The sequence below is a fragment of the Nostoc sp. ChiQUE01b genome (assembly GCF_034531255.1).
Classification (GTDB): Bacteria; Cyanobacteriota; Cyanobacteriia; order Cyanobacteriales; family Nostocaceae; genus Nostoc.
In genome coordinates this window covers 131525-189195 of record NZ_JAVRBM010000006.1, presented here as the reverse complement: position 1 = coordinate 189195, position 57671 = coordinate 131525, and the positions used below count along the sequence as shown (strand labels likewise).

54 protein-coding genes and 2 pseudogenes (1 of these 56 cut by a window edge) are annotated in these 57671 nt (G+C 40.9%); 24 read left to right on the top strand and 32 right to left on the bottom strand.

The annotated features are described in order from the left end of the window. The 4 genes from cysE to cysC form a co-directional block, all read left to right on the top strand. Positions 1 to 233 carry the end of a serine O-acetyltransferase gene (gene cysE, locus RMY63_RS06670; protein WP_416212488.1) on the top strand. Its footprint begins 496 nt before the window's first position, so the window shows 233 of its 729 coding nt (coding positions 497–729); its start codon lies beyond the left edge, outside the window; the stop codon is at positions 231 to 233. A gap of 193 nt (positions 234 to 426) precedes the next feature. Further along, positions 427 to 1017, top strand: coding sequence for a Crp/Fnr family transcriptional regulator (locus RMY63_RS06665; RefSeq protein WP_322727948.1), 591 nt, complete (start codon positions 427 to 429; stop codon positions 1015 to 1017). Between the two features lie 600 nt (positions 1018 to 1617). Then, positions 1618 to 2706, top strand: a complete 1089-nt coding sequence (locus RMY63_RS06660) for an aromatic ring-hydroxylating dioxygenase subunit alpha (RefSeq protein WP_322727947.1) — start codon at positions 1618 to 1620, stop codon at positions 2704 to 2706. Between the two features lie 889 nt (positions 2707 to 3595). Beyond that, on the top strand, positions 3596 to 4168 hold the full coding sequence (cysC, locus tag RMY63_RS06655; RefSeq protein ID WP_322727946.1) for an adenylyl-sulfate kinase: 573 nt from the start codon (positions 3596 to 3598) through the stop codon (positions 4166 to 4168). 31 nt (positions 4169 to 4199) lie between these two features. Here the strand turns inward: cysC and RMY63_RS06650 are convergent, their stop codons facing one another. After that, a complete protein-coding gene (locus RMY63_RS06650) occupies positions 4200 to 6188 on the bottom strand; it encodes an AarF/ABC1/UbiB kinase family protein (RefSeq protein WP_322727945.1) in 1989 nt (662 codons plus the stop codon). Positions 6189 to 6468: 280 nt separating this feature from the next. On the opposite strand from RMY63_RS06650, the gene recN reads away from it, so the two are divergent. Both recN and RMY63_RS06640 read left to right on the top strand, forming a co-directional pair. After that, positions 6469 to 8217, top strand: a complete 1749-nt coding sequence (gene recN, locus RMY63_RS06645) for a DNA repair protein RecN (RefSeq protein ID WP_322727962.1) — start codon at positions 6469 to 6471, stop codon at positions 8215 to 8217. Positions 8218 to 8586: 369 nt separating this feature from the next. After that, the gene (locus RMY63_RS06640) at positions 8587 to 11220 is read left to right on the top strand and encodes a TIR domain-containing protein (RefSeq protein WP_322727944.1); all 2634 of its coding nucleotides are present in this window, start codon (positions 8587 to 8589) and stop codon (positions 11218 to 11220) included. A 251-nt stretch (positions 11221 to 11471) separates the two neighbouring features. Here RMY63_RS06640 and efeB read toward each other — a convergent pair whose 3' ends face one another. The 6 genes from efeB to RMY63_RS06610 all read right to left on the bottom strand — a co-directional run bounded on the left by efeB (position 11472) and on the right by RMY63_RS06610 (position 15636). Beyond that, complete coding sequence (gene efeB / locus RMY63_RS06635; RefSeq protein WP_322727943.1) at positions 11472 to 12731, bottom strand: iron uptake transporter deferrochelatase/peroxidase subunit; 1260 nt, start codon at positions 12729 to 12731, stop codon at positions 11472 to 11474. Positions 12732 to 12761: 30 nt separating this feature from the next. Continuing rightward, complete coding sequence (gene efeO / locus RMY63_RS06630; protein WP_322727942.1) at positions 12762 to 13955, bottom strand: iron uptake system protein EfeO; 1194 nt, start codon at positions 13953 to 13955, stop codon at positions 12762 to 12764. Positions 13956 to 13986: 31 nt separating this feature from the next. Then, complete coding sequence (gene efeU / locus RMY63_RS06625; RefSeq protein ID WP_322727941.1) at positions 13987 to 14820, bottom strand: iron uptake transporter permease EfeU; 834 nt, start codon at positions 14818 to 14820, stop codon at positions 13987 to 13989. A 174-nt stretch (positions 14821 to 14994) separates the two neighbouring features. Next, complete coding sequence (locus RMY63_RS06620; RefSeq protein WP_322727940.1) at positions 14995 to 15165, bottom strand: hypothetical protein; 171 nt, start codon at positions 15163 to 15165, stop codon at positions 14995 to 14997. Between the two features lie 103 nt (positions 15166 to 15268). Next, positions 15269 to 15409, bottom strand: a complete 141-nt coding sequence (locus RMY63_RS06615; protein WP_322727939.1) for a hypothetical protein — start codon at positions 15407 to 15409, stop codon at positions 15269 to 15271. Then, positions 15406 to 15636, bottom strand: a complete 231-nt coding sequence (locus tag RMY63_RS06610) for a hypothetical protein (protein ID WP_322727938.1) — start codon at positions 15634 to 15636, stop codon at positions 15406 to 15408. The genes RMY63_RS06615 and RMY63_RS06610 overlap by 4 nt, the downstream gene beginning before the upstream one ends. Before the next feature lie 287 nt (positions 15637 to 15923). Between RMY63_RS06610 and RMY63_RS06605 the strand changes: the two genes are divergently transcribed. The 3 genes from RMY63_RS06605 (at position 15924) to RMY63_RS06595 (ending at position 17586) form a co-directional block, all read left to right on the top strand. Then, positions 15924 to 16286, top strand: coding sequence for a hypothetical protein (locus RMY63_RS06605; protein ID WP_322727937.1), 363 nt, complete (start codon positions 15924 to 15926; stop codon positions 16284 to 16286). 66 nt (positions 16287 to 16352) lie between these two features. Next, positions 16353 to 17174, top strand: a complete 822-nt coding sequence (locus tag RMY63_RS06600) for an NACHT domain-containing protein (protein WP_322727936.1) — start codon at positions 16353 to 16355, stop codon at positions 17172 to 17174. 1 nt (position 17175) lies between these two features. Next, on the top strand, positions 17176 to 17586 hold the full coding sequence (locus RMY63_RS06595) for a zinc-ribbon domain-containing protein (protein WP_322727935.1): 411 nt from the start codon (positions 17176 to 17178) through the stop codon (positions 17584 to 17586). A gap of 478 nt (positions 17587 to 18064) precedes the next feature. On the opposite strand, the gene uvrB is transcribed toward RMY63_RS06595, so the two are convergent. Continuing rightward, positions 18065 to 20062, bottom strand: a complete 1998-nt coding sequence (gene uvrB / locus RMY63_RS06590; RefSeq protein ID WP_322727934.1) for an excinuclease ABC subunit UvrB — start codon at positions 20060 to 20062, stop codon at positions 18065 to 18067. A 254-nt stretch (positions 20063 to 20316) separates the two neighbouring features. Here uvrB and RMY63_RS06585 point away from each other — a divergent pair, with 254 nt between their 5' ends. Further along, positions 20317 to 20781: a hypothetical protein gene (locus RMY63_RS06585; RefSeq protein ID WP_322727933.1), complete on the top strand. Its 465-nt coding sequence runs from the start codon at positions 20317 to 20319 to the stop codon at positions 20779 to 20781. Between the two features lie 342 nt (positions 20782 to 21123). Then, positions 21124 to 21306 (top strand): CsbD family protein, encoded by a 183-nt coding sequence (locus RMY63_RS06580; RefSeq protein ID WP_099103871.1) that lies wholly within the window; start codon positions 21124 to 21126, stop codon positions 21304 to 21306. 244 nt (positions 21307 to 21550) lie between these two features. Here RMY63_RS06580 and RMY63_RS06575 read toward each other — a convergent pair whose 3' ends face one another. Then, the gene (locus RMY63_RS06575) at positions 21551 to 21745 is read right to left on the bottom strand and encodes a hypothetical protein (protein ID WP_322727932.1); all 195 of its coding nucleotides are present in this window, start codon (positions 21743 to 21745) and stop codon (positions 21551 to 21553) included. Between the two features lie 205 nt (positions 21746 to 21950). Between RMY63_RS06575 and RMY63_RS06570 the strand changes: the two genes are divergently transcribed. Continuing rightward, a complete protein-coding gene (locus tag RMY63_RS06570) occupies positions 21951 to 22589 on the top strand; it encodes a histidine phosphatase family protein (RefSeq protein WP_322727931.1) in 639 nt (212 codons plus the stop codon). A gap of 83 nt (positions 22590 to 22672) precedes the next feature. On the opposite strand, the gene RMY63_RS06565 is transcribed toward RMY63_RS06570, so the two are convergent. Further along, positions 22673 to 23092: a PIN domain-containing protein gene (locus tag RMY63_RS06565; protein WP_322727930.1), complete on the bottom strand. Its 420-nt coding sequence runs from the start codon at positions 23090 to 23092 to the stop codon at positions 22673 to 22675. Further along, the gene (locus RMY63_RS06560; protein ID WP_322727929.1) at positions 23089 to 23373 is read right to left on the bottom strand and encodes a hypothetical protein; all 285 of its coding nucleotides are present in this window, start codon (positions 23371 to 23373) and stop codon (positions 23089 to 23091) included. The genes RMY63_RS06565 and RMY63_RS06560 overlap by 4 nt, the downstream gene beginning before the upstream one ends. A gap of 725 nt (positions 23374 to 24098) precedes the next feature. Here RMY63_RS06560 and RMY63_RS06555 point away from each other — a divergent pair. From RMY63_RS06555 to RMY63_RS06535, 5 genes and pseudogenes are all read left to right on the top strand, one after another. Continuing rightward, the gene (locus tag RMY63_RS06555) at positions 24099 to 24596 is read left to right on the top strand and encodes a GNAT family N-acetyltransferase (RefSeq protein ID WP_322727928.1); all 498 of its coding nucleotides are present in this window, start codon (positions 24099 to 24101) and stop codon (positions 24594 to 24596) included. A gap of 218 nt (positions 24597 to 24814) precedes the next feature. Continuing rightward, positions 24815 to 25165 (top strand): annotated as a pseudogene (locus tag RMY63_RS06550) (IS607 family transposase); the annotation flags it as partial. Then, positions 25165 to 26250: an RNA-guided endonuclease TnpB family protein gene (locus RMY63_RS06545; protein ID WP_322727927.1), complete on the top strand. Its 1086-nt coding sequence runs from the start codon at positions 25165 to 25167 to the stop codon at positions 26248 to 26250. The pseudogene RMY63_RS06550 and the gene RMY63_RS06545, both read left to right, overlap by 1 nt. A gap of 151 nt (positions 26251 to 26401) precedes the next feature. Continuing rightward, on the top strand, positions 26402 to 26548 hold the full coding sequence (locus RMY63_RS06540; protein WP_322727926.1) for a hypothetical protein: 147 nt from the start codon (positions 26402 to 26404) through the stop codon (positions 26546 to 26548). 108 nt (positions 26549 to 26656) lie between these two features. Then, positions 26657 to 27382, top strand: a complete 726-nt coding sequence (locus RMY63_RS06535; protein ID WP_322727925.1) for a hypothetical protein — start codon at positions 26657 to 26659, stop codon at positions 27380 to 27382. Between the two features lie 5 nt (positions 27383 to 27387). Here the strand turns inward: RMY63_RS06535 and RMY63_RS06530 are convergent, their stop codons facing one another. Continuing rightward, positions 27388 to 27927, bottom strand: a complete 540-nt coding sequence (locus RMY63_RS06530) for a GrpB family protein (protein WP_322727924.1) — start codon at positions 27925 to 27927, stop codon at positions 27388 to 27390. Positions 27928 to 28042: 115 nt separating this feature from the next. On the opposite strand from RMY63_RS06530, the gene rpmI reads away from it, so the two are divergent. From rpmI to RMY63_RS06500, 6 genes are all read left to right on the top strand, one after another. Then, positions 28043 to 28240, top strand: coding sequence for a 50S ribosomal protein L35 (rpmI, locus tag RMY63_RS06525; RefSeq protein ID WP_322666689.1), 198 nt, complete (start codon positions 28043 to 28045; stop codon positions 28238 to 28240). Between the two features lie 19 nt (positions 28241 to 28259). Continuing rightward, entirely contained in the window at positions 28260 to 28616 is a 357-nt protein-coding gene (gene rplT / locus RMY63_RS06520; protein ID WP_094350283.1) for a 50S ribosomal protein L20, read from the top strand. 12 nt (positions 28617 to 28628) lie between these two features. Continuing rightward, the gene (locus tag RMY63_RS06515) at positions 28629 to 29444 is read left to right on the top strand and encodes a transporter substrate-binding domain-containing protein (protein ID WP_322727923.1); all 816 of its coding nucleotides are present in this window, start codon (positions 28629 to 28631) and stop codon (positions 29442 to 29444) included. 113 nt (positions 29445 to 29557) lie between these two features. Beyond that, positions 29558 to 30082, top strand: a complete 525-nt coding sequence (locus RMY63_RS06510; RefSeq protein WP_322727922.1) for a tetratricopeptide repeat protein — start codon at positions 29558 to 29560, stop codon at positions 30080 to 30082. 211 nt (positions 30083 to 30293) lie between these two features. Continuing rightward, positions 30294 to 32276, top strand: coding sequence for a primary-amine oxidase (locus RMY63_RS06505; RefSeq protein ID WP_322727921.1), 1983 nt, complete (start codon positions 30294 to 30296; stop codon positions 32274 to 32276). A gap of 119 nt (positions 32277 to 32395) precedes the next feature. Next, the gene (locus RMY63_RS06500) at positions 32396 to 32965 is read left to right on the top strand and encodes a peptidylprolyl isomerase (RefSeq protein ID WP_322727920.1); all 570 of its coding nucleotides are present in this window, start codon (positions 32396 to 32398) and stop codon (positions 32963 to 32965) included. A 755-nt stretch (positions 32966 to 33720) separates the two neighbouring features. Here the strand turns inward: RMY63_RS06500 and RMY63_RS06495 are convergent. The 14 genes from RMY63_RS06495 to RMY63_RS06430 all read right to left on the bottom strand — a co-directional run bounded on the left by RMY63_RS06495 (position 33721) and on the right by RMY63_RS06430 (position 50011). Next, a complete protein-coding gene (locus RMY63_RS06495) occupies positions 33721 to 34767 on the bottom strand; it encodes a hypothetical protein (RefSeq protein WP_322727919.1) in 1047 nt (348 codons plus the stop codon). A gap of 17 nt (positions 34768 to 34784) precedes the next feature. Next, positions 34785 to 35699, bottom strand: coding sequence for a CHAT domain-containing protein (locus tag RMY63_RS06490; RefSeq protein WP_322727918.1), 915 nt, complete (start codon positions 35697 to 35699; stop codon positions 34785 to 34787). A gap of 87 nt (positions 35700 to 35786) precedes the next feature. Further along, complete coding sequence (locus RMY63_RS06485; RefSeq protein WP_322727917.1) at positions 35787 to 35936, bottom strand: plasmid partition protein ParG; 150 nt, start codon at positions 35934 to 35936, stop codon at positions 35787 to 35789. Between the two features lie 307 nt (positions 35937 to 36243). Continuing rightward, positions 36244 to 38859 carry a DNA mismatch repair protein MutS gene (gene mutS / locus RMY63_RS06480; RefSeq protein WP_322727916.1) on the bottom strand — a complete coding sequence of 872 codons (2616 nt, stop codon included), beginning with the start codon at positions 38857 to 38859 and terminating at the stop codon, positions 36244 to 36246. Positions 38860 to 39400: 541 nt separating this feature from the next. Beyond that, entirely contained in the window at positions 39401 to 40216 is an 816-nt protein-coding gene (locus tag RMY63_RS06475; protein WP_322727915.1) for a hypothetical protein, read from the bottom strand. Positions 40217 to 40540: 324 nt separating this feature from the next. Next, positions 40541 to 41002 (bottom strand): tellurite resistance TerB family protein, encoded by a 462-nt coding sequence (locus tag RMY63_RS06470; protein ID WP_322727914.1) that lies wholly within the window; start codon positions 41000 to 41002, stop codon positions 40541 to 40543. A gap of 456 nt (positions 41003 to 41458) precedes the next feature. Further along, complete coding sequence (namA, locus tag RMY63_RS06465) at positions 41459 to 42526, bottom strand: NADPH dehydrogenase NamA (protein ID WP_322727913.1); 1068 nt, start codon at positions 42524 to 42526, stop codon at positions 41459 to 41461. Positions 42527 to 42830: 304 nt separating this feature from the next. After that, positions 42831 to 43037 (bottom strand): hypothetical protein, encoded by a 207-nt coding sequence (locus tag RMY63_RS06460; protein WP_322727912.1) that lies wholly within the window; start codon positions 43035 to 43037, stop codon positions 42831 to 42833. A gap of 127 nt (positions 43038 to 43164) precedes the next feature. After that, positions 43165 to 43308, bottom strand: a complete 144-nt coding sequence (locus RMY63_RS06455) for a hypothetical protein (protein ID WP_322727911.1) — start codon at positions 43306 to 43308, stop codon at positions 43165 to 43167. Between the two features lie 700 nt (positions 43309 to 44008). Continuing rightward, entirely contained in the window at positions 44009 to 45190 is a 1182-nt protein-coding gene (locus RMY63_RS06450) for a hypothetical protein (protein WP_322727910.1), read from the bottom strand. A gap of 282 nt (positions 45191 to 45472) precedes the next feature. After that, the gene (locus RMY63_RS06445; RefSeq protein WP_322727909.1) at positions 45473 to 45721 is read right to left on the bottom strand and encodes a helix-turn-helix transcriptional regulator; all 249 of its coding nucleotides are present in this window, start codon (positions 45719 to 45721) and stop codon (positions 45473 to 45475) included. Between the two features lie 350 nt (positions 45722 to 46071). Further along, positions 46072 to 46536 carry a CYTH domain-containing protein gene (locus RMY63_RS06440; protein ID WP_322727961.1) on the bottom strand — a complete coding sequence of 155 codons (465 nt, stop codon included), beginning with the start codon at positions 46534 to 46536 and terminating at the stop codon, positions 46072 to 46074. 323 nt (positions 46537 to 46859) lie between these two features. Then, entirely contained in the window at positions 46860 to 47546 is a 687-nt protein-coding gene (locus RMY63_RS06435) for a DUF6875 domain-containing protein (protein WP_322727908.1), read from the bottom strand. Between the two features lie 794 nt (positions 47547 to 48340). Beyond that, entirely contained in the window at positions 48341 to 50011 is a 1671-nt protein-coding gene (locus RMY63_RS06430) for an alpha/beta hydrolase (protein ID WP_322727907.1), read from the bottom strand. 549 nt (positions 50012 to 50560) lie between these two features. Here RMY63_RS06430 and RMY63_RS06425 point away from each other — a divergent pair. Beyond that, entirely contained in the window at positions 50561 to 51184 is a 624-nt protein-coding gene (locus RMY63_RS06425) for a hypothetical protein (protein ID WP_322727906.1), read from the top strand. A 1-nt stretch (position 51185) separates the two neighbouring features. Here the strand turns inward: RMY63_RS06425 and RMY63_RS06420 are convergent, their stop codons facing one another. The 6 genes and pseudogenes from RMY63_RS06420 to RMY63_RS06395 all read right to left on the bottom strand — a co-directional run. After that, positions 51186 to 52241, bottom strand: coding sequence for a M28 family peptidase (locus RMY63_RS06420; protein ID WP_322727905.1), 1056 nt, complete (start codon positions 52239 to 52241; stop codon positions 51186 to 51188). Positions 52242 to 52510: 269 nt separating this feature from the next. Next, positions 52511 to 52678, bottom strand: coding sequence for a hypothetical protein (locus RMY63_RS06415; RefSeq protein WP_322727904.1), 168 nt, complete (start codon positions 52676 to 52678; stop codon positions 52511 to 52513). Positions 52679 to 53141: 463 nt separating this feature from the next. After that, a complete protein-coding gene (locus tag RMY63_RS06410) occupies positions 53142 to 54242 on the bottom strand; it encodes an ABC transporter ATP-binding protein (protein ID WP_322727903.1) in 1101 nt (366 codons plus the stop codon). An 88-nt stretch (positions 54243 to 54330) separates the two neighbouring features. After that, positions 54331 to 55215 (bottom strand): carbohydrate ABC transporter permease, encoded by an 885-nt coding sequence (locus tag RMY63_RS06405; protein ID WP_322727902.1) that lies wholly within the window; start codon positions 55213 to 55215, stop codon positions 54331 to 54333. Positions 55216 to 55218: 3 nt separating this feature from the next. Beyond that, on the bottom strand, positions 55219 to 56130 hold the full coding sequence (locus RMY63_RS06400) for a sugar ABC transporter permease (protein WP_322727901.1): 912 nt from the start codon (positions 56128 to 56130) through the stop codon (positions 55219 to 55221). A gap of 428 nt (positions 56131 to 56558) precedes the next feature. Continuing rightward, positions 56559 to 57671: pseudogene (locus RMY63_RS06395) on the bottom strand (S-layer family protein); the annotation flags it as partial.

Here is a 57671-nt window from a genome sequence, read left to right as displayed (position 1 = left end):
GTCAAAACAACTTAAATAGCAATGTTCTGGATCATGATAAAGTACGCGACGTAGAAGCTGAAGTAATCCGCGCTTTATTTGAACGCGTCAAGGCTCTAGAGAAACAGTTTGAGCAGTTGGAAGATCAATCAAGTTTGTCCCCAACTGAGCTTGGCGACGAATTAACCGACAACCCTAAGAGCAAAAACTCTGATGGGATGATTGAAGATTTTCTTGATGGTGCAGGAATTTAGGGAATGGGGAATGGGGAATGGGGAATTGGGCATTGGTTATTAATTCTTGTCTCTCACTCCCTCACTCCCTCATCTCCCTCATCTCCCCCCACTCCCCACTCCCCACTCCCCTCTTTAAAATACCCATAGGTTCTTATAACCTGATATAAATGTAATACTACGGTTAATTTATCGGAGAATAGTTTTATATAATATGGTGTCTTTGTACACAAGCTTATCTAGTTCAAACAGTAACAATACTAAGCAACATTTTGCCCGTAGGTCATTTCTACCAGAGCATCATAAAGACCTTTGGAAGATTGAAACGGGTTTTGTGAGAACTTTTAGCTATCTGGAAGATGGTACAACTGTTGCTCTAGGATTGTGGGGGCCAGGAGATGTCGTTGGTAAGAGTTTGTCAAAATTAGAACCTTATCAAATGGAATGCCTAACTAAAGTGGAGGTAACAGTTTTACCTCTAGAAGAGTGGACTGAACTAACAGAAACTCTACTTGCCCATATCCAACAGGCTCAAGAATTGATGATCATTCGTAGCCATAAAAAAGTGGATACTATGCTCATCAAGCTATTGGCATGGTTATCCAAAAAGTTTGGTTCGGAAGTTGAGAAGGGACGTTTAATAGATATGCGTCTGACTCATGAAGACCTGGCGGAAATGCTCGGTTCAACTCGTGTGACTATCACTCGTGTTCTTGGGCAGTTTGAGCAAGAGGGCTTGATTGATCGTCTCTCCCTACATCGAATTGTGTTGCGAGAAGAAGAAATTTGGTACTATGAAATTTAAATTATTTCAGTAAAACCAGCGATCGCCGTCAACATTCGGCTTGCCCACAATTCTAAGATTCAAGGATTCTAGCTAGGCTAAATCCCTAGAAATTTGTGGTACTGTTCCCCGCAGTTCAATGTCAAAGCATCCTTCTGCATCTGCATTTGGTTGTAGTAGATTTTCCCAACTCTTGTAATTATTACATATAACAATCCTATCTGATTTGTGAAAATTCTCGGTGTCCAGATCCCCGACTTCGTAAAAGTTGTCGGGGATCTAACTTTTCACGAATGATTTAGGATTGCTATATTTTGCTAAATATCAAGTGGTTTGAGAGTTAAGCCAAATATTAGCATCAATATTGGAACTTTTTATCTAATTAAAGATTTTACTAAGTTGCAAATTTTCAAATATCTATTATAAATGGATATTTGAAATTTAGCTGATATTAAATTAGCATAATTTTGACATTTTTAATAAAATTTGTTCAAGATTTTACCTGATGATTTTTATCAATTTATTGGGTAGCTGTTTCTCATGGTACTGAAAGTAACTGTTTTTTTGAAGTTCCCATGTTAATTCTAGATCAACTGCTTCACTTCAAGTGAAACCATAAAAATGAATCTCAACTCGCAGACTTTTAGCTCAATCCGTAAACCTAAAATTTTCAATAATCCAGAGCGTTTTATTGAGGGATGGTATTGGGTAATACCCTCTCAAAATCTGCGGGTGGGTGAAGTAAAACCTGTCACGATTTTGGGTAGAGAATTAGTAATTTACCGTGGTAAAGACAAAAGAGTAGTTACCTTTGATGCTTACTGTCCACACATGGGTGCTCATCTTGCTGAAGGCAAAGTTGAAGGTAATGCACTACGTTGTTTTTTCCACCATTGGAAGTTTGATGCTGAGGGGATGTGTATTGATATCCCATGTTTAGATATACCACCTTCCTTAAAGTTACAAACTTGGCCCACTGCTGAAAAATATGGGATGATTTGGGTTTGGACTGGAGAAATACCGCAACAACCTTTACCTTTTGTTCCAGAGTTAGAGCAAAAAGAGTGTGATGTCGCCATCCATTCCCATTTCTTGCTGAACTGTCACCCCAATGTGGTAATGATTAATGCAATTGATGCTCAACACCTCAATACAGTTCACAAATTGCCACTAGAAATTATTTTTGAAAGACACGAACTGAACGAGAATGCGATTATCTTCAGTAATACTACACCCATCAAAGACAATTTCTTTTTAATTAAGCTCATCCGTCTTTTCTACAAAAATGTCATAACTTACAATATTTGCTATTGGTACGGTAGCATTGGCATTGTGACACTTGGCCCTGATTTCTTCCATATCCACATGATGGTTGCAGTTCGCCTCTACGAAGGGGGAAAAACTGAAGGTCAAGTTCTGTTGATGACTAAAAAACGTAAAGGAATTTTTGGTTGGTTATGCAATCGAGTTGTGCTATGGCTGACTAAGATTGCGGCTAAGTACTTTCTCATGGGTGACATCAAGATTCTCCAAACAATTCAGTTTGATTTGAAAACTCCCATCAAAGCAGATCACTCAATTATGCAGTTTATTAACCATGTTGAAAAACAGCAATCCCTAATGTGGGGAACTTGGAAAGAAATGCGATCGCGCGATGTGGAGAGCAAGCCCAAGCGTGAGAGATGGGAAGATACAATGAGTAATGACTAACATCATATCTATATGACCAGAAATTCGTCGACTGCTTGGCCAATTAAATGCACGCGATATCATAACTATTGTCAACAATCTTTGCAACATATAAATCGTTTGTAGGGGCGTATAGATGTACATTGGTGTAAACTTAAGCTAAAACCCTTTTAAAATCTCATTTTCAGCAAGAGGCTGGAAATGCTACTCCTAGTGGCTCTGCCGCAAGTTCGGAAGGCAAAGCCTCAATCAATGAGGGACGTTGCCAGTCGGAGACTGGGAACGAGATAACGAGATAATCTGCTAAAAGCTTTTTCTAGACTGGCTTTAACCTTAAGTTGACACCAATGATAGATGTACGCCTCTACCGATGAATATCTAGCAGATATTTTGAACTTAGTTTTTTATGATGTCCTGGTGGTAAATCTTATTTGGGAATTTATTGTTATAATAAAGACTATTTTTGTTTAAAAATAAACTGTATATATACTGAATGTAAAAATTAGTTAAAACTTCAATATAGCGGCGAATTGGGTTGTTAGAGTTCAGGAAATGCGTAAGTGTAGCCCACCGTATAAATCGCCTTGTATTAAATATTTAGCGTAAACATGTATAATTATGTGATTCTTTCACTCGAAATCAGTAGAGGTAAAGGTAGCAAGGCTGACACGGGCTGCCTTACAATGGCTCAAATTCCTGCTAAAAAAGGATTATAAAAATAAAATTACTATTTGACCCACAATTATAGCAAGGGACTGGGGAAGGTGGTGCCCCTGAAGGGGATAAGGAGTAATGGGGACTGGGGACTGGGTGAAAAGTCTTTTTGTGTCTAAGTTTTATCATCTGTTGATATCCTAATCACCAAGGCTTTTGCTATACCTAAAAAAGCTTTTTTGGTGTGCCATTTAAAATGTACGATGAAAGTAGGATGAGACAACAAGAGTGTGGTGTGACAGTATGGTTCACTGGTCTGAGTGGTGCAGGTAAAACTACTATCTGTCAATTCGTGGAGAAGGAACTGCGGATACAGGGATACAGAGTTGAAGTTCTGGATGGTGATGCGGTACGTCAAAACCTATGTAAAGGATTGGGTTTCAGTAAAGACGATCGAGTGGAGAATATTCGACGCATTGGTTTTGTCGCTCAACTTCTTGCCAAAAATAATGTAATTGTATTGGTTTCGGCAATTTCACCGTACCGCGAAATTCGGGAAGAAGTGCGCCAAATTACTCCATTTTTCATTGAAGTTTACGTCAACGCATCATTAGCAGTTTGTGAACAACGAGACGTAAAAGGGTTATATAAAAAAGCAAGAGCAGGGGAAATTAAGCACTTCACTGGTATTGATGATCCTTATGAAATACCACTCTGTCCTGAAGTCGAATGCAAAACTAACCAGGAAAGCGTTGCTCAAAGTGCAACTAAGGTCTTAAAAAAGCTAGAAGAGTTGGGTTATATAGTTGCTAGAATAAATGGTTTATGAGTTAAATAAAGTTTTTAACTCATAACTTTTACTAGGATGCCAATAATTGCCGAATTAACCTGGCTACAGCCTTTTGCGTAAAGCGGTTGACAATTTGTTGACCCAAACGCTGTACATCAGAATTTACCAATAACTGGGCAATTTGGGGCGCAAGTTTTATTGGATCAAAGCCTCGTGTTTCTTGGAGAATACCTAATATACGTTTGATATGCTCCAAGGTTTGTTGTTGCTCAACTGTCGCCGCTGGAGTTTCATTAACTGCTGTCAACCCAACGCGTTCCCGTAGCAAATAGGTGAAGTTATGCAAAACATTTTTACCTAAAGCATCAAGTCCGTTAACAGATTCATCTACTAGCTTGTCACGAATAAAAGCACCACGTTCTGATGACAGAAATTCTATCCCCTGATTCAGTACTAAATTAAAGTCGTAGTCTTGACTATTACGCGCATTTTTTAACAAGTTTTCTAAACGGTTCCAGCGAAATCTGCCTTCTTTAAAGAGCAAATCTTGCAATGATGCTCTTAATTGCGGTGCTGGATCGGTTAACAGGCGCTTAGAAACGTAGGGGTAAGCTTCGCTAAGGACTTTAAAGTTGGGATCTATATATATTGCAATACCTTCAAGCGTCACAAGGGAGCGAATAATTAAGGCATAGTAGGGCGGTACGCGGAAAGGGTACTCATACATCAAAGCCGATAGTTCATCGGTGATGCTTTTAATGTTGAGTTCGGCAACGCTAGCTCCTTGGGCATCAGCAAAAACTCTCGCAAAAGCTGGGATAATTGGTGTTAAATCGGTTTCTGGTGATAAGAAATCTAACTTCACGTAGTCTTTTGCTAATCCTTCAAAGTCGCGGTTGACGACGTGGACGATCGCTTCAATCAAACCATAACGCTGAGGTGGCTTAATCTCGCTCATCATCCCAAAGTCGAGATAAGCTAATTTGCCATCGGTTGTCGCTAACAAATTACCAGGGTGGGGATCTGCATGGAAAAATCCATGTTCTAGCAGCTGACGCAGGGAACACTGCACACCCACTTCAATTAGATAACGAGCATCTATCCCTTGGGCGCTAATTTCTTCTGTCTGGGTTAATTTAGTGCCGTTAATCCACTCCATCGTCAAGACGCGACGATTGGTGTATTCCCAGTAAATTTTTGGTACATATATGTCTTTTATATGACCGTATAACTCAAAAAATCGCTCGGCATTTTCACCCTCATGGATGTAGTCCATCTCTTCAAAAATGCGATCGCCTAATTCATCGAGAATCCCAACTAAGTCACTTCTTACCCGTTTAACCTTTTTCTGCACCCAAGCGGCGAGGTTACGCAAGATATACAAGTCAATGGTGATCCCTTCTCTTAAGTCGGGGCGTTGAACTTTAACAGCGACTTCTTCACCAGTTTTTAGCTTACCTTTATATACTTGCCCCAATGAAGCCGCAGCAATTGGCTGGGCAGAGAGTTCGGCGTAAACCTCTTCTGGAGGTGCACCTAATTCTTCTTTGATAAACTGGTAAGCAATTTCGTTGGGGAAAGGCGGTAATTGGTCTTGTAGTTTAGTTAATTCTTCTAGGTATACGGGAGGAACTAGATCCGGTCTGGTGGACAAAGCTTGTCCAATTTTGATGTAAGCAGGCCCTAATTGGGTCAGCAATACTCGTAGCTGAGTGGCTCGGCGGCGGTCATTTTTGACGACAATTCCCCGCTTACTATCCGACCACAATCCAAAAACAAAGGATAGAGTCGGCCCCAACACGGCAAAAATTCGCCGTAAAACTTGCACTCTTTTGTTTTGGTAATGCGTCGCTATGCCCACGGGATCGTAAAGCGTCTCAGGTTGGGCTGCTGTCCTCGCCTCTTGCGCTGCTAAGAGTCTTGGCGAACGTACAATTAAGCTTGGTGTACCATATTCTGGCACTATATCAATAACGTCCAGTTCGCCTCGGCGATTTGTGCCTTTGCGACTGTCCTCCTGAATCGGTCGGGAACTAGGGGGAAGTGTCTTAACAATCATGAAGAAAGCCACCAGTCAGAACGATCACATTAAGTATTGTAACAATATGTTTATAAATTGGGAATTGGGCATTGGAAGAGGCAGAGGGAAAAAACTGAAATTTCTCCCTTGCTCCCCTGCTCCCCTGCCCCTCTGCTTCCCCTACTCGCCATTGGTTTGCTACACTTAAACGGGCATATTAATTCAACAGTATTAGGTATTCCTAGTTGCTGAAATATCATACTTATTGTCCTGTAAATTGGAAGTATCCGGCATCTGCCCTCATGGAGAATTTGGCTTGATGTTGCTTTGCCTGCGAATAGAAAACTTTGCCTTAATTGACCAACTGGAATTGGAATTTGGCGCGGGACTAAATGTGTTAACAGGTGAAACCGGCGCTGGAAAATCGATTATCTTGGATGCCATTGATGCCGCTTTGGGCGGTAAAGTCTCTAGTCGAGTCATTCGCACGGGGACAAGTCGGGCGATGGTAGAAGCTACTTTCACCTCAAACGCCCCCCTTGCGGCTTGGTTGACTGAACAAGAAATAGATTTGCTTGATGAAAATTCTGTAGTTATTAGCCGAGAAATTACAGCCACTGCGAGTAATGTCCGCAGTCGATCGCGGGTGAATGGCGTGTTGGTAAATCGGCAGATCATGATAGGAATGCGCGATCGCTTGGTGGAAATCACCGCCCAAGGTCAAACGGTACAAGTGGGACAATCTGCCCAAGTTAGGGACTGGTTAGATTTGTATGGCGGCGACTCTCTGATGCAGCAGCGCCATAAAGTCGCTACGAGCTTTAGTGCTTACCAACAGGCGCATTTAGAATTAGAAAAACGCCGGACATCAGAACAGGAACGATTGCAACAACTCGATTTGCTCGCTTATCAAGTGCAAGAATTGGGAACAGCCAATCTCAGCGAGCCTAATGAATTGGAACAGTTGGGACAAGAACAAGAACGCCTAAATCATGTCGTTGATTTGCAACAAATGAGTTACAAAGTTTATCAGGCTTTGTATCAAAACGATAATGAAACTCCCGCCGCCGCAGATTTATTGGGAGACAGTGAGGCGACATTAAATGACATGGTGGAATACGATACCCAGCTACAACATCTGTTGGAATTGGTGCGGGACGCGCAAGCTGCGGTAATGGAAGTTGGAAGGCAGATTAATGCTTATGGAGATGGTTTGGAAGCCGATCCCCAGCGGTTGGAAGAGGTGGAAGAACGGGTTCGGGAATTAAAGCAAATTTGCCGCAAGTATGGGCCGACACTAAAAGAAGCGATCGCTTATTATCAACGTATTCAACAGGAATTAGCCCAACTTAACGATAGCGAACAATCTATTGAAAATCTGGAACAGCAAGAAAAGGCGTGTTTTGAGAAACTCACCCAAGCAAGTAATCAGTTAACTCAATTGCGGAGTCAGGCGGCTGCTAATTTAGAATCACGTTTAATAGCTGAACTCAAGCCCCTAGCGATGGAAAAGGTAAAATTTCTAGTTGAAATATTACCAGCTTTCCCAACTGCGATGGGAGCAGACAAAATTACCTTTACATTTAGTTCCAACCCTGGAGAACCACTGCAACCTTTAACAGAAGTTGCCTCTGGTGGCGAAATGAGCCGTTTTTTACTAGCGCTGAAAGCTTGTTTTTCTCAGGTTGATGTTGCTGGGACGATGGTATTTGATGAAATTGATGTCGGGGTTTCGGGAAAGGTAGCCCAAGCGATCGCTGAGAAATTATACCAGCTAAGTCAACGCAATCAAGTGTTATGTGTTACGCATCAACCTTTAGTTGCGGCAATGGCTGATCGGCATTTTCGCGTAGATAAGCAAACTATCAATCAAGGTAAAGGTAAAAAATCTCACAATGAAAATGCCGAACAGCGTACCGTTGTCAGAGTTACTACCTTGAATAATTTAAACACCCGTCGGGAAGAACTAGCGCAGTTAGCTGGTGGTAAATCTGCAATTGATGCGATCGCTTTTGCCGAATCTCTGTTATTGCAAGCTGCTAACCATCGTCGCGGGGAGCAAAGTTGATCAGTAGCATTATTAAATAGTTAGGACTTACGCAAAAGTACACGCGCTCTGGGGCAATTCATGAATTGCCCCTACCTGAAAATAAGGGTTTCGGCTATTGTTTGCGTAAGTCCTGATAGTTAACCACAGATTTTCCGGAAACTATTTTTTCAAATAAGTAGTTAAGTAAGTAATTATATTTGTTATATCCAGGTAATCTTTAAGATTTTATGCTTCCAACAGGTTTATGCACTTAAATACTGTATATTTACCCTTTATAAAAAATATCTAGATTTTTTGCTTTAGATTTCTATTTTGAGGCTGCTTAAAAAAGTATCAACGTTTAAATTAATCAGCATTATGTAGTCAACTATCTTTTAAGAGGTTCAGATGTCCAATGAATCAATAAAGCTTTTTATCTCATACTCACATAAAGATGAAGTGCTTCGAGAGGAATTAGCAACCCACCTAGCTATTATGAAGCGACAGGGTGAGATCACGACCTGGTATGATCGCCAGATTGGAGCAGGTTCTGAGTGGGCAAACCAAATCGATAATAACCTGAAAAAGGCTGACATCATATTATTGCTGATTAGTTCTTATTTTCTGGCGTCAGACTATTGCTATGACATTGAGCTAAAGCTAGCCATGAAGCGACATGAGGCTGGAGAAGCCTTAGTTGTCCCAATTATTCTACGTCCAGTTAACTGGTCAGGTGCTCCATTCGGTAAACTCCAAGCTTATCCTAAAGATGCTAAACCTGTAACATCTTGGGCTAATCAAGACGAAGCTTTCATGAGTGTGATTCAAGGGATTCGGATTGCAGTTAATAATTTGCGCGAGTTACGTCAACAAAAATTACAGCAGAAAGAGACTGCTATCAATCAGTATAAAAAGAAGGTTGAGGAGGCATTATCAGATGGAAAGATTTCTTTGCCAGAACGCGATACGCTAGATGAACTTAGAGATGAATTGGGATTAACAGCTGAAGATGCTAGTGAGATTGAAAAACTTGCATTTGAACCCTGGAAAAGGTATGAAGAAAATTTACAGAAATATAAGAAAACTCTTATTAAAGTAATTGAACATGAATATCCTTTTAGTGAGCAAACTCAAAGAGATTTGGAACTTCGTCAAAGGGATTTAGGTATCAAAACTGAAGATGTAGCCTGCATCCAACAACCGATTCTTGCTCAAGCAGAAGCTAACTACCAAGAGAAATTGCAAGAGGAACAGGAAGCAGAAGCAAAACAGCTAGAACTACAAAAGCAGCAAGAAAAAGAAGAGTATGAGAATAAGCTGCGACATTACGAACAGGAATTTTTAAAAGCTGTTGAAGGAGAATATCCACTCAGTGAAGTTGTTCGTAATAGAATCAACAGTTTGCAGCAATCTTTAGGACTTAAAGCCGAAGATGTAGCCCGCATCCAACAACCCTTTATTGCTCAAGCAGAAGCTCAATACCAAGAGAAATTGCAAGAAGAACAGAAAGCGGAAGCAAAACGGCTAGAACTACAAAAGCAGCAAGAAAAAGAAGAGTATGAAAATAAGCTGCGACATTACGAACAGGAATTTTTAAAAGTTATTGAAAGGGAATATCCACTCAGTGAAGTTGTTCGTAATGAATTTAACAGTTTGCAGCAGTCTTTAGGACTTAAAGCCGAAGATGTAGCCCAGATTGAACAGCCAATTCTTGCTCAAGCAGAAGCTAAGTACCAAGAGAAATTGCAACAGGAACAGGTAGCACAACAGCAACAAAAGGAAGCAGAAAGAGCAAAACAGCTAGAACTACAAAAGCAGCAAGAAAAAGAAAGGTATGGGAATAAGCTGCGGCATTACAAACAGGAATTTTTAAAAGCTATTGAAAGGGAATATCCACTCAGTGAAGTTGTTCGTAATGAATTTAACAGTTTGCAGCAGTCTTTAGGACTTAAAGCCGAAGATGTAACCCGGATTGAACAGCCAATTCTTGCTCAAGCAGAGGCTAAGTATCAAGGTAAACTGGAAGCGGAACAGACACGGAGACAGCAACAACAAGAAGCGGAAAGAGTCCAACAGCTAGAGGTTCAACGGCAGAAAGAATGGGAAACACAAAAACAACAACACCAACCAACGAAGAAACATTATCAATCATTTACTAAACTCACTGGTCACTCGGAAATGTTTGCTGGGGTTCGTTCAGTTGCTATTAGTCCTGACGGTCAGATAATTGCTAGTGGTAGCGAAGACAACACTATCAAACTCTGGAATCTCGAAACAAAGCAAGAAATTCGCACCCTCTCAGAGCATTCATCCTTGGTTCGTGCAGTCACCTTCAGTCTGGATGGGAAAATTCTCGTAAGTTGCAGTAATGATAAAAGCATCAAATTGTGGAACTGGAAAACTGGTGAAGAAATTGGCACTCTAACTGGGCATTCTAAAGAGGTTACAACTGTTGCTATTAGTCCCAATGGAGAAACTCTCGCCAGTGGTAGTGATGACAAAACCATTAAACTGTGGAGCTTGAAAACTAAGCAAGAAATCTGTACCCTCTCTGGACATTCAGGTTATGTTCAGTCAGTCGCTTTCAGTCCTGATGGGCAAACCCTTGCTAGCGGAGGTACGGACTATACTATAAAACTTTGGTCTATAAGTACTTATAAAGAAATCCTCAGCCTTGCTGATTCTATAAATGTTAGGTCTGTCGCCATCAGCCCCAATGGACAAACTCTTGCTAGTGGTAACTTGAACAGCGAAGTTAAGGTGTGGAATTTACCAACAGGCAAACTGCGCCAAACTCTTTCTGGGCATTTAGACTCGTTTTTTGGTTCCGGGGTACTATCAGTTGCCATTAGCCCGGATGGACGAATTCTGGCTAGTGGCTGTAATTTAGACAAGACAATCAAGCTGTGGAATTTAGCTACTGGAGAATTACTCCAAACTCTCTCTGGTCACTCAAAAGGGGTTACTTCAGTCGTATTCAGTCCTGATGGTCAAAACCTCATTAGTGGCAGTTACGATAAGACTATTAGGGTTTGGTATTGAGTTTTGATAGCCCTACATGTAAATTTTTAAAATGAAAAATGTCAAACCTAGGAAGGAGAAAAGTTTTATTGAACACCTGCAATAGGTGAGAAATTTTTTCAACCGAATTGTATTGTACCAGTCCAATTTGCAGTAAGCCGCCACTTGCTTTCAGTTTTAACTTATCAATCAGAGCGATCTTATCAGCTTACAACAAAGGCGATCGCTACTATTTACAGTGGCTAACCAGCGTCAAAAAATTAAAGATAAATCTATGCTTCTAGTAATGACTGACCGAGATAACCTCCTTCAGCCTTGACACCAGGTAAAGCAAAGAAATACCCACCACCAATGGGGCGAATATACTCCTCCAAAGGTTCCCCAATCAAACGATTTTGCACTGTCACAAACCCCTTCTCTAAATCAGCCTGAAAACAAACAAACAACAAACCCATATCTAAATGTCCGGCTTTATCAAACCCGCGTGAATAGTTGAAACCACGCCGCAGAATTAAACTCGACTCTGATTTGCGAGGATTAGCAAGGCGGATATGAGCATCTAGAGGAATTTGTTTACCTTTAGGATCTCGATCGTAATTAGGAATATCTTTCTCGTACTTCATTCCCAAAGGTGCGCCAGAATCCTTACTGCGCCCAATAATTGTCTCTTGCTCTTGTAGTGGCGTGCGATCCCAGCGTTCGACTAAGTTGCGGATCACTCGCACCACTTGATAGCTTCCTCCTAATGTCCAAGCGGGTTCACCATTGTTTGCCTGTACCCAGACAATTCGGTTCATCAATTTGTCGTCACTAGCATTTAAATTTGCCGTCCCATCTTTAAAACCAAGCAGGTTACGCACCGTAGATTTGCCTTGTTTTTTGTGGGTATTTGGCGGCAGAAATCCTGTTATTTGCCAACGCAAAGTTATCAAGTCAGGCAAATTCTTAATGATGTCGCGTAAAGCGTGGAGATTCGATTCTTCAGTATTCGCACAGAATTGTAATAGTATATCCCCATGACATAAATCTGGGTCAAGCTGGTCATTGGGAAAATTAGGCATTGTATCTAACCGCTTGGGTTTCAAGTTGCCGAGTCCAAAGCGGTTATCAAACAGTGAGTTACCCACAGCTAGGCTGATTGTCAGGTTATTGGGAGCAATGTTTGGGCCCATAATCCCGGAATCACTAGGGGGAAATTTGGGGTCGCGCGGCTTAGGTGTTCCCCCTGCCATGAGAAACTGGATGCGCTCAGTTAAAGTTTTGAACAACCGGACTAAATCTGCCTTATTTGTAGCAGTTGTATCAAATGCAACCATCAACCCAGCAGCCGGAGTAGGAGTCAGAATACCTGCTTGGTGAAGCCCAAAAAACGGCACGACCTCTTCAGATGGGTCAAGAGGCGATCCCAGAAGAGTACGATAGCCTAAAGTTGTCAAAGCTGCTATTCCACCTGCTGCTGCCATGCCGATTAACAAGTCACGACGGCCTAACTTGGGAGTAATGCATAAACTTGGTTGCTTTGTGATAGACATAATTTACTCCTCTAGGAATCTTGCATAAATTTAGTTAACTCCCAGAGTGCCGCGCAACTGAGATAAATCTTCAGAAAGGGCGGCTATTGCTGTTTTCATGTCTTTCTTGTCTGCTTCACTCACCTTGTCGTAGGTAGCAAAACCACCGTCAGGGGTTTTGTATTTAGCAAGTTTTTGGTTAACTTTGGTGAAATTGCTATCTACACGCGTCAGTAGATCGGGGTTGGCTTTTTGGATAATGGGGTGCAATAACTCCACAATCTTTTGGGAACCTTCTACATTAGCGCTGAAATCCCAGAGGTCAGTATGGCTGTAACGGTCTTCTTCCCCAGAAATTTTGGTAGCAGCTACTTCTTCAATCAAGTCAGCAGCACCGCCAACCATATTTTTCGGTTCAATGGTCAAAGTGGCAATGCGCTTTTGCAGTTCCAGACCATCTTTCTGTAGCTTTTCGGCAAAAGGTTTCATGCCTTTTGTAGTTTTGTCTTGGAATAAAGCTTTCTCTATGCGATGGTATCCAGTGAATTCTGGATCGGCCTCTTTTTTGGCAAAGTCATCAGCACGGGAATCCATCGTTTTATCGAGATCAGAGAAAAGTTCAGCTATCGGTTCTGCACGTTCCCAGTGGACATGGGTAGAGGGATAGAGTTTCTGAGCTTTAGGAAGGTCGCCAGCAATCACGGCATCCGTGAAGGTCTTGTTGTCTGCCACTAGTTGGTCAGTTTCTTTAGTGACGTAGACTTTGTATTCTGCGATCGCACCGACTAATTTACCTTGATCTACGGTCGTCTTGGCTTGAGAATTTCCTTGTCCTGCTTTTACACTGAGTTTTCCTTTGGGGTTGCTGCGTAAACCGCAACCCATATCATACTCACCTGGTTCTAGATTGATTTTGACTTTCTGAACGAAGTTAGGAGCAATATTTTCTCGTTCTTCTACGACTTTCACCCCAGACAAAATTTCCCACTCTAAAGGTTGGCTGCTTTTATTGGTAATTACAAAACTGTTTTGCCCAGATGGTACTGTCAGTTGATTGGGTTCGCAACCTTTATCTGTCACAGTCAAAGCAGTTTCAGCAGAATTGTTTGCAGAGGTATCATTAGCTACAGTTTTAGCTTCTGGAGAATTACTTCCGGAAGTATCGCTTGATTTATTAGATTCACAGGCAGCTACTGTCAAGGCAATCAGACAGATAATTGTTGAGTGCTTTAAAAAATTTTTCATTGTTGTATTTTCCTAAAAATTATTGAAGTTGCTAGGAATGACTTGCGGTAGTCTTCTGTCCAGCGTTACCGCCTAACAAGAACAGCAGCATGGTAGGAATTAGGTAGCCAAAATAAACGATTACCTCACTTACAGTCGGGGCATCGTTATAACCAAAAAATCCTGCCAAAAGTGAACCAACAAACCCGTTATTGGGAAGTATCCCACTAGCATCAAATACTACTGTTTGCAATGAATTCCACACTCCGGCTTCATGAAAGGCTCTCACCCCACTGGCTAAGAGTCCAGCGGCAACTAATATAATGAAGGCTCCTGTCCATTTAAAAAATCGCCTCAAATTGATGCGGATACCACCCTGATAAATGCCTACACCGACGGCTACTGCGGCTGCATACCCAAACAATGCCCCCACAGGAGCTTGAATTCCCAAATTTTGCTGAAACGTCGCCAGGAGAAACACTACTGTTTCCAGACCTTCCCGCAGTACTGCAAAGAATGCCATCCCCACTAGTGCTATGCCCCCCTTATCTCCCGATTGAATGGCAGCTTCAACTTGGGACTGTAACTCACCTTTAATTGAACGAGCAGCACGCCGCATCCAGAAAACCATCCAGGTGAGAACCCCAACTGCCACAATCGAAATTACACCTGCAAATAATTCCTGTTCTTGTTGGGGAAAATCTTGACTAGATATTTGCAAGAAGATCCCAGCTGCTAGACATACAAAAGTCGCTAGTACAATTCCGATCCAGACTGACTTCATCAAATAGGTACGACCAGTTTGCTTGAGATAACTGGCAATGATACCCACGACAAGCGCAGCTTCAACACCCTCTCGGAACATTATCAAAAAGGGAAAAAGCATGAATAAACTTATTAACTATAATTCTTATCAAATCATCATGAGAATAATAACTTACTTGAGAACATTTGTATATAACTGCAAGTAAAAAATCTCTAAAATCCTGGAGGAATAAATTTTCGGATGAAAGAACTCCTACAACGCATTGCTAGGAGTTGTTTCCAGCCTATTTTGTCGCTAGTCAGAATCTTCTATATGCCAATCAGCAGCATAATATATGTGCGATATATATGTGCGATCGCCTGGATGCAATTCTTGAAGTTGAGTTTGCAGATGTTTAATGCGATCGCGCATGGAGAAGCTAATGGTTAGGTTGCTGGGGCTACAACCTCTGAAGCAACTCGTCATACTCTGCATGTGCGCCAATTCAGAACCAGTAAATGTGATCATCCTGCAACAAGCCAAGAACGCGGTAGTCTAAACTAACACGAGCCGAATAGATTGGTTGGCGCTAGCTAACTCGTTTGAACTGAAGACTATTGTGGTAAGGATCTAAACGCCAAAGAGCATAGGCTTTGGCAGCTTGTTCTTGAACTAATGCAGGAAGTTCATCAAGTTTCTTGCGAAATACCTTCGTAACACTTGACTTCATTGCTCAGAGGGAAAAACGTCAGCTAGAGGAGTGATGTCGCCAGCAGCAATTTCTTGCCGTACCATATCAGTTAGACGATCCCACTGAGTATCTGTTGTAGATTCAAACTGAGCCTTCCATCTTTGCTCATCCTCTATCTCGGCAAGGAGACGAGCCGCGATCGCATCCTGTTCGGCAACAGGTAGAGTTTTTAGTTGGGCGATCGCACGCTCAAGTAACTCAGTCATGGCTACCACACTCTTAAAACGTAAATGGCATCTTATCCATTATCGCTTCTTGGTGGCAAGTTGAGCGCTTTATCACCCAAGCTATAACCTTTCTGCGGGGAGCATCCCAATTTCATCGCTTTTTGTGCCATTGAACTTCAAAAGCTTTACACAAATCATCTACGTGGCAAAATAAAGCATCTAAACTAAACTAGGACAAATGCTGGATTTTACATTATTTTCAGCTTACTACCTGTCCCTTTCCTTATCCCGAACTCAGGTTCTCTAACAAGGAGCAAAAATCGGATATGACTGGAAACCGCAATATTCATATCGGTAGCGGCAATTATAACGAGCGTATTGAAGGTGATTATATCCAAGGGGATTACTACGCTGCTAGTAAGCAACAAAACCTTGCTGAAGCTGCTGCTGAAATTCAAAAGCTTTTAGAACAATTAGATAAATCTAATACTACTGATACGACTTTGGGCAGGATGCAAGTAGCCGCCGAAACTATTAAGGCTATTGAAAATAATCCTACTTTGGCACAACGGATCACTAGTGCTTTAAAGGCTGGTGGTGTTCAGGCTTTGGCGCAACTACTTAATCATCCTGCTGCTAGTTTTGTCATTGGTGCATTAGAAGATTGGCAGAAAACTAAGAGTAGTTAAATATGATTCTACTTTTCTTATACGTTTACTTTCCTTGACATTAAAGAGACTAACGGAGATTAAACCATGAAAGAGAATAACGAGTCTGAGAATCGCCGTATCGATATTGAAGAAGGTAATTATAACGAGCGCATTGAGGGAAATTATGTCCAAGGTAATCGTAACTTCATATTTAATTTTAGACACCAGAGTAGTAATGAAGTATCAGCAAAGCATTCTCAGATTCGACAGACTTTGTTAAAAAAGGTCAACTTGGAAGTCGAAAGCCGGATAAACAGTTCTCTTCATAACCGAGTTTATATTGTTCTGGATGTAGAGCAAAACCCAGAACAGATTGAATTACCTTGGTCAAGTGAAATTAAAGTGGGTTCCCAACCAAAAATTAGATTAGATAATACAGACATTATTAACGTTTTTGACCAAGAAGATGTTGCCGGAAGATTATTAATTTTGGGACAACCAGGTTCTGGAAAAACTACTATGCTCCTTAAGCTAGCAGAAGAGTTAGTAAAACGGGCTAAAGATGATTCAACACATCCTATCCCAGTACTATTTTCTTTATCTTCTTGGAAAAATGATAATCAAAATATAAAAGATTGGTTAATTGAGCAGTTAAAAGACAAATATGGTCTGCTGAAAGAGATTAGTAAACTGTGGATAGAGAACCAAGAATTTATACCACTTTTAGATGGGTTAGATGAACTAGCGGCTGAAAGTCAAGAAAACTGCGTTCTTAAAATTAATGAATTCCTACTTCCTAAAAATTGGAATAATCCTGTAATCGTTTGTAGCCGCATTCAAGAATATCAGCGTTATACAAGTTTACTAAAGCGGTTTTTTCTTTGCTGGTTTAATAATCTTTGGATTTCAAATAAAGTTAAAATATAAAATGAATATTCAGGTTTTAATTAATATCTTAAGTTCAGAAATAGCCTTTGGAATACTTATTGGAATAGTCGTAACTGGAATACCTGTCATTAAACATTTTATACTACGCATAATTCTGTCGTCTAATCGTTACGCCCCTTGGAACTATGCCAAGTTCCTCGACTACTGCACTGATCGCCTATTTCTGCAACGAGTAGGGGGCGGCTATCGCTTTATGCATGACCTGCTACGTCAGCACTTTGCTAATTCCTATGCTCAGAAAAATTTAGTACCTGCTAAAACAATTCCAGTAGAAACCTCTCTTCCACAAGTTAAAAATCACCTTGTCTGTACCAATTGTGGTCATCATAATTCTGCTAATAACAACTTTTGTATCAAATGTGGAACCAAATTGAATCGACCACATATTTAATTATGCTTTTACCCATAAATTGATCAAAAGTTAACGCAATTTAAAGGCTTTTTGTGACTTAAAGAAATTGTTTGCCGTTTTTTAAAGTAAAAGCTTGCCGAATTGAGAGTCTGACTAGCTTTATGGTAAATCTACACTCTCCAAAGACGTGAAAAATGCACCAAAGTCTCACGCAATATAGGATGAACGTCGATTTGGTCACAAACCAAAAATGGCGATTGCCTGATGCTAGTCATCAAACTCTTATACAGAGGGCATTTTTCTCTATCTATTGTTTGGATTCACGGCAGGCTTTGACTTAAATTCTTGAGACTGGTGGTAACTTTATCGTTTAACCGTAGTCAACAACCACTTTGCACAAATCGTAACAATCAGCCTTTCATGCTTTGATGCGGCAAGCTTATCCTTTAATTTTCGGCAATCTTTTCCTTTAAGTCACAGCGTGGGTTATTGCTGATTCGTGAGTATAAGTTTCACATTAACGTCCTAGCATTTTATCCCGCAGATGTTTAATGCGATCGCGCAATTTTGCCGCCTCTTCAAATTCCAGTTTCTTTGCGGCTTCTTTCATCTGCGCTTCTAACAGAGTAATCAATTGGGGAATCTGTTCTAATGGCAGTTCATCTAAATGTTCATCTACTACTTTCAAGTCAGTTGCATTTAACCGCCGAGATACATCTAAAAAAGCCAAAATCGCATTACTTGATTTTTTCACAATTGGTTGTGGTGTAATCCCATGCAGTCGATTATGTGCTGTTTGGATACCACGCCGTCTGTCTGTTTCATCAATAGCTTTAATCATGCTACCTGTCAGATTATCAGCATACAAAATTGCTTGTCCCTGAATGTGACGCGCGGCTCTACCAATAGTTTGAATTAAAGAACGCTCGGTTCGCAAGAAACCTTCTTTATCTGCATCCATAATTGCCACTAAGGAAACTTCGGGTAAATCCAAACCTTCCCGCAGCAAATTCACACCAACCAAAACATCAAAATTTCCCTCGCGCAAGTTCTGCAAAATTTCAATGCGCTCAATAGAAGTAATCTCAGAATGTAAATACCGTACCCTGATACCGTGGTCTTGCAAATATTCGGTTAAATCTTCCGCCATCCGCTTAGTTAATGTGGTAATTAACACTCGTTCATGGAGGTCAACTCTATCTTTAATTTCACCTAATAAATCATCAATTTGTCCTTCTGTGGGACGCACAGAAATTTCTGGATCAACCACCCCAGTTGGTCGAATCACTTGCTCAACTACATGGTCTTCAGAAACTTCTAATTCCCAATTTCCGGGAGTTGCTGAAACAAAAATACACTGATTTACTTTTTGCCAAAATTCCTCAGCTTTCAAAGGACGGTTATCAGCAGCGCTAGGAAGACGAAATCCATGATCGATTAAAACTTTTTTTCTTGCTTGATCGCCGTTATACATCCCGCGAATTTGGGGTACGGTAACGTGAGATTCATCGATAATTAATAGCCAATCTTTGGGAAAATAATCAATTAAACATTCTGGTGGTTCTCCAGCTTGTCTTCCTGCTAAGTGACGGGAATAGTTCTCAACGCCGTTACAGTAACCTACTTCGCGTAACATTTCCAAGTCATAGCGTGTACGCTGATCTATGCGTTGCGCTTCTAATAGTTTGCCAGCTTGTTCTAAGTCTAGTTTTTGCTGTTTTAACTCGGCTGCAATGTCATTACAAGCTACTTCTAACCGTTCTTCTGGGGTGACAAAGTGGCGTGCAGGGTAAATATTTACCGCTTCTAAACTTTTGAGAATTTCACCTGTTACTGGATCAATGTAGCGAATTGCGTCAATTTCATCACCAAAGAATTCGACACGGATAATCCGGTCTTCATAAGCTGGGCCAATTTCTAAGACATCACCCCGGACACGAAATTTTCCCCGACCCATTTCGATGTCGTTGCGGCTGTATTGAACATTTGTCAAATCTCGTAAAATTTGGCGTTGATTTACTTCCATACCTATTTGCAGAGGGATGGCAGCTTTCAGATATTCTGCTGGCATCCCTAAACCGTAGATGCAACTGATGGAAGCAACGACAATGACATCACGACGTTCAAAAAGCGATCGCGTCGCTGAGTGCCGCAACATATCAATTTCATCATTAATCGCCGCCGTTTTTTCAATATAAGTATCGGTAACGGGAATATACGCTTCTGGCTGATAATAATCGTAGTAGCTGACAAAATACTCGACTGCGTTATTGGGGAAGAAATCCCGCAACTCGTTACAAAGCTGTGCAGCCAGGGTTTTGTTATGCGCCAGAACTAAAGTAGGCTTGCCAATTTTCTCAATTACTGCTGCTACTGAAAATGTCTTGCCAGTTCCAGTGGCTCCTAGTAAAGTTTGGTAACGATTGCCTGATTGGATACTAGCAGTCAGTTGTGCGATCGCTTGTGGTTGATCGCCTGTGGGACTAAAGGGAGCTTGAAGACAAAATTCTGTCATACAGTTTTGCTGTAAATACCCTATCTCATGGTGACGATTCCGCCCTGTATTCATTGTAGCTGGCTTCTTAGACCAAAATAAATAGTAATAATTATTTACAAAAATTATTACTTTAAATTTACTTATGTATTAGTTTTAAAAATTTTTATATCTATATGAGGTTTTTTAAGGTTAAACTCTAAGGTATATGGGAAAAAATTTCATCTTTCCTTAATTATTGTAAAATTCAATTAACAAACTAGAGGTGTTCGTTTATGACTATTAGCAACACTGGCAAAGCAACCAGTTCTCGGCAAAAGTATGCCAAGTCTCCAGGGGAAGCTACAGAGGAAGTTGACAATCAACAAGACCAGAGCTTGAATGCTGATAAAGTCGAGGAAGTTAATGAACTGCCAGTAGGAGCTTCTGGAACACTTGCCATTTCTGGAATTCGTCCTATAGGCGCTAGCGACTTAGAAGTTGCGGAAAAACTTTCAATTGCTGGGGTGCGTCCCGTTAGCACCAGTAGCTTAGAAGTAGTTGAAACCTATAATGCAATGGGTATTCGTCCAATTGGCGCTAATAGATTCCAAATTGTTGAAAATATTAATCTTTCTGGGATTCGTCCAGTTGGCTCAAGTGCATTGGTAATTTCTGACAGCTATTCAACATTCGGTAATCGTCCGATCGCATCAAATGAGATTGACAATTCTGAAGGTCTGATGGGTTTTCTAGATTAAACAAAAAACATCCCCATAACTTTATTAACCCATTTTCTATACGAAACTGGGTTTTTTTATTTAAAAAGTAGAAATTACCATTTATAACATTTATTCTATGTCTTTTAGCATAGGTAACTAAACTCTTTTTATTTTAATTTAGATTCAGTCAACAGCCAGGATGCTTACTACAATTGGTTTCTTAATTTGGAATCTGGAATTTGGAATTTGGAATTATTGAATCTGCCTTGTGGTGGAAGGCTTTAGCAAAAACTTTAAGTTATTGTGTAAAGGTAATAACAAAAAGTTTCAAAGTTAGTTCACAGCTTTGAAATGAGTTTTTAATTAAATCAGGAGTACAAAATGAGCATAGAAGATCGTGCAAAGGCTGCTGCTAAAAATGTTGAGGGTAAAGCCCAAGAAGCATTAGGAAATGTCACTGGAGATCCAGAAGATAAAGCGAAAGGTAAAGCAAAGCAAGCTGAAAGCGAAGTACGTCACGGAATTGAAGACGTAAAAGATAATGTCAAGAAAAACATTGACTAGTAGTTCATGATTTATTTGCAAAAACTCTAGGGATAGAAATGGGGTGGATTCCATTTTTGCAGAAAAAACTGAATTGCTTGAAAACCAAGCTAAACTCTTGTGATATCTTCGAGTAAGGATTAGAGAGTAGGTATCAGCTTGATTGGCAAAATTTTTGTAGAGACGTAATTAATCACGTCTCTACATTTTGCTATGGACTTGTACATTGACAAAAAATACCAATTAATAATTCAAAATTCCAAATTCACGCATTAAAGATATTTTCAGACGAGGATTTAATTTCTTCTGCTGCACCAATGGCTACTCTTTGAATAGTGATGTCTACGACAGTCTGTCTGGTGACGCAACTTTGTCCAATTTTAAAATTATTCCAAATCTCAAAAAATTGTAGTAACATACCACAGGCATTAACTATCTTCAGATATAAGTAGGTAAACACAATTAATTACACAATGTCATTGCGTTGGCGTTAGCCTTCCCGCAGGGTATGCAGCAAAGCGTAATGTTCGCCTAGCGTCTCCTCTCCAAGAGTTGCAATTCATTTGCGGCTGGGATTGCTTTGCTGGCAATGACTGTAAATATTTTTGTTCATCTACTTATCTGATTGTTAGTGCTCTTAAATTCACAATCGATGAGAATATACCGTGAGTCTAACTCTTTATTTCCTCCGTCACGGACAGACAGAATGCAGCCGCAATAATTCTTTTTGCGGTTCCATAGACTCAGAACTTACCCCAGAAGGCTTGGAAATGGCAAAGGCTTTTGCAGATACATATAGTTCTATGGATTGGACAGCAATATTTTGTAGTCCAATGCGGCGAACTGTGGAGACAGCAAAACCTTTATGTATATCCATAGGGATAGAACCACAACTTAGAGATGGTTTGAAAGAAATTAACTATGGCTTGTGGGAAGGAAAAACCCCAGAAGTAATTAGCCGTGAGTATCACGATGATTATATTCGCTGGTCAGCAGATCCGGCTTGGAATGCGCCAAATGGTGGGGAAATGGCTGTTACAATTGCTTCTCGTGCCTTGCAGGTAATTGAAGAAATCAAACAAAATTACAGTAGTGGTAATGTTTTAGTTGTTTCCCACAAGGCAACCATCAGAATTATTCTGTGTAGTTTACTGGGGATTGATGTGGGACGCTTCCGTTTTCGTTTGGGATGCCCTGTTGCTTCGGTCAGTATTGTAGAATTTAGTTCACATGGCCCGCTGTTAAAGGTTTTGGCAGACCGTACTCATTTGGATGAGCGTTTGCGAAATTTACCAGGAACGTGAGGGTAGTTAGGAGAGACGCTACTCGTCGCGTCTGTACAGGAGTTAGGAGTTATTATTTTTCCCTTGCTCCCCCTTATTATTATTTATTGAGTATTTGTTAGTTCCTGAATCAACTGTTCAGGCGTCATAATTATAGGAGTAGCAACTGGAAAATCTCCAGGGTTGCGAGTAATAATAGCATTTAAGTGATTGAGTACCGCAGTGCTGTATTGAATAGCGTTTTCAAAATCTCTGAAGTTAACGGTTAGTGCCATGTTGATTGTGGTACTGTCTACAGTGGCAATACGGCAAAAGGTAACTATTTCCCTCAAAAACTCAAGGGCTAAATTTCGACCTTTATCTTTACGGATGATGTAGTAAAGGTCACTAAAAGAAGATGCACAGATGTAGCCTTCTATCTGCCCTTCTTCAACAAATGATACAACTGTCTCGCTATTGCCAAAAAAAGGTTGTCGCTCAAGAGCAACATCCAGAATAACATTGCTGTCTAACAGAACTTTCACAGATTATGTTTCTCCTTTAAAGCTTCCCATCTGGCTTGGTCTGGGTCAAAATCAGGAGGTGCGGGTTGTGTCTTTTCAAACCAGCCTTGCAAAGCTTTGATTTTTGTTTGTCTCTTCGGCTTCTCTGGCTGTGACTCAATAGAGGTTTTTGTAGAACTTTCCCAGGATGGAATTGGCTGCAAAATAATGACTTCCACTTTACCAGGAGCAATATTTAGAGGTTCGTCAATAATTAAATGACCTGATTCATCAATTGTGGCGTTTAGCTTATAAGCTTGCATACTTCTGCTCCTTTTTGTTTCTAGGATAAAATACTGCTGCTGTAAAAGGCGCGTAGGCGTAGCCCGTCGTAGACATCGCAGTTATAAGTGAATGTCTTGTCGTCACCAACATTACAACATTAAGTCTTAACGTTACGAGATTAAGCCTTAAAGTTACAATATTAAGCCTTAAGGTTACGTAGATTAAGCCTTAACATTACAAGATTAAGGCTTAACGTTACGACATTAAGCCTTAACATTACAACTTTTTGGCAAAAGCTTATGCGATCGCTCTTTAGGGTAGTGCGCTTCGTGCGATCGCAGGCCCTACTTAAACAAAACTTATCAATGATTCCACTTTAGCAATAAATCTTACGCCAAGCGATCGCGAATTGTATCTTTGCAAAACAACCCAACAGAAAAACACACTTTCTCCCAATTACGAATTACAAATTACGAATTATTCTCTCGCACTCTCCAAATTGCTTCGCGCACCTCTCCCGCGCACTCTTCACCCGTCGCCTCGCGCCAAATTGGCTTATAAAGTAAAGTAGTCAATCTTAAAGTCATGCAAATCCCAGTAGGTTTTTTCTGGAGTTAGAGCCGCGTACTGGAACTTAGGGCTAACCTATTACGTAAAAAAACATAAAATAGATTTTGTTAGTCTCTAATTTGTTCTTCTCTGTTATTCTTCTAAAAGAAAATTCTTTTGCTCCAAGTCTTTCTCTTATTTTTGTCAACCAGGTATGTGTCTCAATGATGTAGTGATTGACCGTGCCAGCCCCAGTGATGTTACTGGAATCGTCAAGTTGGCCCAAGCCAATGACGCAGAACATGGTGGTATGTTGTTAGGTTCTCTTCAGCCAGAGGCTGTGATGATGACTATCTCTCAAATGCCGAGCGTTGTAGCCCGTAAAGATGGTCAAGTTATAGGATTCTTACTCAGTTGGTCAAAGACAACTGCTAATTTACCAATTATAAAGGTGATGTTACAAGCGTATGCTGGTACAAAAGATGCTTACTTGTATGGCCCCATTTGTGTTGATGAAACTATGCGTGGGCAAGGTATTGCTGCGATAATGTTTGCGAAGTTGAAAGATTTTCTACCAGACCGGGAAGGAATACTCTTTATCAAGGCAAATAACAAAGCATCACTTCAGGCACATCAAAAGATGGGTGTGTGCAAGATGGCAGAGTTCATCTATGAAGGCACTAAATTTTTGATATTCGCGTATAATAGCTAACTACTTGATAGCGACCAATTAAGTGTCATTGAGTTCTACCTCTATCCCTCTACTTTCAAAACTAATTACACTAGCTTGACAGATATAGCAAGGGACTGGGGACTGGGGACTGGGGACTGGGGAAGGTGGGGCCCCCTCTGGGGATAAGGGGTAATGGGGACTGGGTGAAAAGTCTTTTGGTGTCTAAGTTTTATCATCTCTTGATGTCCTAATCAGCTTGGCAATTTGAAACTATCCAAGATTTAGGTAGTGGCTTGAATTACAACAAAAAAGGACTTCAAAAATTACTTAAACGGATCATGCAAGGTGATGTTGGTAGATTAGTACTGACTCACAAGGATAGGTTGTTAAGATTTGGCGCAGAGTTGGTGTTTGCCATGTGTGAGGAATTTGAAACAAAAGTAGTCATCATCAATAAAACCAACGAAGAAGTCACGTTTGAGCAAGAGTTAGCCCAAGACATGATTGAACTAATCACAGTATTTTCAGCACGTCTTTATGGCTTTAGAAGCAAGAAAAACAAGAAATTGATTGATGGCATGACTCAAGTTGTCAAGGAGGTGTCATAGTGTTGTTAGGTTTCAAGACTGAGTTGAAATTGAACAATCAACAACGCACGGCACTGATAAAGCATTGTGGTGTAGCGCGTCATGCTTGGAATTGGGGACTTGCTTTAACCAAGCAAATTCTTGACCACAATAAAGCTAATCCCGATTCCAAAATCAAGTTTCCTACTGCTATTGACTTACATAAGTGGTTAGTAGCGTTGGTTAAGTCTGAAAATGAATGGTATTACGAGTGCAGCAAGTCTACGCCACAACAAGCTTTGATGGCATTACGTGAGGCATGGAAGCGCTGCTTTCACAAAACTGCTGGTGTTCCCAAATTCAAGAAAAAAGGTAAAGGTGACTCTTTCACAGTTGAAGGTACAGTTAAAATTCTAGGCAATAACAAGATTCAAGTACCTGTGGTCGGTGTTCTCAAGACCTATGAACGACTACCACAGGTATTAACGAAGTCTTGCACAATATCTCGTCAAGCCGATAGGTGGTTTATCAGTTTTCGATTTGATGTAGAACAACGTAACTTCAGCAATACAAGCATTGTAGGTGTTGACCTTGGTGTCAAAAACCTAGCAACACTTTCAACGGGTGATGTCATAGCTGGTGCAAAGTCTTACAAAAAATATGAAGCAAAGTTGTCCAGAATGCAATGGTTGAATCGTCATAAAATCATTGGTTCAAACAACTGGAAAAAAGCACAAATGCAGGTTGCTAGACTGCATATAAAGATAGCTAATATCCGAAAAGATAGATTGCACAAATTAACAACACTATTAGCTAAAAACCACGGCGTAATAGTTATTGAAGACTTAAATGTATCTGGAATGTTGGCTAATCATAAACTGGCTAAAGCTATTGCTGATATGAGCTTTTTTGAGTTCCGTCGTCAGTTGACCTACAAGTGTGAGTTATATGGCTCAAAACTTGTCGTTATTGACCGTTGGTTCCCGTCTAGCAAAACTTGTTCTAACTGTGCAACCAAAAAAGAAACACTCGGACTTGATGAGCGAGTGTTTGAATGCGGTCACTGTGGCTTTGTCATTGACCGCGATTTGAATGCTGCAATTAATTTGAGCAAAGCTGTCAGTTAGACAGTGATAGCCTGTGGACTGGTTGAAGCCGACTTCTCCAGAGTGAAGCAGGAAGTAAACGAAGCTCAAACCAAGTTGAATAGCTTTGATAAGCTTTGACTAAATTTGAGCAGGCTTTATGTAACGGTTTAACGTTTGGTAGCGACCAGCTATGGTTCTTGCTTCAGCCTTGGTGAAGAAAACGTTAGCCTCATTTAAATCTTCAGTAAGTAACCCATCAGCAGCAGAAATTGAAAAAGAACTAGTAAAGCTACAAGTTAAGCTTTCCGAAAATGAAGATTATGTACCACAGGAATGAACCGCCAAACTTTCAGTTACCCTGAAACTGAATTGAGAGTGCAACGTCAAACAAATTATGATTGGAATTGCGATATTATCCGTTCAATTTTTAACAATCAATATATATATGAAAAAATCAATCATCCAAGCATCTGCCGTAATTAAAAGCACCTTCAAGTCACCCGGAGCAATTTTTTTGACGCTGCTGTTGACAAGCTTGCTATCCTATGGATTCGGACTCATTGAAAACAATTCTGCTGGGGCTATTCCTTACCCAGACGGCACTCAATTATCCAAATCGCAAGCAAACGAGTTACCGAAAGCGATCGCTAATAAAATTTTAGGAGATGCATCCTTCCGTTCCAGCCTACGTAAACGGGAATTAGAGATTACCCAAGTCACATCGAAAACCTTTAGTAATCCCTGTGAGTTCAAATTTGGAGAAGTTTGTACCAGGGAATACAACCCCATTGAAGGCTGGGAAGTAGTTGTCAAAGTCCGTCAAGATTCGTGGACTTACCATGTAGATAAATCTGGAAAGCAAATCCTTTTAGATCCGAAAGTGAGTACTTTACAAACATTGCCCAAAGCGATCGCAGATGCAATTTTGAGCGATGCCTCAAGCCGTTCAGGGGTGGGAATTACTGAGTTAAAAATTACTAAAACTACACCAAAAACCTTTGGTAATCTCTGTCAATTCAACTTTGGCGAAGTCTGCACCCAGCAGTATGACCCCGTGGAAGGTTGGGAAGTGATTGTCAAGGTTAAAGAGCAATCTTGGACTTACCATGTGAATAAATCCACTTCGCAAATAATTTTAGATCCGAAAGTCAACACCACTAAAAAAAGTTAAATAAATCAATGGCTTTGGCTTTTTCCCATCTCCTCATTCCGTGCTTTGACCATCACAGCACGGATATACTCATTTTTACCATTGGTATAAGCCTCGCGATCGCTGCGAAAACTTGTAGCCAAATCGCGTTTTAGAACTTCGTAACGTTTCGCCTCTTCAGGATGCTTTCTCAGATAGTCGCAAAATAACTTGCGCTGCCAAAATTCGCTGTCAATCTCGACTATGTGAATATGATGAGTACGTTGCTTTCCGTATGGTGGCATTCCTTTGACAAAAAACATTCGTCCAGGACGCGGGTCTTCATACCAATAAACGTATCCCAAGGATTCTAAAGCCAAAATAGCAGATTTTGCATCTACTAAGGAACGCACTCCCACCATGATGTCAATAACTGGTTTGGCTGCCATTCCTGGTACTGCGGTACTACCAATATGTTCAATTTCTACAACTAAGTCATTACCTAGTGCCTGCCAAATTCGCTCGGCTTCTTCTGTAAACAAAGTCTGCCAATGTGGGTCATATTCGACTATATTGACCTCATCCATAAGTGAAATTAATTTGATCTAGAGCGATCGCCGTTGCTTAAATCCTTTATTTAATTGCAGTTATGGCAATTTTAATAGTATATAATAATGGATCGTGTCGAATCAAAGCTAGACCATGCCTAAACTAAAGACTCGTAAAGCTGCGGCAAAACGATTCCGTGCCACCGGTAGCGGTAAAATCGTCCGTCGTAAAGCGTTCAAAAGCCACCTTTTAGAACACAAATCTTCTGACAAAAAACGTAGTATGCGTCAGAGTGCCCTTGTACACGAACGTGATGAACTTAACGTGCGCTTGATGCTCCCATATTTGTAAGTATTTTAGGAAATAAGTTATGACTCGGGTAAAACGCGGTAATGTAGCTCGCAAACGCCGCAATAAAATTCTCAAACTAGCTAAAGGTTTTCGCGGTTCCCATTCAACTCTGTTTAGAACTGCCAACCAACAAGTGATGAAGGCGCTACGGAGTGCCTACCGCGATCGCAAAAAGAAAAAGCGCGATTTTCGTCGCCTCTGGATCGCCCGTATCAATGCTGCTTCTAGGCAACACGGGTTGAGTTACAGCCAGTTGATTGGTAACTTGAAAAAAGCTGATATCCAACTAAATCGCAAGATGTTGGCGCAATTGGCAGTCCTCGATCCAGCTAGTTTCGGCAAAGTTGCGGAATTGGCACTTCAAGCTAAAGGATAAAGGTGGTAAGGGATGTATAACAGATGTAACAAATGGCAAATAATTACTCGGTTACATCTGGTATTATCCGTCACTATATTTGGGATTTTTTGCTTTTCTCTAGTGGGGACAGGATTAACTGCATCTGCTGCCGAAATGTCAGAAATTCAGCAGCGGGGCTATTTAAATGTTGCCGTGAAAGATAACTTGCGTCCCTTGGGATTTAAAGATGACAATGGGAATTTGCAAGGCTTAGAAATTGACTTAGCCAAGCATTTGGCAGTTGACTTGGTTGGTAAAGCCGAAGCTGTAAAATTTCAACCTGTAGCCAATCGCGATCGCCTGTCTGTAGTCTTAGACAAGAAAGTTGATTTTGCGATCGCTAGAGTCACAGCAACCGAGTCACGCGCCCGCATAGTTAGTTTCAGTGTTCCCTACTATTTGGATGGCACTGTACTAGTTACAAAAGATGCATCTGTGCAGCAGTTGAGCGATCTATCAAAACAGAAAATTGCCGTACTCAATAACTCCAGTACCATAGCTAAAGTGCGATACTATCTACCAAACGCCAAGTTAGTAGGAGTGGATTCCTATCAAGAAGCGCGAGAGAGAATAGAAAATAATGCCGCAACAGCCTTTGCCGCAGATGCTAGCGTTCTAAGCGGTTGGGTGCAAGAATATCCTCAATATCGCCTACTGCCAATTAAGTTATCAACTGAACCCTTATCTGTAGTAATGCCCAAGGGATTGCAGTACGATGAGTTAAGACGAAACGTGAATCAAGCGATCGCTCGTTATTTAGAAAAAGGTTGGCTCCAGCAACACTCTCAATATTGGGGTTTACCGTAAGTGAGTGCTGAGTGCTGAGTGAGGAGTGAAGAATTATCTCCCTCATCTCCCTCATCCCCAATAGGCTGATAATAGATTACAAAAGCGACTTTATAATATTTGTATTTGCAGCAATGGATAACAGTCTAGCCGTTGTTTATCTCTCAATTTTGGTGGTTATACTCACAGTTGCAGCCGTGGGTGTGTTTCGCCAGATTTTCAAAACTCGCAAGGTTGAAGGCTCTTTTGCAAGATTGCGAAAGAAATTAGAAAAAGAAAAGGGTACGACTCAAGAATATTATGAGTTAGCCAGTATTTATTCAGAAAAAAAAATGTATTCTCCAGCGATCGCGCTATTTCAAAAAGCTCTCAAAACTGCCCAAGAAGAGGGAGAAGAAAATATCGCCCCCATCTACAACGGGCTGGGCTATGTTTATTTTATCCAAGAGCAATATGACTTAGCAATTCGTCAGTACAAAGAAGCTATTAAGTCTAAACCAGACTACGTAACAGGATTGAATAATCTCGGTCACGCCTACGAGAAGAAAAAATTAACCACTCAGGCGTTACAAAGTTACGAAGAAGCACTCAAATTAGCTCCCAATAACTCTATTGCTAAACGTCGTGCTGAATCTTTACGCCGTTTGGTTTCGGCATAAATAGGGGACTGGGGATTGGGGAAGGTGGGGCCCCCTCTGGGGATAAGGGGTAATGGGGATTGGGTATTAGAAAAGATTTCCCAGTCCTTGCTCCCCAGTCCCCAATCCCTAACTATTAACAAATTAATTTCGCTTTAGTCTCTTAATTTATCGGTTTTCACTCTTAAGGTTGGAAATAGATAACTACAAGTCTTTTGTAAAAACGTAAAAGATGATTAAGCGGCTAAAGCGTTTTTTATGGCTAGCTATTGCCATCATTGTTGTCATTTCTTTCTCAATCGGATTAATGAAAACATTGACGGCTCAACAGCCTTCGATTTCCCATCCTCTCACTTCGCTAACTGAGGTAGAAATTAGCACAGCTGTTTCGGTCATCCAAAGAGAAAAAACTTTGAGTGAAATGGCAGCTTTTCCACTGATTGCTTTACAAGAACCAGATAAAGAAGAAGTTATAAATTTTACGCCTGGTAAAGTCTTCCAGCGAAAAGTTTTTTTGGTAATCTATGAACGTTCACAAAACAAAACCTTTGAAGCAATTGTTGATCTGAGAAGCAAAACCTTAAGTTCTTGGAAAGAAATACCGTCTGTTCAACCTGCGATCGTTAATTCAGAATATGAACTAGCAACTCAGATAGTTAAAGCCGATCCCCGATGGCAAAAAGCGATGCAAAAGCGGGGAATTACTGATTTTGAGCAAGTCAAAATTAGTTGGTGGGCACCAGGAATTCTGAGCGAACAGGAAGAAGCAATAGATAATCGTCTTTGTCGTGGCTTATCTTACTACAAAGGTAAAAGCTGGAACTATTACGGTAGTCCGATTGAAGGAGTTTTAGTAACGGTCAATTTGAACACGGGTAAAATTGCCAGTTTTGTTGATAAAGGAAATGTACCTTTCTCTCAAGAAAACTGGAATTATGATGTCAAGTCCTTAGGCAAATTACTGTCACCACTGAAAGCATTGAAAATCCTCCAACTTAATGGTAGAAGTTTCCAGATAAAAGACAATGAAATTAGCTGGCAAGGTTGGAATTTTCGCTATTCAATGCATCCTCGTAATGGATTAATGTTGTATCAAGTGACGTATAATGACGAGGAAAATATTCGACCAGTTTTATACCGTGCTAGCCTCTCAGAAATGGTAGTACCTTATGGCAATCCTGAGCCTACTTGGTCGTTCAGAAATGCCTTTGATGTTGGAGAATACAACTTAGGTCTACTAGCAAATACGATGGAATTAGGTAAAGAAATTCCCGAAAATGGCTTGTTGCTAAATGCTGTATTTGCTAATGAGCAGGGAGAACCTTATCAAATGCCAGGGGTTATCGGCATCTACGAGCGCGATAACGGAATGCTGTGGAAACACTATGAATATAATACTCAGCGTAATGATGTCCGTCGCAGTCGAGAATTAGTGATGAAGATGACGGTAGCCATTGATAACTATGATTACAGCATCAATTGGATCTTTCACCAGGATGGGACTTTGGAAGTCCAAAATGAATTAACGGGCATCGTACTGGCGCAGGGAACGGCTGCACAAAAGCAATCTGATGATGATTCATCTGGTCGGCTAATTGCTAAGAATATCTTCGGAGTAAATCATCAGCACTTTTTTAACTATCGCTTAGATTTCGATGTCGATGGTCAGGCGAATTCTGTGATGGAAATGAATGTGAATGCTTTGCCGATGGATGAGAAAAATCCTTTAGGAAATGCGATCGCAATTACAGAAACCCCACTCACAAAAGAAACGGCTGCTGTGCGCGATTTGAATATGAAAAGCAGTCGAGAATGGATGATTGTTAGTGCAGACAAAAAGAATGCTCTCGGTGCTGCACCTGGATATATGCTGATGCCTGAAGGAAACTCGATATTTTTCCCTGTGGAAGGCTCAAAAATCCGGGAAAGGGCAGAATTTGCGACTCATCACCTCTGGGTAACAAAATATAAACCTACTGAACTTTATGCTGGGGGCGATTATCCGAACCAGACGAAACCAGGACAGGGTTTACCAAAATATATCTCAGACAATGAGTCTTTGTTGGGTAAAGATATTGTACTGTGGTACACAATGGGCGTAACTCATATTCCGCGATCGGAAGATTGGCCTGTGATGCCTGTTCATCAAGTTGGCTTTAAGTTAGTCCCTAGAGGATTCTTTAGCCGGAATCCAGCGATAAATTTGCCAGAGTAAAATATTTGTTGGCTCAAGTTTCCTTCCTTCAGGTTTTTTGTCATGTCTAAAGGCGGTAACTTGAATGCTGATAAACTTATATAGGTCAAATACTGGCACTTGTTAAAATAGGATATCTAATGAACTTTCCAGAAATTAATATTCCCGGTGATGGAACACTGCACGCTCGTTTAATTACTTCCTTGGGTGAAATTGTAGTTCGTTTAGAAGAAGAGCGAACTCCTAACACCGTCAAAAATTTTGTCGGTCTAGCAACCGGAACAATCGACTGGAAAGACCCTAAAACTGGTCAATCTGGTAAGGGAACTCCAGCTTACGATGGGGTTCGCTTTCACCGAGTCATCCCTAATTTTATGATTCAGTGTGGCGATCCTCTGTCTCGTTATCTAGATACAGCCAGCCGATGGGGTACTGGTGGCCCGGGATATCAATTTGAGGATGAGTTTCATCCTGAATTGAGACACACTGGTGCAGGTATCCTATCGATGGCTAATGCTGGACGCGGTACTAATGGTTCGCAATGGTTCATTACAGAAGCACCAACCCCTCACCTTGACAACAATCACAGTGTTTTTGGTGAAGTTGTCCAAGGTCTAGATATAGTCAGCAAGATTGCTAATGTGCCTACGACTAGAGATCGTCCCAATCAAGAAGTAGTGTTACAAAAAGTAGAAATTTTTCGGCAGTAATTAATATCATGTCCGGTTAAAAACTTATCATTAAGACCGCAGAGGGGCAGAGGGGATGGTTTTTTGGGCTTTCTGCATAGAGAGAGAAAGGGAATTATAACTAATTAGCCGGACATGATATAACGCTTTTTCATCACTCTGGTCAGAGAAAAATTTCAGCCAACTTTTAAACAAAAGATAGGAACCGGGTTTGGAGCTTTATTTTCTAACATTACGTGAGTTCGACGGATAGGAAAGCGCAAAAAGCTTCGCCAACAGTATTAGATACCTGTAATTTCCGGCAAGATGGTCTGCAAAAGCTTATCCTGTCTGAGTTTTAGCAATTATTCTCCAGCCTTACCACAGAGAACAGTACATACTCTGCCCTAACAAACACATTATGTATAGGCTTAAGTCAATGCTTACTTGATATTGATGGGAGCTTTAATTATAGAATTGAATACAAGTAAGAAAAAACTAAGCAACAAGATTTGATTATCTGCTAAAAAGCTTGATATATAAGAGTTTTAGATAGCCATTCTTTTGCAAGCTACTTGCGAGGTTGTGGCTACTATATGTGTTTACATTTTGTTTACAACGATCCTATTTGCAGGTCGAAGTGTTTCTTATTGCTGGCTCCTACAGATAAGTTCACCTCAATTTGAGATGGAGTTAACACTACTGGTTTTCTGACTTTGAATTCCAATAAAATAGGCTGAAATCATTATTTTGCAAGAATTATATCTTCAGTTTCATTCTAGCTTTCACTTAGCTTATTAGTTATCTAGAGACCAGACTTTTAAGCTTGTATATTGGACTGATTTACCACTTCTACCGTCTTTTGCTATTAAAAAAACATCTCCTTTATTCGTGAACTCTGAAAGATCAAAAGTTTGAATGTACATATCATTTACAAAAAAAATAGCTTTTTTCTCCTTTACAACTAAACTTAATTTGTTTGAACTGCCATCGGAAACATTAAGATTTGATAATTTGCCGTTTGAAGATCTACTAGTTCCACCGAAACGCCATTCTTTTTCCTTTGAAGCAACCCATACATCGAATGATTTACGTTGGGTATCGTTAAGCTTATCACTTGTATTTTCTTGAAATGCGAAACCATAAGTCCAATTATCCATCGCACCGTCATATGGGTTATGAAACTGAGCTTCAACAATAAAATTACGAAGGTTGACATGTGTAGATTTAACTGGTATCACTCCTTCTCGATACTCTCCTATTTCTCCCTTATTAGTCTCAGACCAAGCAAGTGTGGCTTTCTCTCTTAGCGTCTGATATTCGACTAATTGAGGTGGCTGTTTCAGATATTCATAAGTTGGATATCCTGCTAACACAATTATAATAATTGCACCACTTGCAAGTAGTTTTTTGTTAACAGTACCGATTTTTGTAAACAATGATTCAGGTTTTGAATCATCTGGTTGATTGGGGAAACTTGGATCTAGAGAAGTTGGAGTCGTCTGTTTATTCTTAGGGTTATTCCGAGTTAACACCAGATCGCAATGGAGTTTTGCGGCAATCTCAGTTAGGATAGGTGCATATTTTTCGGATTTAGAAAAAATCGGAATTAGTTCCAGACAACAAAGTTTACAAATAGCTTCTTTATTGCCTATTTCATTTAAATAAGTAATTAACTCTACAACAAAGTCAGCATCTGCTGAATCTTTTATGAACCCAAGTCTTTTGGGGTCTATTCCAATTCTTAGACATAGTGCTTCTCGTGTTCTTGATTGTTGGCTGCGGAGCATTAAGTTTACTAATGCTTCAACATCAAATTCGTCTAAACCAAATTGAGTATTCATATTTTTAAGTTCTCACATTACTTACAAATTAGTTTTGATTTAATATTTTCCAAATCAGCCGAGTACTTACTTCTTCTAAAGAAAACATCTAATTCGGAGCAGATTTTACAAAGAGCGCGTTTGTCATCTACATTATGTAAATGGCTAATTAACTCTAAAGCAAAGTCAGCATCAGCGGATTGCCTTAAAAATCCAAGTTGATTTGGTTCAATTCCAATTCTTATACAAAGTGCTTTTCGTGCCGAATATTCTGCACGTCCACTACGTATTAAGAGGTTTGTAAGTATTTCTCTGTCATAGTCGTTTAGTTCTTCAGGTGCAGGTTCGTTCGTGATTGGAGGCTGTTCTTCAATAGAAACTGTTTTTTCAATATTTGGCTTCTTCTTGAGAATCGGGGTTAGTTGCTCTGGAACACCTGCCAAACGAATTGCAGCACAACCAAATTTGTAGGCAAACTCAACAGGTCGCCCAGATCCTAGAGCATCGTAAAAACCCACAGCAAATTCAATTGCTGCTCTATCTCCGATCGCCTTTTTCATGCCAATCACATAATTAATTTGTTGTGCGATCGCGTCTGCTTGCACTTCCGAATAACAGCCATTCAGAACAACACACTCAACTTGCTCTGCAAACAGTTCAAACAGTCCCGCTAAAGCTTCTCCATCGACCAGCTTTGCCGAACCTATTTCATCTTCAAATACTAAACCCTCATCTCCTGTTCCATGCCCAGAAAAATGAACAATAGAAGGATTGTTATCCAGCATTGCCCGTTGGATATCCCTTGGTCGCACTGCCCACTTCTGTTCTAAGACAAACTGCTCGCGCTGTTTGGCTCGCTGCAATCCAGCATCAATTTCACGCACTTCCTCATCCAAACGCAACGGTTTTGTGCCTTGAGGATTTGCTGCCAAAATTAAGATTGTTTGCACCATTTACTAAACCCCAGTTATGTAAGTTGATAAGATTCTCATTTAAATGGTTTTACCAGTAGTAAGAACATCCGATTTGGTACTAGCCTCTTACCTCTTTATCTCACCAACTTGGGGAACCTCGTTGCTTTCGAGCCATTGCTCGATTAGCTCAATTACTACTTGGCTCATTTTCTTGCCCCGCATGACACAGGTGGCATGGAACCGCTTCTTCAACTCATCCGTGATGCTAATGTGCATTTTTTAGATTGATATTTATGTACGTAATTCTTACACAAATCTACAAATGTAAAAAAGGCAATTCCGAAAAAATACTAGTTAAAAAGTGAAAACACTCTACTAAAGAGTGCTAAGGATTATTGTTTTATGCTCTGGTGAGAGTGATGGAAGAGCGATAACACCTCGGTTTGTAGCAAGGACTTTAGTGCTGAGAAAATAAGGACTAAAGTCCTTAACCAACGGAAAAGTTAGTCGCTCATGGGGGAAACTTCCTTGGCGCTAGCCTCTCCCTTTGGGAGAAGCTAGCGCTAACTCACTACAAACTTGCTTACCCATCGAGATTTTGCAGCCCCATCGCAATCTTACTGTGTTTTTCAATTTGCCCCATGACTTGTTTTGCCCGTTGAATAACTACGGCTGGTAAACCCGCCAGTCTTCCCGCTTCAATTCCATAAGACTTATCAGCACCTCCTGGTTGGACTTGGTGCAAAAAGATAATTTGGTCGGGTAATTCTTTCACTGTCACTTGATAGTTAGCCACATTCGGTATAATGCTAGCCAGTTCATTTAACTCGTGGTAATGCGTGGCAAAAATTGTGCGCGACCGAATATCCACTGCTATATATTCTGCCACCGCCCAAGCGATGGAAAGACCATCAAATGTTGCTGTCCCGCGGCCAATTTCATCTAATAATACCAACGACCTAGATGTGGCATGGTTGAGAATATTTGCGGTTTCATTCATCTCCACCATAAACGTAGATTGACCAGTTGCTAAATCATCTACTGCACCGACACGGGTGAAAATGCGATCGCATATTCCCAATCTAGCAAACCTCGCGGGTACAAAACTACCAATCTGCGCCATTAACTGAATCAATCCCACCTGACGCAAATAACAACTTTTGCCACTGGCGTTTGGCCCAGTGAGAATAATTAAATCGGGATTGTCATTTGTCATTTGTCCTTTGTCATTTGTCATTTGTCCTTGGTCATCTGCTAATGACTCTTGACCCAATTGCGTTGAATTCGGCACAAAGAACCCCGCAGGTAAAGACTGTTCCACTACCGGATGACGACCATCAACAATGTTTATCTCTCTTCCTGGCAACATTTCGGGACGACAGTAACCTTGATGTACGGACAACTCAGCCAAACCACACAACACATCCGCCGCCGCTACAGCACGAGATAAATTGCGAATTACTTCCGCCTCTTGTGCTACCTCTTCCCGCAACGCCGTAAAAATCTCATATTCCAACTGATTTAAATCATCTCGCGCTGTGAGAATTCTAGCTTCTCGTTCTTTCAAATCTGGAGTGATATAACGTTCCTCATTGGTCAGGGTTTGCTTGCGGATATAATTAGCGGGTACTTGGTCAGCTTTGGTGCGAGAAATACTGATGTAATAACCAAAGGTTTTGTTAAATCCTACCTTCAGTGTTGAAATTCCTGTCTTGGCCCTCTCATCAACTTCCAAATTGGCAATCCACTGCTGGTCTGCTTCTACAGTCGCCTTCCTTTCATCCAATAGGGGATTTACACTGGGACGAATTAATCCACCTTCCTTGATTTGGATGGGTGGTGATTCTACAAGATGTACGTGTAACTTTTGTGCCAATTCTTCCAACACACTTGGGACTTTCTGCAAAGCTTTCAGGAAAGGAGAACGCGTCTCAAGGACTAAGTTGGATAATTCCGGTAAGCGTGAGAGGGAATCTGCCAAAGCCACTAAATCTCTAGCATTAGCTGTACCAGAACCCGCCCTTCCTGTGAGGCGTTCCAAATCATAAATTTGCCTTAATAACTGTCGTAAATCTTGACGCAGGGGCGTATTTTCCATCAATTCTTGGATGGTATCTTGCCGTGCCCGAATGCCTTTAATATCGAGTAGGGGTTGCAACAACCACCGCCGCAAAGCCCGCCCACCCATTGCTGTACTAGTTTTATCTAACGCCCAAAGTAGAGAACCGTGAAAAGTGCCATCCCGGACGGTTTGGGTAATTTCTAGGTTACGGCGGGTTTGATTGTCAACAATTAGATAGTCAGTGACAGTATAGCTGCGGAGTCTTTGAAGGGTGACAGGGTTTTCTTTTTGAGTATCTTCCAGGTATTCCAGAAGACCACCGGCTGCACGAACAGCGAGGGGAAGATGATCGCAACCGAGTCCTTCAAGCGATCGCACCTTAAATTTCTGCAATAATCTAGGTCTAGCTTCTCCTTGAGAAAAGGGAAGTTGCGATCGCAAACTATAACAAAATGATGGTGGCAAACACTCCGGTAGATGTGGTGAAGTTTCTCCCGGACGCAGCAAACTACCTAAATCAGGCGCATTTGTCGGAACTAACACCTCTGAAGGTTGCAAGCGCATTAATTCTTGTGTCAAATGTTCTAAATCACTACCTTGAGTGGTAAGAAATTCACCTGTAGAGATGTCTGCATAAGCTAAACCCCAGTGATTTGCAGCAATTACTACTGCTGCTAAGTAATTATTACGACTTGATTTAAGCATTCCTTCTTCTAGCAAAGTTCCAGGAGTCAGGATGCGCGTTACCTCCCGCCGCACCAATCTCCCAGCAGCTTCAGAAGCATCTTCTACTTGGTCACAAATTACTACTGCGTAGCCTTTTTCTACTAGCATCGTTGCATAGCGTTCCCAAGCGTGATGCGGAACACCAGACATCGCCACCCGTCCCTGTTCCCCAGCTTGCTTACTAGTGAGAACTAATTCCAATTCTTGCGCTAGTTTTACAGCATCTTGGAAATAGCATTCAAAGAAATCTCCTACCCGATACAGCAATACCGCGTGAGGATATTTATCCTTTGTCTCGACATAATGCAAGTACATTTGACTTAGCTTACTGCGATCCACCTGTTGATGGTGAGAAATAAAAGTACTTGCATCGGGCTTGGTAGATGGAGTTTCGGAGTGAGAGGCGGTCATAGATGCTATCGAGTTATGCACGGAAATTCCCCAAGATCCGATGATAACGTGATGTGAAAGTTGAATGGCGATCGCTCAAGGATATTTTACCTTCACAGCAGATTGCAAGTTAATGAAGTACAAAAATACCCCTCCCTAACCCTCCTTGATGTATTGGCTACGGTGTACACACAAGTCTAAAATAGCTGATTAACTAGGGTTTTACCCTTCCGTAACCCTCACGCCACTTGCTTCTCCCTTGGCGCTAGCCTCTCCCTTTGGGAGAAGAGGAGACGCTGCGCGTAGCTTGCTTCCCCGGAGGAGTACAAGTCGGGCAGAGCCGCCCAACGCAGTGGCTCCCCTTGTAAAGGGGAGGGAACTAAGTTTCTTTTTTCCCTTTTTTGAGTAGCCTCGACGTAATCGCCTAAGAAATTTATTATGTGGAATAGCTTATTACTTGTGACTTCAATGTATGCTGTTTCTTTGCCTATGATTGTGTTGGTTGATACAACCTACAACATTTGCAGGTTGTATCAACCAAAGCACCTTAGAATTCAAGCTATTACAAATTGATTGTTGTTTTCTTATGATGTTTGCGTTTTAGTAATGCTGCCGCCCCCCAAACACTAATTGCCAGTGTACCCAATGCTGCCGAAGGTTCGGGGACAGAGACCACCTCAGATTCAAATGTAAATTTTGTTACTAAACCTATTGTGTCTAGCCCATCAGCATTAGCAAAGTTAGGATCAGAACTCCATTGACGCGATACGGAATCGGAATCTCCATTACTAATACTGATATTTTCTTGGGCATCAAACTGAATAGACGAAAATATCATATCAGATCCAACAAAATTTTTCACATCAAGTAATAAGTTACCTTTAGTTGGATCGTATAAAAATGGATTTTGTAAATTGATAACAATATCAAACTTTTTCGGGCCAAATACCGGACCTTCATCGGCACTGGAGAGTGATAAAGCTCCACTGAACACTGTAATGTTGTCTACCCCGACATTATCTGCAAAGGTTTTGCTCAAGTTATCAGGTGCGCTCTTTGTCGTAGAAAGGTTAATTAGGATACTAGAAACTGTCGATGAGAAAGCATTGCTACTGCCGAAATCGCTATCAGGACGAAAGGCAATTTGGCTAATTAGTTGAGGTTCAGATAGGGATGCAAATTCTGAAGCGCCAAAAACTTGCTGATACCGACCCCGAAAATTTCCGATGAATGGCCAACTGTTGTTGCTATTACCCTCTGTAGCTTCTACTTCATTAGGAACAATAATTGCGGCCTGTGACACTCCTCCTGCGACTAAGGCAACAATTGCAGAGCTGGCAACAGCCATTGAGATTTTTTTGATCGCAGTTGCAACCATAATACTCCTGCTTACTTTACTATTTAGAAAACATATAGCATTTTTCAGTCTAGTGAGGTACAGTAGCAACAATGGGTAAACCAATTATGAATATCATTGTACTTCATTAGACTGGGAAACGCTATACAAGTAATCACCCGAACTTGATATAGTTTCTAACTATTAATACTTTATCGAATTAATCTTGATAAAATGCAAGATTCCCAACTTCTTCATGAAGTCGGGAATCTGAACAACTTAACTCAAACAAAATTATTTCATAATTCCAAATTTAGCAACCCCAAATTAAAGTGGTAGATGACTGAGGTTGCAAGTCAAAAAAGATTACTCCTCTTCTTCCTCTTCTTCTTCTCCAAATACTGCGTCTATAAGTTCTTGTGCGCGTTCGTCTGAAATATTTAAGGCTTCTTGAAGTTCAGAGATATAATCTTGTTCACTTTCAGGTACTTCTTCGTCAATCCCTACTACTAAGATAGCTGTGATGTATGCAGCTTCACGATAACCTCTATCGGGTAAGGATTCGATAGACTGGGCGATTAAATCTTCTGGTTCTTCTTCTTCAATCAAGCTGACGACTTTTTCGGTCAATTCTTCAAAGTCTTCTTCAGAGTAATCTTCAAATAAGTCAACCCGACCGAGAAATTCACTCAAAGCATATTCTTCTGTGGAAGAAATACCTTCACCATCAGCAGCTGCGGAAAACAACCCAAGGATTGCGATCGCAACTTCTGGTTCTAGAGCAACTGAACTAACACTACGGCCTTTGGGCAATTTGCGTTTAGACATTAATTATCCTTTAAAAGTTACGTGATATTTCAGGAAGTAATACGTTGTGGTCTATAATGCTTCCTCGATTTATGATTCCCAAAAGAATGCAGAAATATACATTAAGATGAATCTTTTTTCATAAAAAATACGCAAAGAGTATATTCATCTGCGTATAAAAACGGTTAAGTTGCCTGAAGTGATCGAGATTTTTAGTATTTAACAAAGTCTAGGGGTTTAAATCCCCGGCTTCTATAGCAAGGGACTGGGAACTAGGGACTGGGGACTGGGTGAAAAGCCTTTTTGTGTCTAAGTTTTATCATCTGTTATGTCCTAACCACCTTGGCTATTGCTATATCAAGCCGCAAGTGTTGGGCTGCTTGTCTTTATCCCCGTTACAACACGGAAAAAGCGAATTGCGAATTGCGAATTGGTTTAAGTTGTCACCAATCTACAGAGCATGGGAACGAAGAAAGCCTACAACCAAGCTCGGTCGTATTGAACAGGCCAGAGTTTATCGTGTCCAAGTTGTTTGGCTGCCAGATGTGGCCAGTAAGGATTGCGGAGCAGTTCACGTCCTAACAGCACTATATCAGCTACTTCTGTACGAATAATCTCGTCAGCTTGTTCAGAAGATGTAATTAAGCCCACGGCTCCTGTATAAATATTAGCTTCGCGGCGAATGCGTTCGGCAAACTGAGTCTGATAACCAGGTTTAATTGGGACATTAACGCCTGGTATGATACCGCCTGATGAATTGTCGATGAGATCCACTCCTAAAGACTTGAGTTTGTCGCTTAAAGCAATACTTTGCTCAATGTCCCAGCCATTGTCTACCCAATCGGTGGCACAGATGCGTACCCAAAGTGGATGTGTCTTAGGCCAAACCTCTCGGACTGCTTGAACTAGTTCTCTGAGCAGACGAGTCCGATTTTCAAAGCTACCACCATAATCATCTTGACGGTGGTTAGAAAGAGGCGAGAGAAATTGGTGCAGTAGATAACCGTGAGCAGCATGGATTTCCACTACCTTGAAACCAGCTTGTAGAGAACGTTTGGCAGCTTGAGCAAAGGCGTCAATAATTTCTTGAATTCCCTCAAGGCTAAGGGCTTCTGGAACTGGGCTATCTTGGCTAAAAGCGATCGCACTACTCGAAACCAAGGGACGCCAACCTTCCTGAGATTCATCCAGCACTTTCCCTCCTTTACTCGGTTTAGCAGTGCTGGCCTTTCTACCTGCATGAGCAAGTTGAATACCTGCAACAGCGCCAAAGTTATGAATTAATGCCACAGTCTTGGCTAAAGTTTCTATGTGTGAATCTGACCAAATTCCCAAATCTTGCGGGCTAATCCGTCCACGCGGTTCCACAGCTGCTGCTTCTGTGAACACTATACCTGCACCGCCAACTGCGCGAGAAGCTAGATGAATAACGTGCCAATCATTAGCATATCCATTTGTACTGGAATATTGACACATCGGTGAAACGGCGATACGGTTGCGAAAAACAACTTCACGAATCTTGAATGGTTCAAATAGATGTGCCATTAATCTTGATTCCTTCTCTTGCTAGGTAAAAGAAATTGGGGAGGGATTTGCAGCATGAATTCGATTTTGCATTAATTAAATAGAGAAGTCAGCCCCTTTGGGGAAGTCAAAAGTCAAAATTCAGAATGCGATTAGTGGGGAATTTAGACCCACCACTTTATAGTCTCCCAGTAAATTCAAAATTTGGTGGGAGACTTAAATCCTTACTCTCAGCGCCTAATTTAGCGCCGTAGGTATCATAATAGTTCTTGCGTAGAGCACTATTTCTCCGGTCTCTTGCCCTACGTAAGAACTACCTCTTTTGTTAAATATTTGTTGAATTACTAGAGTCATCATAGAGATTTGGATAAATAGGCTGATCTTCAGGCTTTTGAGACTGCAATTCCCAGATATCGCGTTTTCCTAGTTCTTGATCCGCTAATAACTGTAGATGATCTGGTAATTTAGTTGTTTGCCAAATTGACCAAATTTCTTCACCAAATAATTCTTTTTCAATTTTTCCAGAAAACATGATTTGACCTCCACGAATGTTCAATTTTAAGTTTAGTAACTCCTAATTTAGGAAAGACGAAGTAACAAAATTGTCATCTTCATTCTTTCGTTATCTTTAAAATACAGATACTATTCGCCCAGAAGTGTTAAATGTTAAGAAAATCTCTAACTTGTGCATCGTTAAGTAACTTTTCATTACGGATATTGTCGATGCGATCGCGTCCTGTGAAGGCAATAATCTGTTGAAAAAAGGCGATCGCATGAGCATCATCATCAATTTGTCTACTCAAAATGCTCCGATCAAGCTTTGCGCTCTTGAGAAGGGCTTGCCTGCCCCCTGCCCCTTATCCCCAGAGGGGACCCCACCTTCCCCTCTGCCTCTCTTACCCCTTGAGCAGCAGCATTCCAAACTGCCCAAGTTGCTGATGGGCCACCACCTATGACTAGAACATCAGTCTCTAAATTCAGTTGCGAAGTCGAACTATTGCCTGACTCAGATTTATATACACTCACGATTACATCTCCTCAAAAGTTTACTTGGCACTAAATTTTGAGTTTATTGGCTAACCCACCTAATTTTCTAAAAACTGCGTTAAATCGACCGACTTACCGTAGTATATAGTTATGAGATTTACATAGATTGTGGTAAAAAACAAGAGGCTATTAAAATTTATTGATATTACTCTTTAATAAAATGCAGTCTGTAGCGAAAACTTTCTCAAAAAAGTAAAGGACAAGAACTATACTTGTCCTCAATGGTTAAAATAATAAATCCGGCGTCGAATAAGAGTTAGATGAGACAGGGCAAAACTTTTAGCTTAATAAGCCTGCTATGCATATTATAAATATAGGACTCATATTTGATTGCGTGAAAAAAACTCAGTACACCTTTATTCCTTCTTCCCAGTCCCCAGTCCCCATTACCCCTTATCCCCTTCAGGGGCCCCACCTTCCCCAGTTCCCAGTCACCAGTCCCCAGTCCCCGCTCAATTAAAACTTAACGAAATAAGTATTTGTTGGTAATTTTTGAGCAGTTCCTAAATTTGTAGCCAAGTCATTTATTTTATTATCTGTTTTGATTACTGCAAACTTATCAGTAAATAGCAAGACTTCACCATTTCCCGGTGTTACCCAAGCGTGGCGAGTCATTAGGTTTTTGGAGACAACTAAAAGAGATGCATCTCCACGGTAAGCCGAGATGGGTTTACCCATGAAGGTTTGATTATCTCTATTGGCGATCGCATAAGCAGCAGAGGAACCCAGAAAAATTTTACTGCCATCTGAGTAAATAGTTTTAGGGAAATTGCTACTACCATCTCCCATCCCCGCAGTTACAGGTTTTCTTGGAACACTTAGCTGGCCACGCTCGACAGTAAAATTAGTTAGATTAACAGTTCCTATATATACCTTTGTTTCATCACGGGTTTGTGCAGCATTAGTATAGCTGTCTGTGGTGATCAAAGTCTTTGTTAATAAGTCTTTGCCATTCCACCTGTAGATTGAGTTACCCCCATAAACTGAACCCAGGACATAAAGCTTGTCTTCAAAAATATGTAATCGGTTAAGTCTTGTGTCTGCCATATCGTGAGCAAGATCGGCAGAATTGTAGCCCCAAAGCTTGCCTTGGTTATTTCCTGCTAAATTTGCCAAAGCAAATATTTTTGCTCCGTCGAAAACCATCCGGTAAAGAAAAGCGATCTGGACGGGAATACCTAACCTCTTTTGTTGCTGGTAGCCACTAGTGTAGAGATACCCGTTTTTATACTCAAAATCCATTACCTCAGTTACGCCATAACTCTGTTTGGCTTTAAAGTTGAGGTTTTTGTCATAAATTGATAGAGTGTTTGCAGACTGGTAAATAATCCAATTTTGCAAAAATTTTACCCGTGTTTTTGGATTAGCTGTATTGCTAACTATTTTTTGCCTAGTTCCGTCAGTTTTTATTTTTACTAGTCCTGTTGGAACAGCTAAGATATAAGTTTTGCCGTCAATTGCTACAATGTCACGAGCATCGTAATTAGAGTTTGGAATTAGTTTTTTCGTCCCATTACCTTCTACTTCCCATACACCTTCAGTATTGATGACCGCAACTTTGCTGCCATTAGTGCAAGCTGCTCTTGGCGAATAAATATTAAGATATGTAGCTAAAGCGGGGGTAGAATAATCAAACATTGTATAGTTAAGATAAAGTTGACTGAAAAATATTGGCGCTCAATTAAGAAAATTAAGAAAAAAAATTTTGGGGATTTTTGCGCGTTTTTAACCTAAATTCGCCTTCAAAAGTGAAAAAAATATCAGCTCGGTAAACTCAAACTCAAAGGTTGAGTAATCCGCAAAATATGCATATCTGCAAACATCGGTAAAATTAGAATTGAGTTGTTTGTGGTTATGTCGTAGCGATAACCTGTTAATTGGGAGAAAGTAACTTCAATTAATTTGTCTCTCAGCTGCTTTCTAATTCGACAAATATTTCACCGACACTTTCTGCTTCAGCTCACCCATCTGCTCTAACATCCCCTCAATCTTTTGCATAGCTAGAGATGAAGGCTTGGCATGTCCTTTTTCCCAACGTTTTACCGTCGAATAAGTTATACCTAAAGATGCTGCAAACTGTTCTTGGGTAAGACCAGTTATGCCACAGAGTTCACCGATGAGCTGTCCAACTTCCGGTTGCTTGATTAGCAAAGGTTTGTTAATAGTCATTTAGCTCAGAACTCACCTGTTAATCTGGTGAGTGATATGTATTCTGCTACATCCTATTAAGGCTAATGCTGAATTGATAGGCGAAAATATACTAGATTTTTTATACTTTCTTGATTTATTGATTAAGTAATTACACGTCCGTAGATAAGATATTTCCTAATGAGACTTCCAAGGAATAAATTACCCAACGAAATAAGCATCCTGTTGTCAAGAAACAGTTAAAATCTTTGTTTTCGGAGAGTGACAGAAGCGGCATATCCTGCAGAAAAGCTTGGTCTACGTTTGTGTAGTTGCAAATTCTGTGAGTTAGGTATTTTCGCAAAATTGGGATGTTCTTAATATTTCAGCTATTACCATTGTGAAAAAGGGTATTTTACTAAATTGCTGTTGAAATATCTGGAGTCATCAGAAACTTCTTGTCCAATCCAGCTTGGTAATTCAATTTGCTGATTTTCATCACTGAGTTCAACTTCTGCTAATATCAGTCCTTTATTAACACCATCAAACTCATCTATTTCCCAAATCAAACCAGCCGACTCTATTTTATATCTGATTTTTTCTATAAAGGGACGTTCACATAATGTCTCAAGTATTTCTTGAGCATCTTTAACAGGAATAGAATACTCAAACTCTAATCTGGAATATTTAATATTGGGGCCTTTAATGGTCAAATAACTTTTTTCGCCTACTATACGTATACGTACAGTCGCTTTGTCTTGTGTAGCAATGTATCCTTGACGATATACACTACCTTCAGCTAATCCTCTCCAGCTATCTCCTCTGACTAAATATTTCCGCTCTATTTCTTTCGCCATTTTATTTACCAAATTATTTATTTTTTCTATCATAAATAATATAGCAATCCTAAATCTCTTCACAAAAATGTGTGTGCAAGTATTGCAAACCAGAGTGAAGTTGTTGAAATATTGATATTGACTAATTGATAATTAGCGATCGCTTTTAATGTAGTACGATAATTTACATCCTGACGACGATTTGATCCTATCTGCACTAAGCGATTGCAACTAGCAGTAAGTTCGTCATTTTTATCCCACTTATTTCAAGGTGCAGTGAATTGGAAAGACTTTTAATCCTCCATACCCCATGCTCAATTACTAGCCATGAATTCAAACATTTGTTATATACAAGAACTCACCAAATTTTCTTGTTTAATTTGTTCTTTTGCTATAGCCAATGCTTGACGAGCAGTTTTAAACTTTGTTTCATCTGTAAATTTACGATCAAAATACTTTAAGTAAGCTTCCAAATACCGAATACGTAAGTGGGGATCGGTAGGATTTTGAAGAAAGGGAAGGTCAGCTTCAACCATGAACCGGATAGCTAATAAGGGGATAGGACTACGAAGTGGGCGAAAATTTGGATTGTGCAGACCAGGACTTTCATTCCGTTTATGAAATTCTCCTATCATCAATCCTGACTCAACAAACAAAGGTTTAAGTTTTTGTTGGACACTATCTATTACTTTAGGAGCATCTTCTATATGGATGTCAGGAAATATAAGTAAAAAAGCTTTATTAATTGCTATTTTTCGCTCTTCAATATCTATTTGCAGAAATATATCTCGGTAGCGTCCAACAACCTCTTCTAATTGTTCTGGATACAAATCTTTTGTGTGAATAACTGCTAGACGAATACTGTTTGATTTGAGAGAGTAAGGTACAAAAGGGCAAACTACGCCCGGTCTACCTAAATCAGGATGAGACCTTCCTAAAAAGTTTTTTACCCACTGCATAATTTCAATTAAGGCAGAAAGGTCTTCGTGTTCTTGCAGTTGTTCGATTTCACGAGTTGTATAGAGTTGCATAAGCTTGACTGAAATGGAATAATTGTTTAATTCTGAATCCCAAATTAGTTTTACAATACAGATGTATATTGTGCTACATTCTGTAACACAATATACAATTAATTGATATATTTTTTCCAAAACAATTTACGATTCTGATAGGATACATATGTATCATCATTATTCGGCATGTGTTCCTAGTTTTTTACACTCTTAAGCTTTTGTTATTTTTATGAATACATTATAAATTTTATGTCTAAGTAGTTATTTCTACTGTAAAAATTTGATGTAGATTTAACAGCAATTTTACGGCTACTATCAAGGTAATATACCTTTAGCAAATAAAAAATTATATAGAATTTGGTATAAGGTCAATTTTATAAGCTGTACATTACTTACAGCGGATTACAAATTTATAAAGTACACTCTTCCAAATAGATTGGAGAGGATGCCTAATAGGGCGGGTGGGGTAGTTACTTCACTTAGATGAAAAGTACTGTATTTTCGATTGGTTGATCTCAAAGTCAGGTATTTGCAGCGAATATCAGTAGAGTAAGAATGAGCGGCGACTTCTACCGTTCCCTATATCCCTATTCTTAAGTAAGCTACTCACAAAATTAAATATTTTAGGACTTATGTACTATACTAATTAACCATAATATGCATAAGTCAAATTTATATTTCAGGTGCTGATTGCAACCTTGACTTTGTTGCATATTTCCGATTCTGGGTATTAGAAATGGCTCAAAAGCCCAAAATTAGTATAGTCAATATGTATGATACGTAAGTCCTATATTTGTTTAATTAGAAGTCCTTTATTTCTCAACAAATTCTTTCACCACTGCCATAGCATCAGGAGGAATCTGCGTAATTAGACGAAATGGAAATGCGGCAGTTGAAGCAAACTGGGCATAGTCTGGTGTCAGGAAGATAGCATAGTTTTTAGCTTCTGGAGTCATCTGTGCAGCAAAGGCCAAGGTTAGAGCTTTAACGTACTTGCGAACATCTGCTGCTTGTTCACCGACAACTTCACCGCCACTAATTGGTGTATTTGGTTGTCCGATCTGATCTAATGTAGTGCTGGGGTCTTTTACACTTAGATGAGTAGCCCCAATTATACCAACTAGCGATTTTGGGGATGGGATTTTGTCAAATCCCACAATCTGTTCAGTTAAAGCTGGGGTGGTTTTATCGGCGGAACCTGCTAACACTATGGTAGGAACTTGTATCTTAGTTAACCCAGTTTCGCCAAAAATCAGAGAAGTTGTCGGATTGAGAGCGATCGCTTGTTTGATTCTGGGATCTCGTAGTTGATAACTATTTTCTGGTAGTTCTTCAGCGATGCACTGGATATTTTCTCCCAGACTTAAGATAGTCAGGTTCTTTTTGCAACGTTGTTTGAGATGTTCTAGTTGTAACTCGGCTCCAGCGAGTGCTAAAGCTGTAGCACCACCAAAAGAATAGCCAACAACCATCGCATTTGTGGTTGCAAGTTTCCTTTGTAGGGGATGATTAGCTGTTTGGTTGAGCTTTTCTAATTCGTCCAGGACAAAACTAATATCTTGAGGGCGATACAAAAACTCCTGAGGCTTCATGAGTCTGATTTTGCCTTGTAATGTTAGGTTAACATTTGCGGCATTACTACCGGGATGTTCTAAAGCTGCTACTACATAACCGTGGGATGCTAAATGTTCTGCTAGGTAACGCAAGTCTGTGCGGACTGATCCGAAGCCGTGAGAAAAGACAATTACGGGTTTGTCAGGAGTTGCAGCAGTTGACCAGTAAATATCAACTGGGATTTTGCGTTGGCGTAGCCCGCCGTAGGCATCGCGCTTTTGATCGTTCAGGCTTAAGTTGAGTATTTTTACTTGAGCGTTTCCTGGTTGGCTGGGGTCAAAAGGAAAAGCAATCTGCGGTGTTCTCGGATGTGCTTTTATCGGGTCGAGTTGGGGAGCAATCGCTAACATGAATTGCTGGGTACGCCAAAAAGCTGTATTTAAATTCCCTGCAACAACCCAAGCCTTTGGCAAATCAATTTCTAAGCGTTTACTGGGATAAGCAGCAATAAAACTTAGTATAGAAAGACCTTGCGGTGCAGTAGAACCTAATATTAATCCTGCTCTCAGTGCTTGTACCCCAGCTTTGTCCTTTCGGGCTAAGGCTGTAGCGAAATCATTGAGAATAGTTGTACCAATCTGGGTATTAATTAACCTATCAAGTGTGACAACATTCATCGGTATATTCATACCCAGCGCCCCTAAGAAGAAGCGGCGTTGTTCTTCAGATAAAGAGTTTAAACTCCCAGGCAATCTCCCTGTTTTTACAGACTTTTGCAACTCAGCAAGGGAGATGGATTCTGTAAATAAACCCAAACGCACAACAACCGTGTCAGCAGCAATGGCCGAAGTATTTGCCCCAAACTGTGTAAGTGCGATCGCGCTAAAGAAACCCGCAACTGTCTTAAGACTTCTCCAACTTTTTCCCATAAACTTTTATACCAATTGTTACTTACGGGAATATAACGGATATTTGTGTATTTGACTACCCTATTAGTTGCTTAGAAATAAAAGTAAATTTTTTCTTAACTTGATAGCGATGTCTACGACGAGCTATGACGCTCCTGCGTCGCTAACACTACGCTATCGGTGTGGCTGCAATCTCCTCAAAGCATCTGCTGATGAAAACAGAGCCACATTACAAGCATAACAAAAGTAACGAATTGTAGAATTCATCACAGCTAAAAATTTGAGCATAAATCAGTGTTAACAGCCACAAAAGCTTGATTGTTTCTCAGCTAGGTTTAAGACTGTAACGGAGCTACTAAGAACAGGGGAAGCGATGCCTGCGGCGGTAAACTACGCATCTACAATCTGCAATTTTTTTTAACAGGAAAATTAAACCGACTGCTTAATGTTTTGTCTTTGCCCTTTAAAACGTTTTGCAGAGGTGTTGCAGGTGAATAGTCTGACTGCTGTAGCTGCACTATCATTACTCATCAAATTCTACCAGCCGCATCAACAATTTTTCTTGGCTTTATGCGTCGCAGACTCCCATATATTTTAATTTTGCTGCTCTCCCTAAGTATTATTACACTGTGGTGGCCTGTGAATGATTCTGATTGCAATTTTGAGGCTTTTATCGCATCAAAAACTACAAAATTCCAAGTACATGCTAGTAAAGTTATTGTTCAGCCGTGGCGTGGTCGTCACCATGTATATGGAATCTTTATGATTCCTGATGAATACAAACAAGCTCCATTTTTTGTGTTAACAGTCCAAGGTGCTGGTAGTTACTGTTCAAAACAATTTGGTTATAAACAAAACTTTGATGATATCTTTGCTCAACCAGGAACTTATCTGGTAAAGAAGCCTATTAGAACTCGAAAAACTCTCCGGCTCATTCTCCAAGGTTTATATTCTCAGGTCAATGATAAAAATAATTGGACGTTGACTTTCCCTGAACCAAAAGCCAGTCAACTCCAATTCGCAATTCGCAATTCGCAATTCGCAATTAAGACAATTAGTGGGGGCTTGAAACCCGCCACTTTCTTGTTGACCACCAATATCGTTGCATTTGGTGGGGGCTTGTACCCCGTAATTAGCCAATTAACAATTAATAATTCGCAATTTCCTTTGGTCAAGATAATTCATAATTCATAAGTTAGGTTGGTGGTTGAGTTTCCAAAACCTGGTCTTTTTCTAACAAGGCACTAGTAGCATTAACTACAATTTGTGCTGCTCCTGTGAAGAAGGATCGCTCGATAGTCGCTGGTACATCGCTAGGTTTATGATAATGCGGAGTGCGTAAATTTGCGGTATCTGTCACCAGCACAGCGCCCACGCCCTGATACCAAAACGGTGCATGGTCGCTGCGTAGGGTGTCTGGTGTCAGTAAACCTTTAAAAGGAATTGGTAGTGTTAGGACTGCTGGCAGATTTGATTTTTGTTGATTCAGCGCGATTGAGGGGATGTTCTGTGAGTTTTGAAAGGCATTCAGTAAAGATAAATGCTCTGTATCACCGATTACTGCCAAAAAGTCGCCCTTGTCGCTAGGTGACGTAACAGGTAATCCGGTAGGGTATTTCTGACAGCCAGTAGTGTAACAAGCGTAACCTACCATATCCATAACGATCGCTCCGCCCAAGTTTTGCAAACGTGCTGTCTTGCTTACAAAAGCCTGACTACCCAAAAGTCCTGCTTCCTCTTGGTCAAAAAAAGCTAGCTGTAACGTCCGTGGTGTGGAATGGGAACCAAGTAACCGGGCTATTTCCAGCACTACGGCTACACCACTGGCATTATCATCGGCACCAGGGGAAGAGGCAACAGTATCGTAATGCGCTGCTACAAGAATTGCTTTAGCGGCTTTGTTAGTTCCTGGGCGTTCGGCAAAAATATTCACACCATCGGAGAACTTTTCTAATTTAGGTTTCCAGCCGACTTTTTTCAGTTCCGTTGTAATATAAGTGCGACTAAGCGATCGCTCTTTTGTGGTGTAGCGCTGAAAATTCAACTTTTGGATATGGGTTAATAGCTTGTCAGTAGACACTTGCGGGGCAATGTAAACTTCCCTTGACTCTGGCTGTGGTTCGGGTGTTTTCACTGGAATCCGCTCAACAATTGTCGGTGAGGGACGTTGTTCAAAAAACGTGCTACCTCTGCTACCCAACACGGCAACTGTCATCAGCACCAACAGCATCAGCCAAATCCATTTTCTCATCTGATTTATCCTTGGCTTCCTGACTTAGGGTAGCGCAAATCAACCTTGGGGAGGACAAGAGGATCAATTCATGAGTTCCCTATGATCGCTCTTTATGAAAATAAACCCGTTACTAAGTAATGCTAAACTTGGTAACGGGTTTAATAAACACTGGTAACAGGTTATTTTTAAGCTAATAAAGCTAAGGCTTCTTTGATTTTTTCTTTAATCGCACCGCCATTAGCTTTAATTAATAATTTGGCATAACAGATACTGAAGAACTAAATATTTTATCCTCCAGCAAGTTTGTTGATTTCGTCTTCTAATTTTGTTTCTGCTGCTTTTAGTAAAGCTTCTAGCCCTTTTGATAGACCTCCCACCACTGCAACTAAATTCTCATAGTCCAGTTCCTCTATTAATGTTGGAGTTTGTAAATCTGTGATTTTAATATTAGCCATGAATTTGTCTTGATGTATGATATTTACCATAAGTATATTAATATCAGGATTTTATTCTTTCTTGATAGTAATTAATTATCCTGCTTTTCCCACCTTTCCTATCTTTTTGTTTGTGTTCTGCCCGTCACCTTCCCTTTCAACTTCATTTTGGTAAGACAGTTGATTATGGCTTAAAAGTTGGCATTCAAAATGGTAAACCTCAGTTTTACATTCACTCGAATTTAATAAAACCTATATCTGATAATAGTTTCAACTTTCGTAGACAATTTTTCATTTCCCTTTTTATTTGAAATTTATAGTTATAATGAACTACTAAGTGGCGATGTCTATGACGTGCTGCGCCGACGCTATTCTGGGAAAGGCTGAAACACCAATTCTGTCGTCAGTAATTTAAAAAGTCAGATCGAAATAAGCGAACAGACAGTGATTATTGTAGAGACGGCGATTCATCGTGTCTCTTGCCTTAGCTCCTGACATCTAACATTTGTCTTTTAACAAGAGCATGGCCAGATTGCACATCAAACCAGTGAATATCTTCAGGGGGCAATGCTAATGTAATATCCTCGTCACTCCAATTTTGATCTGTTGGCAACAAAGCACGTACCGTAATCGCTTCGGTTTGTGAACCCTCAATCTTGACACTTACCAAATAGTGCATACCCAAGTTTTCGACTAAAAATACTCGCCCTTGAATAGTCTGGGTATCACCTGGTTGAGCAATGCGGACATCTTCTGGGCGAATTCCCAGAACAATCTGCGGTGGTACAGTTGGTATATCTGGGAGAAGCACTTGAAAGTTACCCACGATCGCATATTGTCCCTTACAAGGTAAAGTCAGCAAATTCATTTGTGGACTACCAACAAATCCAGCCACAAATAGATTAGCTGGATGGTTATAGATACGGTCAGGCGGGTCAAGTTGCTGGACATAGCCATCGTTGAGCAATGCAACTTTCGTGGAGAGCGTCATCGCTTCGGTTTGGTCGTGGGTAACGTAGACAACTGGCACTTTTTGGGCTGCAAAAATTTGCTTGATATCGGCTCGGACTCGTTCTCGCAGCAGTGCATCCAGGTTACTTAAAGGTTCATCCAGCAGGTAGACATCGGCATGACGCACCAAAGCACGACCGACAGCCACGCGTTGCCGTTGACCTCCAGACATTTGACCAGGCTTGCGGTTCATTAACTCTGCTAATCCTAAAACTTCTGCCACTTCTGCCACTCGCTGTTTAATTTCTGTAGGTGGTACTTTTTTCAGCTTCAGTCCAGAAGCGAGGTTTTCGTACACCGTCATGTGCGGATAGAGTGCATAGCTTTGAAATACCATTGCAATATTGCGATCGGCTGCTCGTTTATAGGTGACATCTACATCCCCGATCTCGATCTGACCGCGAGTCGGTTCCTCAAGACCCGCAATCATGCGTAGGACGGTGGATTTGCCACAGCCAGAAGGGCCAAGTAAAGTGAGAAACTCATGGTTATCTACAGTTAAGCTAACGTCTTTGACAGGGACGACTTTAGGATTGTAGGTTTTATTCAAGTTTTTAAGTTCGAGTTTAGCCATTTTTCATTTGTCATTTGTCATTGGTCATTGGTCATTAGTCATTAGTTATTCTTCTTTGTCCCCTTGTCCTCCTTGTTCTCCTATCCGCTTATCCTTTGACGGCACCAGCGGTAAGACCTTGGACAATCCGGCGCTGGAAAAACAAAACTAGTAAAATCAGGGGTAATGTCCCGATGACAGTAGCAGCAGCGATCGGGCCATAGGGAATTTCATATATTGTCGCACCACCCAACTGAGCCGCAGCAACGGGAATTGTCTTCAACTCTTCACGGGTCATAAACGTCAGAGCGAAAATAAACTCGTTCCAAGCAAAAATAAAGGTGAGGATTCCAGTAGTCACTAAGGCGGGAAGGGTCATGGGTAGCACGATTTGCCATAGTAGTTGAAAGGTATTGTAGCCATCGACCCTAGCAGAATCTTCCAAATCCTTTGGCAATTGTTCAAAAAAGCTTCTCAGCACCAAAATTGTTAACGGTAAATTGATCGCAGTATATGGTATGATCAGCGCCAGATAATTATTGCCCAATTTCAGCGCTTGGATAATTTCTAACAGTCCTAAGAACAACAGAATTCCAGGAAATAAGGTAACAATCAGAATGCTGCCGAGGATAACTTTTTCACCCCAAGGGCGTAACCGTGCCAGAGCATAAGCCGCAGGTGCGCCGATCGCTAAAGCTACAGCTGTAGAAGTAATCGACACAAAGGCACTGTTGAAGATGTAGCGCCAAAATGGACGACGGGTGAATAACTCAATGTAGTGATTGAAAGTGAATCGTGTGGGGAAATAGACAGTCGGAACGGCAGCAATATCCTCATTCACTTTAAACGAGGTCAGCAATTGCCATAGAGCTGGCGCTAGGCTAAATAGCACTATTAATACAACTATGATGGGTAGCAAGATTTTTTTCAGAGAAAACTTGGTTCCCCCTGTTCGTCTTGGAGTCGTTGGAACTGCTTGTGGAGTTAGACTCATGGCTTAAATGGTTCCTGATGTTTTGGCACGGTATTTGTTAAGCAAGAAACTAGCGATCGCCACCGCCGCAATCAATATTAAAAATGTCACCACTACCAGGGCTGCTCCATAACCAAAATCTAAGTAGCGCATCACCGTAGAATAAATATACAATGACACCACTTCCGTAGCGCCACCAGGACCACCCCCAGTCATCACAGCAACCAAGTCAAAAATCCCGAAAGCTTGAGCAAACCGAAATAGCACTGCAATTAAGATTTGTGGCAGCAGCAATGGCAGGGTAATATTGCGGAAGCTTTGCCAAGCAGTTGCCCCATCGACCGAGTAAGCTTCATAGAGGTCTTGTGATATCGACTGCAACCCAGCTAGCAACAGAATACTGATAAACGGCGTAGTTTTCCAAACATCAGCAAAAACCACTGCTATCATCGCCAGCGTTGGATCTCCTAACCAATTAATCCCAGTCTTAATCAGCCCCAACCGCAGCAAAATATCGTTCACAACCCCAAACTGGTCGTTAAAAATCCAAGACCACGCCAGACCAATCAAAGCAGTAGGCAAAGCCCAAGGGATAATTGCAGTTGTACGCACTATGCCCCGCCCAAAAAACGCCTGATTGAGAACTAAGGCAATCCCCAGTCCTAGCAGTAGTTCTGAGATTACTGATGCAGTTGTGAATACGGTTGTCGCCCACAAACTCTGCCAAAAACGACCATCACCCGCCATCCGCAGATAATTCTCCAAACCAGAGAATACAGGTTGTAGCTCTGTTCCCAAATTTCTAGTAAATACGCTTAACCAAAATGCTCGTAAAATCGGGTAGGCAAATACAAACAACAACAGCAGCAATGAGGGTGTTAGTAAGATCCAGGCTGTCTGTTGTTCTCGATTTCTGAGTGTATGTAAATTTGTCATTTGTCATTTGTCCTCTCTTACAAAGTTCAGATGCCTGCGGCGGGCTGCGCCAACAGATAGCGCAGCGTAAAGCCTTCTCTTCTCTTTCAGAGACGCTAACGCGAACGAGAGGCTTCGCCAACGGCATGGCTTCTCTTCGAGACGCTACGCGAACGCTTAGAGCGAGTCCGCGAGCGTCGGAAACCTCCGCTCAACGCCAGTGACGCTCCTGCGTCGCTACCGCTTCTCTACGAGACGCTGCGCGAACGCTAACGCCCAAGTCGGGAAACCTTTTCCCTTGCGACTGGCTTGACTTTGCGCTTTGTCATTTGTCACTGGGAACTGGCTATTAATTCTTCTCCCCCTGCTCCCCTTGCTCCCAAGATGAAGTTAAAACCGACATTCCGCACGTTAGCTCAACATAGTAGATAATATCTCTGACAGGCGATCTAAAAATCGCTACGGCAATTAGCTGGTTTCTGCCACGAACTATGAAGCGTGGTTGTAGGCGCATAAGCCGTTAGTACAATCTCTCCTTTTGCATTTCTCACCCACCCTTGCGCTTCCACAATCGGCGCTGGTGTCGGGTTAGTTGCCTGAGTAGAAACATCTGTACTAACGGGGTTTTCACCCCTTGGATCGAGAGTTACCCAATCTGCCAAAACTGCATTAGGAGAAAGAAGGTCATAGGGATTGCGGGGTAAACCGCCACGTCCAGTGATTGTAAAACTGCTTTTATTTTGTGCTGTGCGCCCTTGACAGACTTGCGACACTTGAGTATCAACTGGTACGGCTGGTAAGTTAATTAATAATCCTCGATAGGGGTCAACATCAAGCGTGTTAATTTCTACAATGCCGCTTAAATTAGGTCTTATTTGAGAAATTGCCGTAATATCATTTGTCTGAAGTTTAAGCGGGTCTAAATCAGTAGGGCGCAACCTTTTAAGGTCTTCGCTAGTTAGTGACGCAATTCCAAAAATTTTAGTAGCCTTGATTGTGACTGTTCCCCCTTTACCATTGTAGGCATTGGCGGTGATGTCGCTGTTTTCATTTGGTTTAGCGACGATGAAGCCATGAGGGACATTGATGGTGATATAACCTCCGTTTCCACCAGCCCCTTTAGTGCCTGCTGAAGTAGAAATTTCACTCTTGGGGCGCAGTAGCAATAAGTCTTGCAAGTTCAGCGTAATATTGCCACCATCACCGGAGTTAGCTTGCCCAATGAGCCTACCTTGATTATCCAATTTGATAGAACGAGCAGTGATTTCCAAATCACCTGCCTTTTTTGTGCCTTGACTGCTCACAGTTATGTCACCTCTTAAGACATTTAATTCTTCAGCCTTAACTATGATGCTTCCCCCATTTCCAGTAGACTCACCAGAAGTGGAAGCTGAAATTCTTGCTCCATTCTGAACAATCAATTGCCCAGTTTCAATCCTTAATTCTCCGGCATTTCCAGCGCCTTGTGTTATCGTAAACAAGCCACTGGGATTATCTGACGGCGAAGTTCCAATGAGTTGGATAGAGTTCCTTGCGTTGACAGACAAACTTCCTCCCCCTCC

What these genes read in the sequence shown, in the direction of transcription:
- RMY63_RS06665 (WP_322727948.1), top strand. Translation starts at nt 427, where the DNA reads ATGGTGTCTTTGTACACAAGCTTATCTAGTTCAAACAGTAACAATACT.
- RMY63_RS06660 (WP_322727947.1), top strand. Translation starts at nt 1,618, where the DNA reads ATGAATCTCAACTCGCAGACTTTTAGCTCAATCCGTAAACCTAAAATT.
- cysC (WP_322727946.1), top strand. Translation starts at nt 3,596, where the DNA reads ATGTACGATGAAAGTAGGATGAGACAACAAGAGTGTGGTGTGACAGTA.
- RMY63_RS06650 (WP_322727945.1), bottom strand. Translation starts at nt 6,188, where the DNA reads ATGATTGTTAAGACACTTCCCCCTAGTTCCCGACCGATTCAGGAGGAC.
- recN (WP_322727962.1), top strand. Translation starts at nt 6,469, where the DNA reads ATGTTGCTTTGCCTGCGAATAGAAAACTTTGCCTTAATTGACCAACTG.
- RMY63_RS06640 (WP_322727944.1), top strand. Translation starts at nt 8,587, where the DNA reads ATGTCCAATGAATCAATAAAGCTTTTTATCTCATACTCACATAAAGAT.
- efeB (WP_322727943.1), bottom strand. Translation starts at nt 12,731, where the DNA reads ATGTCTATCACAAAGCAACCAAGTTTATGCATTACTCCCAAGTTAGGC.
- efeO (WP_322727942.1), bottom strand. Translation starts at nt 13,955, where the DNA reads ATGAAAAATTTTTTAAAGCACTCAACAATTATCTGTCTGATTGCCTTG.
- efeU (WP_322727941.1), bottom strand. Translation starts at nt 14,820, where the DNA reads ATGCTTTTTCCCTTTTTGATAATGTTCCGAGAGGGTGTTGAAGCTGCG.
- RMY63_RS06620 (WP_322727940.1), bottom strand. Translation starts at nt 15,165, where the DNA reads ATGACGAGTTGCTTCAGAGGTTGTAGCCCCAGCAACCTAACCATTAGC.
- RMY63_RS06615 (WP_322727939.1), bottom strand. Translation starts at nt 15,409, where the DNA reads ATGAAGTCAAGTGTTACGAAGGTATTTCGCAAGAAACTTGATGAACTT.
- RMY63_RS06610 (WP_322727938.1), bottom strand. Translation starts at nt 15,636, where the DNA reads ATGACTGAGTTACTTGAGCGTGCGATCGCCCAACTAAAAACTCTACCT.
- RMY63_RS06605 (WP_322727937.1), top strand. Translation starts at nt 15,924, where the DNA reads ATGACTGGAAACCGCAATATTCATATCGGTAGCGGCAATTATAACGAG.
- RMY63_RS06600 (WP_322727936.1), top strand. Translation starts at nt 16,353, where the DNA reads ATGAAAGAGAATAACGAGTCTGAGAATCGCCGTATCGATATTGAAGAA.
- RMY63_RS06595 (WP_322727935.1), top strand. Translation starts at nt 17,176, where the DNA reads ATGAATATTCAGGTTTTAATTAATATCTTAAGTTCAGAAATAGCCTTT.
- uvrB (WP_322727934.1), bottom strand. Translation starts at nt 20,062, where the DNA reads ATGACAGAATTTTGTCTTCAAGCTCCCTTTAGTCCCACAGGCGATCAA.
- RMY63_RS06585 (WP_322727933.1), top strand. Translation starts at nt 20,317, where the DNA reads ATGACTATTAGCAACACTGGCAAAGCAACCAGTTCTCGGCAAAAGTAT.
- RMY63_RS06580 (WP_099103871.1), top strand. Translation starts at nt 21,124, where the DNA reads ATGAGCATAGAAGATCGTGCAAAGGCTGCTGCTAAAAATGTTGAGGGT.
- RMY63_RS06560 (WP_322727929.1), bottom strand. Translation starts at nt 23,373, where the DNA reads ATGCAAGCTTATAAGCTAAACGCCACAATTGATGAATCAGGTCATTTA.
- RMY63_RS06555 (WP_322727928.1), top strand. Translation starts at nt 24,099, where the DNA reads ATGTGTCTCAATGATGTAGTGATTGACCGTGCCAGCCCCAGTGATGTT.
- RMY63_RS06540 (WP_322727926.1), top strand. Translation starts at nt 26,402, where the DNA reads ATGGTTCTTGCTTCAGCCTTGGTGAAGAAAACGTTAGCCTCATTTAAA.
- RMY63_RS06535 (WP_322727925.1), top strand. Translation starts at nt 26,657, where the DNA reads ATGAAAAAATCAATCATCCAAGCATCTGCCGTAATTAAAAGCACCTTC.
- RMY63_RS06530 (WP_322727924.1), bottom strand. Translation starts at nt 27,927, where the DNA reads ATGGATGAGGTCAATATAGTCGAATATGACCCACATTGGCAGACTTTG.
- rpmI (WP_322666689.1), top strand. Translation starts at nt 28,043, where the DNA reads ATGCCTAAACTAAAGACTCGTAAAGCTGCGGCAAAACGATTCCGTGCC.
- rplT (WP_094350283.1), top strand. Translation starts at nt 28,260, where the DNA reads ATGACTCGGGTAAAACGCGGTAATGTAGCTCGCAAACGCCGCAATAAA.
- RMY63_RS06515 (WP_322727923.1), top strand. Translation starts at nt 28,629, where the DNA reads ATGTATAACAGATGTAACAAATGGCAAATAATTACTCGGTTACATCTG.
- RMY63_RS06510 (WP_322727922.1), top strand. Translation starts at nt 29,558, where the DNA reads ATGGATAACAGTCTAGCCGTTGTTTATCTCTCAATTTTGGTGGTTATA.
- RMY63_RS06505 (WP_322727921.1), top strand. Translation starts at nt 30,294, where the DNA reads ATGATTAAGCGGCTAAAGCGTTTTTTATGGCTAGCTATTGCCATCATT.
- RMY63_RS06500 (WP_322727920.1), top strand. Translation starts at nt 32,396, where the DNA reads ATGAACTTTCCAGAAATTAATATTCCCGGTGATGGAACACTGCACGCT.
- RMY63_RS06495 (WP_322727919.1), bottom strand. Translation starts at nt 34,767, where the DNA reads ATGAATACTCAATTTGGTTTAGACGAATTTGATGTTGAAGCATTAGTA.
- RMY63_RS06490 (WP_322727918.1), bottom strand. Translation starts at nt 35,699, where the DNA reads ATGGTGCAAACAATCTTAATTTTGGCAGCAAATCCTCAAGGCACAAAA.
- RMY63_RS06485 (WP_322727917.1), bottom strand. Translation starts at nt 35,936, where the DNA reads ATGCACATTAGCATCACGGATGAGTTGAAGAAGCGGTTCCATGCCACC.
- mutS (WP_322727916.1), bottom strand. Translation starts at nt 38,859, where the DNA reads ATGACCGCCTCTCACTCCGAAACTCCATCTACCAAGCCCGATGCAAGT.
- RMY63_RS06475 (WP_322727915.1), bottom strand. Translation starts at nt 40,216, where the DNA reads ATGGTTGCAACTGCGATCAAAAAAATCTCAATGGCTGTTGCCAGCTCT.
- RMY63_RS06470 (WP_322727914.1), bottom strand. Translation starts at nt 41,002, where the DNA reads ATGTCTAAACGCAAATTGCCCAAAGGCCGTAGTGTTAGTTCAGTTGCT.
- namA (WP_322727913.1), bottom strand. Translation starts at nt 42,526, where the DNA reads ATGGCACATCTATTTGAACCATTCAAGATTCGTGAAGTTGTTTTTCGC.
- RMY63_RS06460 (WP_322727912.1), bottom strand. Translation starts at nt 43,037, where the DNA reads ATGTTTTCTGGAAAAATTGAAAAAGAATTATTTGGTGAAGAAATTTGG.
- RMY63_RS06450 (WP_322727910.1), bottom strand. Translation starts at nt 45,190, where the DNA reads ATGTTTGATTATTCTACCCCCGCTTTAGCTACATATCTTAATATTTAT.
- RMY63_RS06445 (WP_322727909.1), bottom strand. Translation starts at nt 45,721, where the DNA reads ATGACTATTAACAAACCTTTGCTAATCAAGCAACCGGAAGTTGGACAG.
- RMY63_RS06440 (WP_322727961.1), bottom strand. Translation starts at nt 46,536, where the DNA reads ATGGCGAAAGAAATAGAGCGGAAATATTTAGTCAGAGGAGATAGCTGG.
- RMY63_RS06435 (WP_322727908.1), bottom strand. Translation starts at nt 47,546, where the DNA reads ATGCAACTCTATACAACTCGTGAAATCGAACAACTGCAAGAACACGAA.
- RMY63_RS06430 (WP_322727907.1), bottom strand. Translation starts at nt 50,011, where the DNA reads ATGGGAAAAAGTTGGAGAAGTCTTAAGACAGTTGCGGGTTTCTTTAGC.
- RMY63_RS06425 (WP_322727906.1), top strand. Translation starts at nt 50,561, where the DNA reads ATGCGTCGCAGACTCCCATATATTTTAATTTTGCTGCTCTCCCTAAGT.
- RMY63_RS06420 (WP_322727905.1), bottom strand. Translation starts at nt 52,241, where the DNA reads ATGAGAAAATGGATTTGGCTGATGCTGTTGGTGCTGATGACAGTTGCC.
- RMY63_RS06415 (WP_322727904.1), bottom strand. Translation starts at nt 52,678, where the DNA reads ATGGCTAATATTAAAATCACAGATTTACAAACTCCAACATTAATAGAG.
- RMY63_RS06410 (WP_322727903.1), bottom strand. Translation starts at nt 54,242, where the DNA reads ATGGCTAAACTCGAACTTAAAAACTTGAATAAAACCTACAATCCTAAA.
- RMY63_RS06405 (WP_322727902.1), bottom strand. Translation starts at nt 55,215, where the DNA reads ATGAGTCTAACTCCACAAGCAGTTCCAACGACTCCAAGACGAACAGGG.
- RMY63_RS06400 (WP_322727901.1), bottom strand. Translation starts at nt 56,130, where the DNA reads ATGACAAATTTACATACACTCAGAAATCGAGAACAACAGACAGCCTGG.